We start from the raw sequence: 57,391 nt of genomic DNA, 5'->3' as shown, positions 1-57,391 counted from the left end.
GGATCGCGCTGCTGCCCTGCATGCCGCGCAGCCATTCGGTCAGCCAGGCCAGCAGCCCTGCGACCGGCGTGCCGATCACGTACATCATCAACAGGCCCACCAGCAGGGTGCCCAGCACCGGCAGGATCAATACCGGCTTGAGGCCCTCCAGGCTGCGCGGCAGGCGCAGCGCTCGGTTGATCCAGTGCACGCCATAGCCGGCAATGAAGCCGGCCAGGATGCCGCCGATGAAGCCCGCGTCCATGTTGACCGCGACCAGCCCGCCGATCATGCCGGGCGCGATGCCGGGGCGGTCGGCGATGGAATAGGCGATGTAGCCGGCAAGTGCCGGCACCATCAAAGTGAAGCCGGCCTTGGCGCCGATCTGGAACAGGGACCAGGCCAGCGTGCCCTTGTGTGCATCGTCGAAGGCATAGATGCCGCCGAGGGCGAATGCCAACGCGATCAGCAGACCACCTGCGGTCACGAACGGCAGCATGAACGATACGCCGGTCATCAGGTGCTTGTAGGGGCCGGTGCCCTTGCTCTTCTCGGGTGCGCGGCCCGGGGCAGACGCGCCGGCGTGGACATTGGCCTCGGCCAGCGCCTTACGGAGCAGGTTCTGGCCATCGTTGATCGCGGGCTTGGTGCCACTCTTGAACAGGCGCTTGCCGGCGAAGCGTGACAGATCCACTTCACGGTCTGCGGCGATCAGCACCAGGTCGGCGGCAGCGATTTCCTCGTCGCTCAACGCATCCTGCGCACCGACCGAGCCCTGCGTTTCGACCCGGATTGCGTGACCAAGCGCCTTGCCGGCCTGCTGCAGGCCTTCGGCCGCCATGAACGTGTGGGCGATGCCGGTCGGGCAGGAGGTGACAGCGACGATGCGCTTGCGAGGGTCCGCCGCATCGGCCTTGGGCACAGCAGTTTCCAGTGATGCCAATGCAGCGAGTGGATCGTCCAGCACTTCGCCGAGGCCGGCGCGCACCACCGTCGCAGTGTCGAAGCGGGTCAGATCGGCCTCGCCGTCGCCCACCAGCAGGAGCGTCGTCGCGGTGGCGTGTGCGGCATCAAGTGCGCCGGTCACGCCCTGTTCGCTGCGGATCTCGATCACCAGTTCGAGGCCACGCTGGCGGGCGGCGCGGCGCAGCGCTTCGGCAGCGAGAACGGCCTCGATGCTGCGCGCGCCAGCGGCGATGATGACGGGGAAAGGGTGCATGGGAACTCCTGGAATTCTTCGGGTTCTGTTCTGCGTGAGGCGCTGGAGCGGGCCGTGGGGCCTGCAGCGCCGCCTGCAGGGTTTCAATCCAATCGTTCGATCAGTACATCGTCCGTCCACCCGCGGACCTGCGCCGGATCCAGCCGTCGCGCGTCGCCGCTGTGCAGGCGACTCATCGAAAAGGCCGTTGCCAGGCGCGCGCAGCTGGCCAGGTCGAAGGCCGGCTCAAGCAGTGCGGCGGCGATACCGGCCACCATGGCGTCGCCCGCACCGACCGTGCTGCCCTGCGACAGACGCGGGGGACGCGCGATCAGGGCGCCGTTGCGATCCATGAACAGCGCGCCGTCGACGCCCATCGAAATCACCACCAGCGCAACCCCGCGTTCAAGCAGGCGCAGGCCGGCAGCGCGCAGGGCGCTCCGATCCGGCAGCGGCGTTCCGGCCCACGACTCCAGTTCGTGGCGGTTGGGCTTGACCGCATAGGGCACTGACGCGTGTGCGCTGCTCAGGGCGGCGGCGAGCGCATCGCCGCTGGTGTCGAGCAGTACCCGCGCGCCCGCGCCGCCCGCCTGCGCCTGCAGTCGCGTCCATGAATCGGCCGGCAGGCCGGAGGGCAGGCTGCCGGACAACACCACCGGCAGCTGTGGCTGGAGCACGGCGGCGAGTCGTCGGCACACCGCATCCAGATCGGCGCCGTTCAAGGGCAGGCCGGGCAGGTTGATATCAGTGGTCTCGCCGTGGGTCTCATCCACAAGCTTGATGTTGGTGCGGGTCCGGCCCGGCACGCGCAGGCAGCCGTCGGTGATGCCGCGCGCCGAGAACAGCGCACTGAACACGCCCGGGTTGTCCTCGCCGATCACACCCAGTGCGGCTGTCGGCACGCCCCAGTCGGCCAGGCAGGCGGCAACATTGATGCCCTTGCCCCCCGCGTCGTCGCGGCTGCTGAAGGCACGATGCACATGCCCCGGCTGCAGGCCCGCCAGGCGCACGGTCTGGTCGATCGCCGGGTTCAGGGTGACGGTGACGGCGCGGGGGTTCATGCGCGCGCTCCCTCAAGGGCACGCACCTGTTCGGTGGTTTCGCAGTCCAGTGCCTTGCCGGCCAGCGCCTGCAGATCGGCCAACCGGGTACTGCGCAGGCGGGCCTTCACCGCCGGAATATCGTTCGGGGTCATCGACAGCTCGTCCACGCCGAGACCGGCCAGCAGCATGGCGCCGAACGGGTCGCCAGCCAGGCCACCGCAGACGCCGACCCAGCGCCCATGCGTGCGTGCGCCGTCGACCGTGGCGCGGATCGCGCGCAGCACGGCGGGATGCAGGCTGTCGGCCTCGACGGCGAGTTCCGGATTCTGGCGATCGATCGCCAGCACGTACTGGGTCAGGTCATTGGTGCCGATCGAGAAGAAATCGGCATGGCGCGCCAGCACATCGCTCTGGGCTGCGGCTGCGGGCACTTCGATCATGATGCCGATCGGCACTTCGGGCGCCTCCAGCTCGATGCGCAACCGTTCGCAGATGGCACGCAGCGCGATCAGTTCCGGTACGGACGTGATCATCGGGAACATGATCGACAGGCGCGCACCGTCCCTCGCCGCGCGATACAGCGCCCGCAGCTGCGGCTCCAGAAGATCGGGACGGCGCAGCAGCAGGCGCGCGCCGCGCACGCCGAGGAACGGGTTGTCCTCATGCGGCAGCTCCAGGTGCGCAACCTGCTTGTCGCCGCCGATGTCGAGCGCGCGCACGATCAGCGGGCGGCCATCCAGGGCGCTGGCCATCGCTCGATACGTGGCGTACTGCTCATCCTCGCTGGGCGTGCTGCCGCGCTCGAGGAACAGGAACTCGGTCCGCATCAGGCCAACGCCTTCGGCGCCCTGTTCCAGTGCCAACGGCACCTGTTCGGGCAGGTTGACGTTGGCACCGATGTCGATGCGGTGGCCGTCGGTCGTCTGCGCCGGCTGCGCGCGTTGCGCGGCCTCGCGTTCGCGGATGTGCTGCTGCTCGGCGATCCAGGCGCGGGCCGAAGCGAGATCGGCATCGGACGGAGACAGATAGAGCCGCCCGCTGCTGCCGTCGACGATGGCCTCCACACCCGCTTCAATCGTCAGCAGATCCGCGCCACCGGCAACCAGCGCCGGCAACCCGAGCGTGCGCGAGAGGATCGCGGTATGTGAGGTTGGCCCGCCCTGTGCGGTGGCCAGACCGAGCACGCGACGGGTGTCGAGGTTGGCGGTGTCTGACGGTGACAGGTCGGCCGCGAGCAGGATGCAGGGGTAGGCGGGCAGGTCGGCGAGACCACCGCCGGCCGCAGACGGATCAAGCTGTGCCAGCACACGCCGACCCACATCACGCAGGTCGGCTGCGCGCCCGGCGAGCACCGGATTGCCCAGCGCCGCCAGCCCGGAGGCAATCTGTTCGATGGCCTGGTGCCATGACCACGCGACGCCATGACCTTCCACCATCAGCTGACAGGTACGGGTGATCAGGTCTGTGTCGTCGAGCAGCGCGGCCTGGGCCCCGAAGATGGCCGCATCGGACGCGCCGAGCCGGCGCTGGGTGTCGTCCTGCAGCGCCGCCAGCTGCTGGCGGGTGCGGCCGAGCGCGTCCTGCAGGCGTGCACCGCCTTCCCCGAGCGGGGCGGGGTGGTCGGCGACGTTGGTCTGCCTGCTGGCGAGCACATGGATCCGGCCGATCGCCAACCCGGGGCTGGCACCAATGCCGACGATCGCTGCCTGTGCCTCCGGTGGATTCCAGCCCGCGACCGGCGCCGCCTTGCGCTGTGCTGCGCGTTCGGCATCGGCCTTTTCCTGAGCCACCAACCCCTCCATGACCCTGCGCAGTGCGGCCAGCAGTGCGGGCGCATCCGCGCCTTCGGCAGACACACTCACCGGGTCGCCATGACGCAGACCCAGCTGCAGCAGCGCGACCAGGCTCTTGGCATCGGCCGCCTGGTCGCCTGCGCGCACCTGGGCACGGGCGCTGAAACTGCGGGCCGTCTCGGCCCAGCGCGTGGCAGGGCGCGCATGCAGGCCATTGGGGTAGGCGATGGTCCAGCCGAAATGCTCGGCCAGATCCTGTGCTGGAACATCGTTGGCCAAGGTGGTGACGTCGCCGGCCAGCGCCGTCACGATCTCGCTCGCTTCGGCGGTCGTGAACAGACGCTGCAGCGTGGCGTCATCCTGGATGAGCCGGGTGAGCCGGCGTAGCAGGGTGATGTGGGTATCGGACTGGGCGGCGATGCCGACCACCAGCCGCGTCACCTGGCCCGGATTCCATTCGACACCGTCCGGCAACTGCAGCACGGCAATGCCATCGCGGCGCACCAGATGGCGGTCCTCGCCGAGCCCATGCGGGATCGCCACACCGTGGCCGAGGAAGGTGTTCGCCAGCTGCTCACGGCGGCCCATGCTGGTTTCGTAGCCCGGCGCAACGCAGCCGGCGGCCAGCAGCATCTGTGCGGCCTGGGCGATGGCGTCTGCCTTGTCACGGGCCCGTGCGCCGAGGCGGATCAGTTCGTGGCTGACGGGAGCAGGGGCGGGGAGGGAAGACAAGGCGGGCTCCGGGAAGGGTGTGCTGGCGTATTGGGAACGTTCCCAGCCCGCATTTCAATGTGCACTGCACAAAAATCCAATAGTACTTTGGCGTTAGCATTGTCCTGAACGGCCGTCGAGCTGCGGCCAGCACAGTTGACCGGGAACGTTTCCAATCCAATGAGCATCAGCATCAACGACGTGGCGCGCGTGGCGGGCGTCTCCAAATCCACGGTGTCGCGCGTGCTGGGTGGCGGCCCGGTCAGTGGAGAGGTGCGCAGCCGGGTCGAGGCCGCCATCCGCCAGACCGGCTATCGCCCGAACCTGCAGGCCAGGCGCCTGCGCTCCCGGCATACCGGCATCATCGGGCTGGTCGTGGCGGATATCCGCAACCCCTTCTTTACCGCGCTGATCCGCGCGGTGGAGGAGGTCGCCTATCGCGAGGGCCTGCGCGTCACCCTGTGCAACACCGACGAGGACCCCGAGCGCGAGGCACTGTACCTGCAGTTGATGCACGAGGAGCGCATCAGCGGGCTGATCTTCGCGCCGACCCGAACCACGGTGGGGCGGCTGGAACGGCTCGCGCTGGACTATCCGACGGTACTGGTCGACCGCGCCGCGCCGGGCGGGGCGATCGACAGCGTGGTGCTGGACAATCCGGCGGCCATGGCCGGCCTGGTCGAGCATCTGGTTGAACGCGGCTACCGACGCATCGGCGGCCTGTTCGGCAGCACCAGCACCACTGCGGCCGAGCGTCGTGATGGCTATCTCGCGGCCATGCGCAGGCATGGGCTTGAACCGGACTACCGGGAAGTCGAACCCACGGCCGAGGCCGCCATCAGCACCGCCGGACAGTGGCTGGCTGGGCCCTCGAGGCCCGAGGCGCTGGTTACCAGCAACAGCCTGCTGCTGATGGGAGCACTGAAAGCGGCACGCAGCGCAGGACTGGCGATTCCAGGCGCGCTGGCGCTGGCGGGGTTCGACAACGAGCGCTGGACCGAACTGGTTGAACCGGGCATCACTGTCGTCGAGCAACCGGTGGAGGAGATGGGGCGAGCCGCGATGTCGCTGCTGCTGGAGCGCCTGCGTGCACCTGACATGCCGGTGCGCCGGCTGGTGATGACTGGTCGCTGCGTGGTCCGGGGATCAACCGCCTCGCGATAGTTTCCGGACGCCCGGGGCCTGCGGAACTGCCTTGCAGATCGTGGAGAGGAGGTGATCTGGCCCGATCCACCTCCAATTATCGTGACGCGTCACGGTCGATGTCGAAGGAAAATAGCTTACGTCCCATCGCTGCATTTGCTGCGCCAGCTATCGCCAGGTACCTGCGCCGCTGAAAGTGTTCATTGCGATCGTTCGTGAGTCGACGCAGAGCCGCCTTCAAACCCAACCGCCGGTTGCCGCATCCAACCGTTCTTGTCTTTGACGATGAAGGATGCTGCATGAAGCATGCTTGGTGGCTGCGCTGGTCGTTCCTTCCGCTGTTGATTCTTGGCTCGCAGGCGAGGGGATGCGAGAACGCTAGCAGCAGCCGCTCATGCCATTCCCTGGCCGAATCCGTGACAGCCCGGGAGTGCCCTGGGCATCTCATGACACATCCTCCCAAGAAGGCTTTCATGTCTGGCATGAACGATGAGCAGCAGCAACGCAACGCGCAGTGGGGCAAGGTCTCGCGTCTGTTCTGGCCCGCGATGGGCATTAGCGCGGCTCTGACGGCAATCGCCGAAGCGCTGTATCGCACAGGGGCATACCCACATGCCATGTTCGACGGCGGCAGCACCGATGTTCGAACCTGGTTGTATGTGGCTTTGATGTACTTGATCGCCATTCCAGTGTTGTTCCTTTGGATCAGGCGACTGCTTGCAGGCTATCCCATGCCATGGAATCCGCTGGCCAAGCGCTGGCTGCTAGGCGCATTCTCCCTGATCCTCTGCAGCGGAATGGTTCTGCTGCCGGCAATCGTGCTGACTGTTGGAGCCGGCGCTGCAGACCGCGGCAAAGGACTGTATCAGCTGTTCACCGGCAGCCTCTTGGGCACATTCTTTGTGGGGACGATCCTTGCCTACGGGGCGGCCATGGGCGCATGGCTGCTGATTGTCGGAACTCCCAAGCTGCTCTTCCCCAAACCTCCCGAGCGATGAGCGCGGGGCGGTGATTGTCCGATCGGTTCCCAAGCCCGGGCGTGCCGCTGTACGAAGAATACTTGCAGGATTGCCCCGTCTCGGGTGGAGGTGCTGCACGCATGTGTGTCATCCCTTCTCTCTGGCCAGATTCAACAAGGAGTGTGATCCGTGGCAATCTCTGTCATTACGCTTGAAGAAATTCGACAGAATGCGGGTGATCTCGCAGAGCATCTGAACAGTTTCATCGGCGGCTTCTATGATGCGTACAACAACGGCTAACGGCGCAGCCGGAACGGAAACGGGAGCGCCACCGCTCGTGGGGATAGGGCGCTCGGCAGCTTCTCGGAGACGCCGTCGTTCCAGAGCAGCAGCCACATGACCACGCCAGCGATCCCCACAAAGCTGTGACCCCGCCCTTACTCGCCAACCCTAAGGCGAAGGGGGTAAGCTTCGGGCCAGCTACAGGGGGAAGTCATGGTCACAAGGATTGCGGCAGCAGTGCTGCTGTGTGTGATGGCTGCGCCATTAGGCGCCCAGCAGATTTACAAGTGCGTCACCAAGGGCGGCGTCGAGTACCAGTCAATGCCATGCGCCAGCGGTGAAGCCGCCAAGACGTGGAATGTAGATGTCGCGCCACGATCCGCGGAATCGGCAGCCAATGAGCGGCGCTTGGACATGATCCGGCAGCAGAACTCGGCTTCCGTCGCGCCTCGGCCGGCGCCGCGCCCAGCACCTGTTTACAGAAACGGCGGCGGTGGCGGGCAGTTGCACCATATCTCTCAGTACAGGGATGCCAAGGCCTGCGAGGCCGCACGTGCGGAGCGTGAGCGCGTTTTCAGGGCCTACGGTACCAACCGCCCGTTTGATGTTGGCAGGCGTATGGACGATATGGTCTGGCGGGCTTGTAAGTGATTACCGTGACGCATCACGCCGGGTGCAGGGGAGCGCCCCCTACGGAAGCACCTCACACGCGCTGGCGAGATCTCGGCCCAGGTATAGGCAGGACCGCTGCTGCCGGCTCGGCGTCGGGCCCAGCCATCACTCTGGGCGAACGCCGTTGGTTCTTGGCTAGAACGTCCCGATTCGCCGGCACCCCACGGGTTTCCATCGGCCGCAGCCATTCCTGCGCTTGTGCAGCAGTGAGTGATAGCCAGGCCAGGTCCTGCGCCTCCAGCTCGCGGCGCTCGGGGGTGACCAGTCGGCCATCCTTAAACGAAAAACCGGCCCAAGGGCCGGTTAGTTTCCGATCACGCACGATCAGGCTCCATGCCAGAGTAGGAGCCGGGGAGACGGCAAGAGTCGTGCCAGCCATCCCAAGATGATATGAACATAATATACATTATGCGAAATCACGTACCCGCCGAATCTGGGCCTTTGTTGGCTCCGCATGGCAATGGCTGGGCCTCTGGCTCGGCCCCTGCCTCCGCCCTGAGACCGCCCAGCCTTGTATGAGATCGCGGCATGATCGTGTTCGACCCGCACCACCGTATTGACCTGACCGGCCTTCGGGCGGGCGTGCCGGAGCCTGTTCTGCTGGACCGGGCAGCTGCAGCTGCTGGCTGGTGGGATACCTGATGGGGTGCGATGTGGCATGCCGTAGCCAAGCATGGCTCGGCTCTACTGTGGCGCTGGTTGCGGGGGCTCGGGCTCGTGGGTGGAGCCCTCGAGCAGGGCGACGTAAGTATCCAGGCGGGTGCGGAGGCTGATCAGCATCCAGCCCAGGAGGTACAGCAGCACCATGGCGAAGATCAACAATGCGCCGACCAGGCTGACGTCGAACGCGCTCGCCCAGTCACCCCATTTCCATTCGCGGAATTGCAGGTAGAGCGCGATCAGCAGTGGAAACGGCCCGATCCGCTGCAGGCCGCCATACATCATGCCCATGCGCTCGATCATGTTGGTGCGCAGCGTGCTGACATAGCGAAGGCGTCGCTCACGCTCGATGCGGGGGAAGCTGCGAAGCTCGGTAACCACCGTTTGCCAGTGCGCGAAGTCGCCGTCCATCTCCTTGGCGTGCGAGAGCCGTGGCTGGCTGAACTGGTGAATTCCTCTGCAGGCGGCCAGGGCAACTCCAACGATGAAGCCTCCGATCTCGATGGCCAGGCACGCAACAACCACTTGCAGCACCACACTCACAGGTAGCCACCGATCAGGCAGCTGGCCACAGAGAATGCCAACGATTGCGGCGCCCAAGCCGATGCGAAACGCCCACGTTTCCACCCTGCCCGCCTTCGGATAGATGCTGTGCTCAGCCAGCCCCTGGGCCCGCTGGTAGAGCCAGTGGAAGGTCAGTTCCTGCGAATCGGTCTTTACCGGCGAATCGAGTTCGCCCGCTGCCTGCATATCCATTGCATCCCCTGCCACCGGCTACGATGCCGACCGTAGCATCGTAGCCGACGCGTAGCACCTTTCAGAAATAGAACCCGATATTGAGGTTCAGCCGCGAATGCCAGCGCGACGGGCCGCCATTGTTGATGCCGATGCCATCACCGCCGGCAAACCAAATGTTGCGGCCGGCAATGCAGGCGACATGGGTGAGCAACCCGCCCCTTCCGCAGGCTGCAGCCGGTGACGTTCTGCCAGGAGTCGCGCACCCCGCCGCTGTGCCCCACCGGGCGGGTCATGCTGAGGTTGTTGTAGCAGGTCAGGTCGTCCAGCCAGGCGCGCGGGCCAAAGGAATAGGCAACGTTGGCACTGGGCACATTGGCCTCGGCCGCGATTTCAAACGGGGCCGAACCCACGTGCGACTCACTCAGCATCGATCCAGCCCGCATCGCGCGCACGCGCAAGATCTTCTGGCGTGTCGATATCGAGGCCCAGTTCCGGTGCCTGTAGGACATGCACCATATCGGCAGGAAGTTGCCGCAGGCGCGCTCCGAAGCCGCGGTCACCGGCTGCACCCACAGGGGTGAACCAGGCGCGCGGCACTACCGCGGGAACGCCAAGCGCACTCCCGTGACGGGTGCCCGCGCACGCTGAGGCCGCGGCGCGGGCACCCGAAAGCAGCGCCTGCAGATGGGCGTGCTCGATTGCGGGCTGGTCGCATGCCACGACCATCACCGCGCTCACCGTCGGCAGCAAGTGTGCGCCGGCGACCTGCAGACTGCTCGCCAGGCCGCGTTCCCAGTGGTGGTTGGTTACCGGGGTGGCATCCAGCCCGGCAATGCTGGATGTCACTGCCTGTGCGTTCGCGCCTACTACGACCAGCACCTGCGCTGGCGCGAGCTCCAGCGCCAATCGGACCACGCGATGTACCAGGGTCTCGCCCTGCCGGGTTAGAAGCTGCTTGGGCTGGCCAAGTCGGGTGCTCCCGCCGGCAGCAAGCACGACGACCGCATGCGGGTCAGTCACCTGCCGTGCGCGCTTCGCCATTGCTGCAGCTGCGCGGCGATGCTGAGCGAAATCGCCTCTGGCCCTCGGCCGCCGATTTTCAGGCCAACCGGTGATCGAAGTCTCGGGGACAGGCGGTGGCGCTGATCCGGAGTCAGCAGTTTGAATAAGTCCTCGCGCCTTCGCTGCGGACCCAGCAGTCCAATGAACGCGACTTTGGTATCCGCCAGGGCCACCAGCGCCTCCCGGTCAAGTTCGAAATCGTGATGCATCACCAGTACCGCGTCGCACGGGTCGCCATGGAAGGCCTCGGCCGGGCTGGTCTGCAACTGTGCATCCGCGCCCTGCCCCGCTGAGGCCCAGCGCGCTCGCCGTTCGGCCACGCTGATCCGCCACCCCAGGCCACGCAGCAACGGAACCAGGAAGGGCGTTTCAGGACCGCCCCCCAGGATCAGGGCCCGCGGAAGCCGGGGCAGCGTCAAACACCACGCCCCCTCACCAAAGGGCTGCATACCGTCCATCGGATGCAGCTGCCACGTCCGCTCGCGATGGCCCGCGCGGAAAACAATCTGCCCCGATGCGCGAAGCTCGCGCTGTAGTGGCACACCCTCGCGCAGCCATGCCTCGATGACAACGTCGATGCCGGCCATGGCACGTAATGGCAGGAGCGCAATCCGCAGCCGACCGCGGCACCCAAGCGCGGACCCACTCAGCAGGTCCTCGTCACTGCGCGTGTCGATCTCGATCCAATCGACCTGCCCTGCCGCGCTTACCTGCTCTGCGCGTCGCGCGAGCTCGGGCTCCAGGCATCCGCCGCTCAGCCAGCCGACCTGGCTGCCGTTGCAGAACAGCACCATGTCGCCGGCACCGGCGTAGGTGGAGCCATCGGTTTCCAGCACCAGCGCGAGCACGGCGTGCTGCCCCGCGCGCGCGCGCGTCAAGGCCGTCTCGAGCACGCTCCGTGGGCTTCCTTCGGTGAGGAAGCCCGGTGCTGCGGACAATTGCCCGGCAGCATCCCTGGGCCCTCCTCCGCCTATCGCGGAGGCCTCCAGAGTGGCTGAGGCCGCGGGTTGGTCCATGCGCAAGGGTCAGCCCACGTCGGGCAAGCCGGGCAACAGCTTGTCGAGGGTGATGGGATAGCTGCGCACGCGCACACCGGTTGCGTTGTAGACCGCATTGGCGATCGCGGCACCGACCCCACAGATGCCCAGTTCACCCACGCCCTTGGCCTTCATCGGCGAGATCACCGGGTCCAGCGTATCGAGGAAGACCACTTCCTGGTATGGAATATCGGCGTGCACGGGAACCTCGTAGCCGGCCAGGTCGTGGTTGATGAACAAGCCAAGCCGCTTGTCGACCACCAGTTCCTCCATGAGGGTCGCACCCGCGCCCATCACCATCCCGCCGATGACCTGGCTGCGTGCGGACAGCGGATTGAGGATCCGGCCGCCATCGCATACGGCAAGCATGCGGCGAATGCGCGTCTCTCCAGTGTAGGCATGCACGGCGACCTCGCAGAAATGCCCTGCGTAGGTGCCGACGTCGTAGCCTTGTTTGAAGTCGCCGAAGGCAATGCCGTCCTCCGCCGACAGTGTCCCCGCCTCCGCCAGCTTGATGGTCCGCCCATCCGCCTGGATGCGGCCATCGGCGAAGTTTGCGGTGTCGCCGTCGAAGCCCATTTTCTCGCCCACCTTGCGGCGCAGGCTGACGCACGCCGCGTACACGCCTGCGGTGGAGCTTGCCGCGCCCCACTGGCCGCCGGAACCGGCGGAGGCGGGATGACGGGAGTCGCCGAGGGTCACCTGGACCCGGTCCAGCGGCACGCCCATGGTCTCGGCTGCCGTCTGCGCGATGATCGTGTAGGAGCCCGTGCCGATGTCGGTCATGTCGGTTTCCACGATCACGCCGCCTTGGCCGTCGAGCCGCACCCGCGCCGCCGACTTCATCGTCGGTGCGCCGCGATAGCCCGCGGACACGCCCATGCCGACCAGCCAGTGCCCTTCCCTTACCTGCGCCGGCCTGGCATTGCGCTTGTTCCAGTTGAAGCGCTTGGCGCCTTCGCGCAGGCAGCGCACCAGGTTGCGGTCGGAGAACTTCTTGGACGGGTCGCCGGGTACGACCTCCGGCTCGTTGAGGATGCGGAACGCGATCGGGTCGAGGCCCAGCTTCTCGGCCATTTCGTCCATCGCCACTTCCAGCGCCATGTGGCCTGGCGCTTCGCCCGGCGCGCGCATTGCATTGCCTTCGGGCATGTCGAGCGTGGCGATGTAGTTGGCCACCAGGCGGTTGGCGCCCGCGTAGAGCTTGGGCGTCTGCAGGGTGCCGTTCTCGCCGTCCTCGCCGTTGATGTTGCCCGACCAGTTCTCATGGGCGATGGCGGAGATCCTGCCGTCTTCCGCGCAACCGATCCGGACGCGTTGAATGGTTGCGTGCCGGTGGGTGGTGTTGTTGGCCATCAAAGGCCGTTGCAGCGCGATCTTCACCGGTCGCCCGACCTGCTTGGCCGCCAACGCGGCCAGCACCGCGTCGGCACGGATGAACAGCTTGCCGCCGAAGCCGCCGCCGATATAGGGCGAGTCCACGCGCACCTTGGCAGGATCGATGCCGAGGATCGCCGCCATGCCCTGCCTGGCCCAGTCGATCATCTGGTTCGCCGTCCACAGCGTGAGCGTGTCGCCCTCCCAGGCGGCGATGGTGGCGTGCGGCTCCATCATCGAATGACTTTCGTCGGAGGTGTGGTAGGTCTCGTCGAGTTTGACCGCGGCGCTCGCGTAGGCGGTGTCGAAATCGCCCAGCGCCTGCCGGTCGGGCTTGCCATCGCGCCCCTTTGCCAGCGGCGCGGACGGCGCCAGTGCGGGAAAATCGAAGCGGCCCTTGCCGCGCTCATAGCGGGTGCGGATTAATGCCGCGGCGGCGCGGGCCTGCTCGAAGGTCTTTGCCACCACGCAGGCGATGGCCTGGTGGTAGTGGGCCACGTCGGGGCCGCCGAACAGCGGTGCATTGTTCCAGTTCGATTTGCCGACCGGCTTGGTCTCCGGTGCGGTGATGACCGCCAGCACGCCCGGGGCGGCGCGTGCGCGGGAGGCATCCATAGAAATGATGCGCCCCTTGCCGATGCCCGCGCCGACGATATAGCCGTAGGCCTGGTTCGGTGCCACGTCATGGCGCTCATACGCATAGGGGGCGGTGCCGGTGGTCTTGCGTGGGCCGTCGATGCGCGGCGTCGACTTGCCGACGACCTTAGCCTTGTCGAACAGGTTGTCACCGGCGGGGGTGTTGAATTCAAGGGGCATCAGTGCTCTCCTTCCACCAGCACGGCTGCGAGGGTGCGCTCGGCGAGAGCGATCTTGAACGCGTTCTCCCGCGTCGGACGGGCGCCGGCGAACACCTGCCGGGCCGCGGCCTTTACGCCGTCGCGCAGCAGGGGTTCGGCTGCCTCGATGCGCCACGGCTTCGGCGCAACTCCACCGAAGGCGAACCGCGCCGAGCCGTCTTGCTGCACGACCGCGGCGACCGACACCAGTGCGAACGCATAGGACGCGCGGTCACGTACCTTGTGGTACACGTGCCGACCGCCCAGGGGTTCCGGCAGCGTGACGTGGGTGATCAGCTCACCGCGCTGCAGCACGTTGTCCTGCTGCGGCCTGTCGCCGGGGGAACGATGGAAATCGGCGATCGGGATGCTGCGCGTACTACCGTCACCCCTGACGGTCTGGATCGAGGCGTCCAGCACCCGCAGGGCCACCGCCATGTCGCCCGGATAGGTCGCGATGCAGCTGTCCGAGGTGCCGATCACGCCCATCTGGCGGGAGAACCCTTCGAGCGCGCCGCAGCCTGATCCGGGCAGGCGCTTGTTGCAGGGCAGATGGGGGTCGTAGAAATACGGGCAGCGCGTGCGCTGCAGCAGATTTCCGCCGGTGGTGGCTTTGTTGCGCAGCTGCCCGGAGGCGCCTGCCACGATCGCGCGGGTCAACACCGCGTAGTCGCGGCGCACGCGCTCATGCGAGGCCAGTGCGGTATTGGTGACCAGCGTGCCGATGCGCAGGCCGCCCTCGTCGGTGGGTTCGATCCTGTCCAGGCCGATGTCCTGCACGTCGACCAGGTGCGTTGGCGTCTCGACCTCCAGCTTCATCAGGTCGAGCAGGTTGGTCCCTCCGGCCAGGAACTTCGCACCCTCGGTACCGGCCACGGCTTTGGCGGCCTCGGCCGGAGACTTCGCGCGTTCGTAACTGAAGGCCCTCATGAGCGCCTCCCTGCAGAGGTCACGCCAGCGACCTCTTGCATTGCCTCGGCAATGTTGGAATAGGCGCCGCATCGGCAGAGGTTGCCACTCATGCGTTCGCGCATTTCCATGCTGGTGGCCTGGGGCAGTGCGCTGACGTCCGCCTGCACATGGCTGGGGACACCCCGCTTGATCTCGTCCAGTACCGCTACCGCCGAACAGATCTGCCCCGGCGTGCAATACCCGCACTGGTAACCGTCATGCTTGATGAAGGCGGCCTGCATCGGATGCAGGTCATCGGGGGTTCCGAGGCCTTCGATGGTGGTGATGGCATCGCCCTGGTGCTGCACCGCCAGGCTGAGGCAGGCATTGATGCGCTCACCGTTGACCAGCACGGTACAGGCACCGCATTGACCGTGGTCGCAGCCCTTTTTGGTCCCGGTCAGCTCCAGATGTTCGCGTAGGGCATCGAGCAGCGTGGTTCGCGTGTCGAGCTCAAGCTCCCGGCGCGCGCCGTTGACGGTCAAGGCCACCGTGCTGATGACCGGCGGCCTGGGCGGCGGGGATGCCGCCAGTTCGGCGGCGAGCGATGACGCCCCTGGTGCGGCGGACATCGCCACGGTCGTGGCGCCGCCGGCGATCACCTGGCGACGCGTCAACTTCATTCCTTCATCCCAACTTGGCACAGTGACCTCCTGGCGTTCGGGGAAACCCCGTGGCTGGATGGACGCGCTCACACTACTCAGAGGGCACTATGCCCGTCTTCGGGGTACAGATTTGTGAAGCCGGTCGGAGGCATGCCGGCATCATCGGCCGAGCGTACTGGCCGGTCATCTTCAATGCCGTGTCTGGCAAGCGTGCGCCACAGACACTGATCTGCGGCACTGAGAGAAGGAACTTTCCTACCAACCCCAGCAAGGAGGCACGATCCACGCTGAATGCGCGAGAGCTTCCGTTGGCAGCGCATTGTCCGGCCAACGGGGCCTGACGGTCCGCCTTCGCCCTCGCGCAGCGCACGAAGTGCTTCGACGTGAGCTACCACAGCTTGCTTGAGCGAAAGTCCACCGCGGCCTACCTCCTGGATAGTGCATGCCGCGGCGTCAAGCAGGGCCAGCCCCGGCGCTCAGGCAACATCCGCGCTTGGCATCCGGAACGTGAACACTGTTCCGGCACTTTCACTTGACACCACATCGAGTATCCCGCCGTGAGACTTGGCAATCTCCGATGCGATATAGATGCCCAGACCAAGACCTGGCCTGGGAAGCTCGCCCTTCTCACGCGAGAACGGGTTGAAAATGGTGCTGAGCCTGTCGGGCGCAATGCAGCCTGCGTTGTGCACATCCAGCGTGAGGCGATTGGATGCAGCATGCACCCTCAGCGTGACAGGAAGCGACCGCTCGCCATGCTGCACTGCGTTCGTCAGCAGGTTGGCCAGCAGCTGCGACAGCCTGCCGGGATCGCAGACCACGCTGCCCTCGATCCGCATCTGCACATCGATGTCCTCGCGACCGGTGGCGATCGCCACTTCCGCTGCAACTCGTTCGAGGTCAGCTTGCAGCGTATCGCTTTCCCGGAGCGAGATCGGGATGCCTCCACCCAATCGGCCCCTGGCAAAATCAAGTACATCGTTTATGAGCCCATCCATCCGGGTCACGCCAGATGTGATGTGCGCAAGCATCTGCTGCTGACGCGCGGACGTCGCCTCATCCTCAAGTGCATCTGCTGCTACGCTGATTGCCTGGAGGGGGCTGCGAAGATCATGGCCCAGTACCGCGATGAACTGATCGCGCAAGTCGGAATCCCGCTGCGCGTCCGAAAGCGCCGTCTCCGCTTCCTGTAGGCGGTCCTCCTTGTCCAGATAGTTGCCGACGAGCTCGGCAAGCAGCTCCATGGACCGTCGGACATGGGCTTCATCGAAGTTGCCCGGCGAAGAATCGATGGCGCACAGGGTGCCGAAGAATCTGCCGTCCGGCCGATGAATCGGAACCGACGCGTAACTCTCAAGCCCGTAGATCCGAGGCGTGTGGTGCTTGGAGTACAGCGGGTGGGTACTGGCGCGTGCGAAAACCACGGAGGTTGATGACTGCCTGATCTCGTCACAGATGGTGGTTTCCAGGACCAGCTGCCCGCCTGGAACAAGCCCGAACCCGAGCGTGTCCAGGGTGGCGCAGGCCGTCCAGGTCGTCTCTGTAACCCTGGCAATCGCCGTGAATCTCGAGCCCGTGATATGGGCTACGGTTTCGAGGATGCGCGGCACTGCCTCGATACGACCGATCTCAGCGACGTCATTGAGAAGGTGGGGATCAGTCAGCGTATGCATATGTTGGCAGGCGGGCACAGTGATGCATCATCCCATGAAACCGCCATCGCAAGCCGGCTCCGTTCAGAAGGGGGCGTCCAAAGCGGGCAAACGGGCGATGAGCCCGCAGCCGCGAGCATGCGCCTGCTTCATTGACAAGTGAATGGCCGCAATCCCTAATCGGGCGGCAGATCGCCGTCCGCCTATCGACCCCTTCATCATGTCCAGAGTATCCACCACTGATTTCGCAGCGCACGCGAGCGTCGACAGCCTTCACCAGGCAGTTGTAGCCGTTACTGCCGCTTCGGTGGCGCGGGACTGGGAAAATGAGCGCCACCAGCACCGCAAGGCACAGCTGATCTATTCGGTTCGCGGCGTCTTGACCTGTGAGGTGGAAGATGGCGTCTGGATCGTTCCTCCGCAGTGCGCAGTCTGGATACCGGGCGACCTTCCCCACTCGGCAAGGGGAGCGGGACACACAGAATGCTACTGCCTGTTTGTCGAGCCGGAGGCCGCACCGGACCTCCCAACGTTCTGCTGTACCGTTGCGGTTTCGCCATTGCTGCGCGAACTGCTGTTGAAGGCGGCTGATTTTCCCGAGCGGTATGCAGCTGGAGGCAAGGAGGAGCGCCTCATTGCCACATTGCTCGACCAGCTGGCAGAGGCCCCGGTTGAAGATCTGCATCTGCCGATGCCGCGCGATGCAAGACTCCGTCGCCTGGCCGAGTGCCTGCTGGTCGACCCGACCGACAAGACCCCGAAGGGCGTATGGGCGAGCCGCGTCGGCATGAGCGAGCGCAGCATGAGCCGCCTCCTGCAGGACGAGATCGGTATGGGCTTTGGTCGTTGGCGCCGGCAGCTGCACGTCATCCTCGCGCTCCAACGTCTGGCCCAAGGTGAAAGCGTTCAAACGATCGCACTGGATCTGGGGTACGGCAGTGCAAGCGGCTTTGTAACCATGTTTCGCAAGGCGATGGGAAAGCCGCCTGGGCGCTACCTTTCAGAACGTTCCATGCTGGCGCCGCAGATCGCGCCGCCCACAATCACCTTGCCCGGCCATCTGCTGGGCTGAACGGACTGGCCAACTCCCGCCCCCCCCCCTGGCCTGCTCCACCTCCGGCCCGGTTCGACCTCGCTCCTTCGTGTAGCCGACTCTCGCCTGCCGCCTGCCGCCTGCCGCCTGCCGCCGCCGACCTGGCCTGACTGAACAATAGTCTGGCCTGGGTTCGCCAGTATTCCCCTGGAATTCGTTGTTAAATGTGCCGCCCAAACGCGAATGACTATTATTTATGACTGGCCAGCAGAGCGCCGATGCTCCCCATTACCCGATCAACGTGCTTGCCGGTGCGGATGGGAATTCTGCTCTGGAGTACAGGCGCGGGCGCCCGAGGGACGCCCGATACGCTGGTCTGACCGTGGCAGTTGCATGGGCCCTGCTGGGCGCGCCGACCGCATTTGCAGGCGAATCCGTTCCGTCCGATCACGCGGACGAAAGGACAGCGCGGGAAGAGACCGCGTTACCCACGGTCACAGTGCTGGCTCACAAGGACAAGTCGGCCACAGAGGACACAGGATCGTATACGACGCGGGAGTCCTCTGCCGCCACGCGCATGCCGCTGTCGCTCAAGCAGACGCCGCAGGCACTGACTGTACTGACGCGTCAGCGCATGGATGACCAGCACCTGGACTCGGTGCAGGCAGCGCTGGAGAGCACGTCCGGAATCGCCACGTACCAGTCGGACAGTGAGCGTACCAGCTTCTATGCGCGAGGCTTCCTGATCAATAACATCCAGTACAACGGCATACCCACGGTGGTCGGCAGCACCGTCAATGGAAGTGGAATCGGCGCTGTTGATACAGCCTTCTACGACCGCGTGGAAGTCGTGCGTGGTGCATCGGGCCTGCTGACAGGTACCGGCAACCCCTCAGCCGCGATCAATCTTGTGCGCAAACGACCGACACGTGATTTCTCGGCGAGCGCTTCGCTGGGGGCTGGCAGCTGGGAGACCTATCGGAGCGTCGGCGACATCTCCACACCGCTGACCGCGGACGGTCGGATCCGGTCGCGACTGGTGGGGACATACCAGGACGGACATAGCTACCTTGATGGTTACAGGCCGCAGAGGAAGTCGCTATATGGCGTCATCGAGGCCGATCTGACCGCCGACACGACCTTCCGCCTGGGGTACGAATACCAGGACATCACGCCGAAGGGATCGACCTGGGGAGGCCTGCCACTTTGGTTCAGCGATGGTACGCAAGCGGAGTATCCGCGCTCCAGGAACTACGCGCAGGACTGGAGCTACTGGGACAACACCCTCAAGACGGCCTTCGCCGAAATCGAGCATCTCTTCGGAAACGGCTGGAAGTTCCAGGCCACCGCGAATCAATATCGGACCGAGCATGCCGCCGAGCTCCTTGGCCTGATCGGCCGACCTGATCGTGCCACAGGCCTGGGCGTGTTCCCCAACGGGGCCTATCCGGTAGCGCTGGCGTCCGAGGGGCGCAGTCGCCAGAACACGTTCGACGTCATGGCCGGTGGCCCCTTCCAGCTGCTTGGCCGACAGCACGATCTGGTCGTCGGCGCCACCCGCTCGCGGCGCAACGCATATCAGGAGGACGTCGCCCCCTTCTATGCAGGCATCTGGCCGGTGAACGTGTATGAGTTGAGCCCCTCATTCCGCAGGCCTGACTTCGATGCGATGTCCACAACGCCGACGCGAACCCGAATCAAGCAAGGTGGCGTCTACAGCGCGGCGCGACTCTCGCTGGCTGAACCATTGAAGCTGATCGTCGGGGGGCGCCTCAGTACCTATGAAATCGACGATGCGGCCGGTGGAGCACCGGTGCACTACAGAAAAAGTGGCGAGTTCACCCCGTACGCCGGCCTGATCTACGACATCAACGCGACGTACTCGGTCTACGCCAGCCACACAGGAGTGTTCAACCCCCAGACCGAGTATCGGGACAGCAACGGTAACGTGCTGACCCCTTCAAAAGGCAGAACAAGCGAAATCGGGCTGAAGGCAGGGCTTCTTGACGGGCGCTTGACCGCATCGATTGCCCTCTTCCACACCGAACTGGACAACGCCGCGCAATCGGTCGCCGGCACCTACACACCCAGCGGAGCGCAGGCTTACCGCGGCGCCGACGGGACCAGGTCTCGCGGTGTCGAGCTGGATCTTCAGGGAGAGCTGTCCCGTGGATGGAACGTCTACGCGGGTGTCGCGCACTTCACTGCGAAGGACGGTGCCCACGAGCGCTTGAACACGCAGTTGCCCCGCACCACAGCGCAGCTTTTCACGACCTATCGGTTGCCGGGCCAATGGGACCGCTTGACGCTGGGCGGCGGCTTCAAATGGCAAAGCCGCTTCTACAACGCGCCCAACACAGGAACCAGTTCCCTGGGTGGAGAACAGGGATCCTATGCACTTCTCTCGGTAATGGGTCGCTACTCCATCACGGACAAATCCAGTGTGGCTATCAACGTCAACAACGTCCTGGACAGGAAGTACGCGCTTCAGAAGGGAGATTTCGACACCGTCGGCTATGGCGCGCCGCGCAATGTGATGGTGACGCTGGACTACAGATACTGATTCATCACTGTACCCGACAAGATCCATAGAGGCTCATCAGAGAACAATCCGCCATGCCCACTCAGCCCTCCTCGCCCACCGCCCCACCCCGGCCCGGAAGTGTTCCAGACAAAGTTGCATTGCTGTGGCTGACAACTGCCGCTGGCGCCATTCTCTTTGTCACCTTCCAGCTGTTCTTCTACGTCAACGACTTCGCCAGGGCCAAAGGAGCGGCACCGGCGATCACGTTTGATAACGATGCGCTCTGGGCATTTCCCGCCTATTACGGGTGCTGGATAGTGACAGTGCTTCTCGCACTGTCAAATACCCGAAGATCCCGGTGGATTGCGCTGATACTGGGGAGCGCACTTGTGCTGCTGAATACGCTCGGCGGCGTCTTCGACGGTTTCAGGGACGGTTGGCACGTCACCTTTTCCGCAATCTTCTTCATCACGCTGCCGGGCCTGTTCGCTGCAGCGACCACCTGGCGACACATCAAACTGAAGGAAGCCGCCCATGTCGATGAACAGCAGTGATTTTCCCCTGGTCTGGATGGACCTCGCGCAAGGCCCCGAACACGAACATCAGGATGACTTCGACGCGTTCGAGGAAAATCTGCGCCGGGGGGAGCCCTTCGTACTTCTCACTGATACGGCGCCATCGGAGGAGCATGACCACTCGCCAGCGGAGAAGAAACGCATGGCGCTGTGGATGAAGCAGCACAAGGCCGAGCTTCGCAGGCTGGTTCTGGCGATGGTCCTGGTCGAGCCCAATCCGGCCAAGCGCGTCGCCTACAAGGCGTTCTCGGTACCCTTTTCCAAGTTCTGGGGCTACCCTCTCCACATTGTCACCTCACGCGAGAAGGCAATAGAAGTTGCGAGGAATCTGCTGTCTCAATCAAACGAGACGCCCTGAGCCGCCTTCGTTGGGCGCTTTACCTGCGGCGCCTCAGCGCTCCTGACAGCATGCCTCCGAGTTCTTCAATGGAAGGTCCTGCTGAGCGCGCGAGGCCGATCAGAAATAGAAACCGAGGTTCAGATTCAACCGAGAATGCCAGCGCGAAGGGCCTCCCTCGCTGATGCCGATGCCGTCGCCGCCGGCAAACCACATGTTGCGTCCGGCGATCCAATCGACATAGGTGAGCATGACGCCCTTCTGCAGGCTGCAACCGGTCACGTTCTGCCACGAGTTGCGTAGGCCCGCGCGGTGCCCGACCGGGCGGGTCATGCTGAGGTTGTTATAGCAGGTGATGTCATCCAGCCAGCCCTTCTGGCCGAACGAATAGGCGATGTTGGCGCTTGGCACATCCGCCTGCGCTGCAACCTGGAAGGGGGATTGGAACGCCGACATCGCGATGCGATCTCCGGGCACGTCATACCGGTACCGCGCCCACTGCAACTGCGCGGTCCAGCCATCGCGCGTCCACTGTGCATGCAGAGCTGCACCCTGGTGACCGTAATGGCGTCGTGTCTGTGTGTTCTGCACTTTGCCGGCGAACGCGGATGCGCCCAGCAGCAGGTCCCCGCCAGCCCAGTCGCGCGCATTCTCCACGCGTGCATGCAGCCGTTGCCGCTCGCGATACGGCAACGCCTCGGTCTGCGCGACATCGAAGGAGTAGCGATCGTAGCGAGCACCCGATCCGTATTCGTCTCCGGAGAACCAGCCGAGATGCCAGGTTGTGCTGCCGCTGCGGTGAATCACTACAAGGCCCGGATCGTAATCATCCTCGATGCCCAGGTAGTAGCCGGAGCCGAACCAGAAACTCTGCGAAACGGTAGGGAGCAGCCCGAATGGGACTTGCTGGATACCTGCCTTCAGCTGGGTAGCATCGGAGAACTGCCAGCCCGCGTAGGCGTGATGCACAGCGTCGAAACCATCGTACCAGCGGTATTGGGCAGAGAAGGAAAACGGCCCGGTCCCAGCGTCGAGGTCTGCACGCAGCAGTTCAAGCTGGAGGCGGCTGGTTGCGCCGTAGTCGAGCCAGCCGTAGTTGAACCTTGCCGCGCCGCCCGGCTCGAAGTAAGCGCCGCCGTTTCGATCGCGTTCCGATGCCTCCGCTGTCAGCGAAGCGCTGACGAGCACGGCAGCGGCAATAGAGGAAATGGCTCTCACGATGGGGTTACTTGCCTCCCTGTTCCGCATGTGAAAGCGCGCAAGTGTAATGTCGCGGGCAGTGAAGAAGGCGTTGGTCGATGGTCGGCGCGGTGCAGGCCCGCGCCTTCAGGAAATGGCAGAGCCCCCGGCCAGCGGCGGCACGCCATCATCAGGCAGCGGCAACGATCCTCACGTCAACGATTGACGTTGACCACGACGCGTCCGCGGATGCGTCCTGCCATCAGGGCTTCGGCAGTGGCTACAACCTCTCCCAGGCCGATGTGCTGGGAGATGGCGTCGAGCTTGGCCATATCCAGGTCCTTGGCAAGCCGTTCCCACGCCACGAGCCGCTCTGCGGTGGGCCGCGTGACGCTGTTGATTCCCAGCAGGCTCACACCGCGCAGGATGAAGGGCGCCACCGTGGCAGGAAAGTCCATGCCCTGAGCCAGCCCGCACGCGGCCACGGCGCCATCTTCCTTGATGGCGGCACACACATTTGCAAGTGTGTGGCTGCCCACCGAGTCAATGGCGGCACTCCACCGCTCCCGCTGAAGTGGCTTGCCTGGCTGGGACAGCACATTGCGATCAATAACCTCGCTGGCACCCAGGGACTTCAGGTAGTCGGTCTCGTCCAGCCGTCCGGTGGACGCCACGACGTTGTAGCCACGATCGGCCAGCAATGTCACAGCGAAGCTGCCTACGCCTCCGCTCGCTCCGGTAACCAGCACTTCACCGGCATCCGGAGAAAGGCCATGACGCTCCAGCGCGATCAGACTCAGCATGGCGGTATAGCCGGCCGTTCCGATAGCCATGGCCTGCTCGGGTTGCATGCCCTTTGGAAGCGGGATCAGCCAGTCGGCGTTGACGCGTGCCAGCTGCGAAAGCCCTCCCCAGTGCCGCTCACCCACGCCCCAGCCATTGAGAACCACCTGGTCGCCCGGTTGATAGCGCCGGTCCGCCGACTCGAGCACAGTGCCAGCCAGGTCGATGCCGGGCACCATCGGAAAGGACCGCACCACCGCACCGCCCTGGCCGGTGATTGCCATCGCGTCCTTGTAGTTCAGTGTGCTGTGCGAAACCTGGACGGTGACGTCGCCCTCCGGCAGGGCCGATTCAGGCACCTGCCTGACGTCGACCTGCAATTCGTTTCCCGTCTTGTCTATGTATACGGCGTTGAACATGGCCTTCCTCCTGGGGCAGCGGCAAGGTTGCTGCATGATTTGGACTGATCGGCTACAAGCCGGCAAAGGAACATGGACTCAGCGGGGCAAGCCCGCCAGGAACGCATTGGCGAAGATCGTGAGCGGCGCAGCGCTGCGCTCAAGCCGTGCTCGTTGGACAGCTCCCTCCCATCCGATCCAGAAGGCGGTGGCGATCTCGGAGCAGCGCGCATCGGACGAGAGCTCAGCGCGCGCCCGGGCCAGTTCAAGGCACGCGGCCAGCCGGGATTCCCATCCGTTGAACACCTCGATCAATCGGGCACGGTAGGCCTGCGGCAGTGTCGAGATCTCCTGGCCAAGGTTGCCGACCAGGCAACCTCGCCGGAAGTCGAATCGTTCCAGGCCACTGCAGGCGTCGGCGACAAATCCCAGGATCCGCTCAAGCGGATCGCGTTCTTCGTCCAGCAGATGCCGGTCGAGCTTGCGGCAGAAATACTCGTCGTAGGCCTCGAGCACAGCCAAGCCGTAGGCCTCTTTGCTGTCGAAGTAGTGGTAGAACGAGCCCTTGGGGACGCCCAGCTGCCTGACGATTGCGTCGATGCCCGTTGCAGAGAAGCTTCGCTCCGTCAACAACGCGATCCCAGTGCGCACCAGCTCGCGCCGGGTGTCATCAAAGCCGCGATCCGCCCTCGGCGGGCGCCCCCGGCGGCGTGTAGTCGTAGTGACAGCAGGAGTCATGCCGCACACTTTAGACCGACCGTCTTCTAAGTTCAAACGGGCAGGTCTGAACCCTCCAGAGTTGCCAGGCTTCGCCATTCTCAGAGCTGGAACCAGCACCCCGCCGATCATGATTGGGATCATGCGCTCGGCATGTCGGCCGGAGCGAGCACGAGCAACAGTGCTGATGCGAACAGCAGCGCGCCCATCACCCTGTCAATCCAGTTGCGTGCCGCGGTTGTGTCCAGATGGCGCATCATTGAAACGCCCATCGCGCACCAGAGTGCGAGACAAAGTGCGGAGATCACCGTAAACGCTGCCGCCAGCACAAGGGAGGTCCGCAGGGGCTCGGCGCCATTGCCGACGACGGCAGTCACCGTCAGCACCAGCACCCAGCTTTTGGGATTGACGAACTGAAAGCAGAACAGCGCCACCACGCTGCCGTGCCGGACACTGGTCGGCGTGGGCACGTGCTTCTCAGGTGGCCGGAGTGTTTCCAGGACCAGGCGGGCGCCCATCCAGCACAGGTACGCCCCGCCAGCAAGGGTCATCAGGGCGTACAGGTGCGGCACGGTTTGGAATGCGGTGCTTGCTCCGGCCGCCACCAGCGCCCACATGCCCAATCCTCCGGCAACGATGGCGGCGATCGCTGGCAGCGCGCTCACGAATCCGGTTCGCGCGGCGATGCGCATGACCAGCAGGTTGTTGGGACCTGGCGTGATGGTGGCAACGGCGATGACACCTGCGCCGATCAGGAGAGCGCTCATCGCACCGCCTCTCCGCACTGAAGCGTCATGGGATCGACCTCAATCGCCTGCCCGGAGGCAAGCGTCACCCGCGCCGGTCCGAAGCGCTCGCGACCGTGCGCAGCCGACCAGTCCGCATCGGGTGCGGCGGCAATGATGCCGAACGGGTTGACGCTTCGATCGTGCCAGTAATACCCGTTGCGGATCACATCGAGATCGACCGTAGCGGCGACACCGCGCCAGGAGTACAGGTCTCGCGCGTAGGCCCACAAGTGCGGGTAGTCGATCAGTCGCCGACGTGAACATTTGAAGTGGCCGTGATAGACGGCGTCGAACCGGACCAAAGTCGGGAACAGGCGCCAGTCCGTCTCGGTGATGATCAGGCCAAACAGATAGCGTGCATTCGCAAGACGCCGCTCCAACTGATCCAGCATGGCGAACACACTCTCGACAGCTTCTTCGTAGGCGTCCTGCCGTTGCGCGAAACCGGCGCGATAGACGGCATTGAACAGCCCGGCCTGAAGCGCGGCGTTGAGGGCATCGATCCGGCCGCGGAAGGCGGGCGGGACGAGCGTGAACGCCCCCGCGACGTTCGCATCGGCCGCATCGAACGCGCGCATGATGTGCGACGACTCATTGCTGACGATCCTGCAGGCCTGACTGTCCCACAGCACCGGCACTGTTGCCCGGCCGGTGTAACGGGGTGCCGACAGACGGTAAATCTCGTGCAGGTGCCGGACCCGCGAGCCGCATCCCGGGACGACCCAGGAGGCACCGCCGGCCACCGCGTAGCCCTGCCTTCGCTCACCACCCGCGATCTGCACCGGCACTGCATGCTCCAGGCGCTTGAGGGCACGCAGCAGCAGGGTGCGATGCGACCACGGACAACTGGACGACGCAATGAGCCAGTAGCGACCCGGTTGTGCACGCAGTCGGCCCGCAATGCCATCCAGACCCTGCCGGAACATGCTTTCCGGTCTCACAAAGCGACCATCGATCATTGTCGAATCGGCATCGACCCAGCGGCCATCGACCAGCATTCCCATGTTCATCCTCTCCGATCTGGACTCGATGCAACATCGTGTGATGGCAAGCTGGTCCAAGTAACGCCGCTTCTGGTCTATTATTGAGTCCACCATGAAGATGCCCCTCAACGGACTTCGGGCGTTCGCCACCGTGTATGCCCACGGCGGGATTCGCTCGGCCGCGCGCGAGCTCGGCATCGTCCACTCGTCGGTGAGCCGCCATCTCGCGGAGCTGGAGCTCTGGCTGGGTGTACGGCTGGTCGGCGACGCTGCAGGCCGGCGAGGAATCACATTTACACCGCAAGGCGAGGCATTGGGCCGAGCCACGCTGTCGAGCTTCCGCGATATCGAGCGCGCAATCACCGCAGTGCAGGAAGCACGCTCCGGGCGATCGGTGACCGTATCGACCACACCTTCATTTGCGGCACGCTGGCTGCTTCCGCGCCTTCCGCGACTCGAGCAGGCGCATCCTCATCTAGAGGTGTCGGTGGTTGTAGACCAGAAGATCGACAACCTGCAGACCGGCGACATCGACCTGGCCATACGCATGGGCCGTGGGCCCTGGCCCGATGCCAGGTGCGAGCCGCTGATGGACGAAGTCCTGTATCCGGTCATGAGCCCGGCGCTGTTCGAAGCTTCCGGCCAACCGGCGCAGCCGGCCGACCTGCTCGGGACGCGGCTGGTGCATGATCGTGATCCACATGCATCGTGGGAGGCATGGCGGCAGCTGTACGGTCCGGCCTCGATGGATGTGACTGCCGGCCCGCGCTTCTCATCGTCAGACCTCGTGCTTCGGGCTGCTGTGCAGGGCCAGGGCGTCGCGCTGGCGCGCCATCGCTTTGCATTCGATGACATCGCCTCGGGCGCGCTGGTAAGGCCATTCAAAGATGCCGCTGTAGTGCTCGGCCCGGCCTACTGGATTGCGCTTCCACTGCACCGCGATGTGCGCAGCGGCGCATCGACGGTGATCGCATGGCTGAAAGAACAGGCGGCGTTTAGCGATACGGTGATCTGAGTGCCCAGCACCTTCAGATCCCTTCTGCCGCGTGTCGTGATTGCCCTGAATTCCAGGCTCCGGGACTCGAGCCATCACCACCACGACAGCCCACGCCTGAAATCAGGCCAAATCCTTGCACGATGGGCGCCTCCCTGCCCCGGCCAGCTATGCAACAATGCCGAAAGCGTCGAGGGCGTTGTCGGCATCAGCCCCAAGCCCTTGGCTTCCCGCATGACCGGGAGTAATTCTTGGCGCGCCACCGAAAACGGGTGGCCGGGCTTCGAAACCCCGGTTCTACGCTGAAGTACACGCTTGCCAGCCGGCATCACCCATCAGGTGGTGCCGGCTGTCAATCCGTCGGCCGGCTATGGCGGGCGGTGCGCGGAGGCCTTGCGCCTGCCGGTTTAGCGTAGACCGGGTTTCGAACCTCGCACCGTCCGCCACCTTTACGGGTGGCGGCTTCCGTTTATCTGTTCGGAGCCCTGCCATGACCAAGGCCTACTCCCCTCCTACGCAGCCGATCCGCCTGCATCCCGCCAACGAGCCCACACCGGATCCCAACGCCTTCGTTTCACTGCTGCACAGCATCGGCGCAGGTGCCGCGTCCAACGGCCGGCCCTGGCCGGAGGGTCATCTGCCGCAAGGGCGACGCATGGCGCTGTCCGACGCCGACTGTTCTCTCAACGGCCTGCGCGTGGTGATGGAAATTCTGCTTGCCGCAGAGCGCGCCCGCAAGAATGGAGAGCCTGACCAGTACGTCGGCGACCGTGTGCTGGAAGGGCTGGTCATGGCCGGCCTTGGGCTGACCGCACACGCCAGTGAACGCCTGTTGCCGGAAGGCTGATGCCTCGTCCCGCGGGCGCTGGCGCTCGCGGGACACACAGCCACTCCCGTTGACCGCAGCGTCCGTAGATGTGGGCCCGCCCTGACCGGCGGGCGGCACTTACTAACGTGACGCGTCACACCCAACCACGCACCGTTAACAGCCGCGCACTATCCTCGAAGCCCCTGAACCTTCACGAGGCGAGTCCATGACCAAGCTCCACACCGTGCTGATTACCGGCTGCCTGCTGGCCCTGAGTCCGCTGGCCTCGGCCGAAACCGTGAACCTGACCAACAGCGCCGAAGGCGCCAACCGCGATGCCGGCATTGCTGCGGTCAAGAAGAAGCTGCAGGACGCCTGCACCGATCGCAAGGGCTCGCCGGATACCGACTCGTTCGAGGTGGTCTTCGAGAAGACCAGCGACAACCCCAACGTGCCCAAGCCGTACTACGTGGACGGAAAGATGAAGTGCGAGCTGCCGGGTTGAACCCGGCGACCGCTATCGACCGGCGTCGTCCCCGGACATGACGCGGTCGATCCAGCCGGCGTAGCGTGAGATGCGCACGTTGAACACCACCTGGCCATAGAAGCCGGCCTCAAGGGCGTGCTCGGGAACGGCGGTGATCCAGGAACCCAGGCCGACCAGCTGCCAGTGGTCCTGCACATTGATGACCAGCGGGCCACCGCTGTCGCCGTTGCCGAGCACGCCTTCAAGCGGCAGGCCACGCGGCGGCGGATCGAAGCGGTACCAGAGATAGCGGTCGTTGCCGCCGGTGATGGCGTTGAACGCACGCCGCAGAGCGGTGCGATGCGACCCTCCGGGGATCAACCCCTCGGCGCCATTCCCGGTGGCGCCCTTCCCTATCAAGGTGGCCACCTGCGCAACCTCGCCCGCGCCCCGATAAAGCGCGACGGGCTCGACAGCGGCGACGGGCGTTGCCAACCGGATCAGCGCGATGTCATCCGATGCCGCCAGGAACGCGTGGATCTTCCCTGCACTGCCTGTTGCCAGGGCCTCTTCGCCCAGCGCGGCCGGCATCGGCCTGAAGCCGGGGTGCAGATACACACGCTCGACGGCGTAGTTGCGCCCACCGACGGTGACTTCGGCACCCATGCCGTCCATCGGTGCCGCGTGCGCGGCGGTGACCACCCAGCGCGGAGCGATCAGTACGCCGTGCCCCTCTCCCGGCAGGTCGGCCAGGGCCGGGAAGGCAGATCCATCGATGCGGTAACGGGCATCGTCCACGTCGTCACGGATGACGATGGCCCCGGCAGCAAACGGGACCGTTACAAGCATCAGGAAGAGCCAACGTTTCATGTATTTCTGCATCCCCGTGTTCAAGTGCCCACGCTAGCCCAAATGCACCTGCCTGGTGAGCGGCATGCGACCAGAGCCCGCGCCGGCCGACGAAGGCCGGCAAAGCGGGCGCGGAATCAGGGCTGCGCTGGCCTGCCAAGGGATTCGATCTGCGCCCCGCCCAGCTCCACCACCCGATCGGCGTCGGTGACGACACTGCGCCGATGGGTGATGGCCAGCACGGTCACCTCGCTGGCCAGCGCCCGGATATGACCCATGATCTCGCGTTCGGTGGCCTCATCCAGGGCCGAGCTCGCTTCGTCCAGCAACAGGATCGCGGGCTCGCCATACAGTGCGCGTGCGATGGCGATGCGCTGCCGCTCACCGCCGGAGAGCTTCAGGCCACGCTCCCCGACCGTGGTCTCGAAGCGCTCGGGCAGTGCCTCGATCAAGGTAAGGATGGCAGCCTTGCGTGCGGCGTGCCGCAGCCGCTCGTCATCGCGCGGGCGCCCCAGCAGGATGTTATCGGCCACGCTCTCGTTGAGCAGCATCACGTCCTGCGGAACGACCGCGACGGCCGCGTGCCACGTCGCGCGATCAATCCGGGCCAGATCGGTACCGTCCACCCGTATCCGGCCGTGCTGGGGCTCGATGGATTTCAGCGCCAGCTTGAACAGTGTCGACTTGCCGGTACCGGTCTCCCCCATCAGGAAGGTGATGCCACCGCGGCCGGCGTGGAAGGTCGCATCGGTGACGCCGCGGCCATTGTCATAGCGATGGCTCACTGCGTCGAACTGGAGCAGGCCGCTGCGGGCGGAGAACCGTTCGGCATGGGCCACCTGCGGTTCCTCGGGCGCGGCCCACAGGGTAGATAGCGGCGCCAGCATGCTCCACGAGCGCGCGACGTCGTCGATGGAGCGCGCGATCATCTCCAGCGGCAGGTTGAGCTGGAGCAGCAGCAGATTGAACAGGACGATGTCGCCCACGCTCAGCTGCCCGTTCTGGTAGCCCGGCAGCAGCAGGCTGAAGGTGACGATGAACTCGATGGCCAGGCCGATGCCCAGCAGGGCAATGAAGCCTACGCGCTGCAGTACGTAGGCACGCCAGCTGTCGCGCACGCTCTGCGCCTTCTGCTCGAAGCGCCGCACCATCCAGTCGCTGCCGCCGAATTGCCTGAGCGTTTCCATGGCATTCATGGCATTGCCGACGAAGCGGGCGTTCTGCTGGCCGGCCTCGACAGCCGCTTCGCGGTGGATGCGTGCACGTCGGGTAGCGAGGGCAGATAGCGCTACGGCCACCGTGCCGTAGCCCAGCACGATGGCGACGATCTGCATGTTGATCAGCGCGCCCAGGGTGACCAGGGTCAACACGATCTGCAGGGCACTGGGAATGAAGGCCACCAGGCCCAGCTGCACGACGATCTTGAGCGCCCCCCGCCCCTTTTCGCCGGCCACCTGCAGTTCCGCTGCGTTGTATTCCACGAAGAAGCTGCTGGTCTTCTTCAGCAGGCGCGCGAAGTAGCGGGTACTGGTGATGAAGCCCAGATTCTCGCCGCTGAGGAATGACAGGTACTGCACCGTGTTCTGCAGCACGCTGCCCACCCCGAGCAGCACGGCGTAGAGAACGAACCACCCGGCCAGGACAGCTGCGCCCTGCCCGGGGAGGCGGTCGATCAACCGCGAGAACAGATAGGGCGCCGCAACGGTGGCCAGGCCGGAGAGCAGCACGGTGCCGGCAATGAGCACCAGCAGCGTGCGATCGGCTTTCCAGTAGGCCGTCAGTATTTCGCTGACAGGCGCGGGCACAGCGAACGGCTTCATCACTCTCGGTCCCCGGCGTCTCGGCGGTCCACAGGGCAACGCAGTCCCTGCACAGTTGAATGATATGATATAACATCGCTCTCAAATGCACGTGACCGTGCTGCAGGCCGATATCGGATGAGAGTGATGGACCGGGGAATGGAACAGGTATTCATGGGCGGTAGGCGCGCGTTGCTGGCCGCGAGCATCGCTGCCGCGCTGCAGATCGGAGCGCAGGCCCAAGCACAGAACGCGGGCACCGACGACGATGCACCCACGGCCACCCTGGACAAGGTGCTGGTCATTGGCAGCAACATCCGCGATGCCGTCGGCGGTGGTGCGTCGCCGGTCATCGTGATCGACCGGGAGGCCATCGACCGCACTGGCGTGGCCTCCCTGCAGCAGCTGTTCGAGAAGCTGCCGCAGAACTTCGGTGGCGGCGCCAATGGTGCCAATGTGGCCAATCTCGGTGTTGACCGTGATACCGGCAACAACTTCGGCCAGGGCACTGCGATCAACCTGCGTGGCCTGGGTACGGGGACTACGCTGACCCTGGTCAACGGCCATCGCGTGACCTCATCGAACCGCTACCAGTATGTCGATGTATCGCTGATTCCACTCAGTGCGGTCGAACGCGTGGAGATCCTCACCGATGGTGCCTCTGCCATCTACGGCACCGATGCCGTCGGTGGCGTCGTCAACATCATCCTGCGCCAGGACTTCACCGGCTATGAGTCGTCGCTACGGTACGGCACGGTCACCACCGGCAACATGGACGAGTACCAGGTGTCGCAGTCCGCGGGGTGGGCGTGGGACCGCGGCCGTGTGCTGGCAAGTTACGAGTTCCTGAAGCAGGGCAACCTGCCCGCCACCGACAAGGATTTCTCCCGGAACGTCACGGTCAGGCCCTACGATCTCTATCCCGGATCGAAGCGGCACAGCCTGTATGTCGATGGCGTGCAGGAGCTCAGCGATGTGCTGACGCTGAATCTCACCGGCTCGTTCGCCAAGCGCGAGATGGATACCACCATCTCCGGCACGGCCGACGAAACCCGGTTGTTCCCGCACACGCAGCAGTACGATGTGTTCGCAGGCCTGACCCTGGAGCTCCCGCGCCAGTGGCAGGCGCGCCTGGACGCTGGATTCGGCAGGAACGAGGTGTCCTACGAGCGCACGACCATTACCGGCAGCACCGTCAGCACGGCGCCGCCGACGGATATGAACTCTGAATCGCGCTACCTGGACGTGGTGGCCGACGGCGAGGTGTTCAGCCTGCCCGCCGGCCCGGTACGCGCAGCGGTCGGCGTCGGCTACCGCCGCGATGGCTATGAGCTGCTCGATCACCGTGGGCTGGAAAAGCCGCTCGATCTGCAGCGCACGATCAGGTCCGCCTTTGCCGAGCTCAACATCCCGCTGCTCAAGGAGATGCCCGGCGTTCGCAGCCTGTCGCTGACCGCGGCGGCGCGCTACGACGACTACAGCGACTTCGGCTCCACCCTGAATCCCAAGCTGGGCCTGCTGTGGGAAGCCGCCGAGGGACTCTCGTTCCGTACCAGCTACGGCCGCTCCTACCGCGCGCCGGTCTACCAGGACATGCAGCTGAACAACACCGTGGTCGTGGCGAACGTGCCGAACCCGAACGCGGCCAACGGCAGCACCGTCCTGATGATGCTCTCCAACGGCAATCCCGATCTCGGCCCCGAGCGTGCGAAAACCTGGACCGGCGGGTTCTCGTTCGCGCCGCCCTCCGTTCCCGGCCTCACGGTTGATGCCAACTACTATCACATCGACTATGCGGACCGGATCGGCAGCGGCTTCGGCGGCAGCTTCCCGTCCCTGTTCCTGCAGTCCACGGCCCCCTACGCGGACATCCTGACCGTCGATCCATCGCAGCAGCAGATCCAGCAGGCGCGCCAACTGGGCGTGTCGGGCCTGGGGCTGTTCGTCTCACGTGTGGGGCCGTATGCACTCCCTGCCGGCCTGGATGAGACCAGCAGCCAGGTGATCCTGGACAACCGCTTCCGCAACAACGCATACACCTCGCAGCGCGGCGTCGATCTCAACGCGTCCTATCGCGTCGATGTGGGCCAGACGCGGATCGCGATGAACCTGGCCGGGCAGTACATCCTCGAATCGACGCGGCGCGTGACCAGCACATCGCCCGAGCTGGACGCGGTCAACGCGGTCTACTACCCGGTCGACCTCAAGCTGCGCGGCGGCCTGACCTTGGACCGGGGCCAGGCCGCAGGCGGCGTCTTCGTGAACTACGTGGACAGCTACCGCGATCCGGCCAACATCGCCCACCCACACGTCAGCTCCTGGACGACCGTCGACCTGAACCTCAAGTACCACTTCGGCGCCCCGGCCGGCGACCACGAAGGCACGTCGCTCGCCCTCAACGTGCAGAATCTTCTCGACCGGGATCCGCCCTTCATCATCAACAGCATCAACACCGGCTACGACCCAACCAATGCGACCGCGCTGGGGCGCTTCCTGTCGGTGACCCTCACGCATCGCTGGTAAGCCGGATGAGTCCGCCCTCCCCCGCCCGCTTCCGGCCTGCGTCGACGCTTCGGCAAGCTGCTGGTGTCGCGGCAACCCAGCTGACCTTGATGTGGCGTGAGCGGCGCCTGCCGTGGCTCGCCCTGGTCCTGCTGCTGCTTGCGGGCGCATCCGTTGCCACGGGTGCCGCGCGCCTGTCCCTGCAGGCGCAGGAGCGCCAGGCCGTAGCAGCGGAGGAAGCGCGGCTGTGGGACGGCCAGGGCGTGATCGATCCCCATGCCGCGGCGCATGTGGGACGCGCCATTCCCGCACCGGTGCGACCCCTGGCCGCGCTCGATCCGGGACTGACCGATGTACTGGGCACCTCGGTGTTCATCGAAGGTCACGCACAGAACCCGGCCAGGCATCGCGCGATGGAGGCGGGCACCGCCCTCAGCCGGTTCGACGGTTTCTCTGCCGCCTGGGCGCTGCAGGTAGTAGCGCCGCTGCTCATCATCCTTGCCGGCTTCGCCACGCTGTCCGGTGACGTCGCCCGCGAAACCCTTCGCCAGGAACTCGGCACCGGGGCGTCGCCTGCGGTGCTGATCATCGGCCGATTGATTGCTCTGGCAAGTGCTTCCCTGCTGCTGGTGCTTGCCATGCTGGCGGCGACGGTTCCCGCTGTGGCGGGACAGAACGCCGGCTGGATGGACATCGCCGCGCTGCTGGCCATGTGCGCGGCCTACGGACTCTATCTGCTGGTGTTCTGTGCCCTCACGGTCGGTGTCTCGGCGTTGTCCAGCTCGGCGCGGACCTCGCTGGTGGTGCTGCTGGGGTTCTGGGTGGTAGCCACCGTGCTGGTGCCACGAATGGCGCCAGCGGTGGCCGAATCGCTGGATCCCACGCCCAGCGCGCCGGCATTCAGAGCCGCCGTGAAGGAAGAGGCGGAGAACGGAGTGGATGGCCATGACCCTGCGGACAAGCGGCTGGACGCCCTGCGACACGCGCTGATGGCGCGCTACCAGGTCGACACGGTGGAAGAGCTTCCCGTCAACTTCCGGGGCGTGGCCCTGGAGTTCGCAGAGAGGAACTCGACGGACACCTACAACCGCCATTTCGAGCGGATCCATGCGACCTATCGGCAGCAGCAAGCAACACAGCGCGCATTCGCCTTCGTTTCTCCGGCCATCGCGCTGCAGTCATGGTCACGCGCATTCGCCCGCACCGATTTCGCGGCGCACCTGGCCTTCCTGCAGAGCGTGGAAGACTACCGCTACCGCCTGATCCAGGCACTCAATGCGGAAGTGAAGCAGCACAAGGCGCCGCAGGGGGAGAAGCACCGCGCCGACATCGCGACCCTCACCCGGTCCGTAGCCTACACGCCGGGGCAACAGTGCCTGGCCGGCACTGCCGCGGCACAGGCGGCGAACCTGGCCATTCTGCTGGGCTGGGTGCTGCTGGCGCTTGGACTGGTGTTCTTCTCGGCCCGGCGCCTGGGGACGACCCCATGAGCAGTCTTTCAGTTGCCGGCCATGAGGTGCGCAGGCTGCTGCGCGATCGGGCGCTGCCCACCCTGCTGACGCTGCTGCTGGCGCTGGCCGCCTACGCCGCGTGGAATGGCAGGGCGTGGGTCGAACAGCGTAACGCCGCCATCGGCGTGATCCAGCTCGAAGAGCAGCACACCCATGACCGCAGCCGGGTGTTCGTCGGCAAGGCGCCCTCGGTGTTGCCGCGCGTCCAACCCGTGCTGCCGCCGGCTGCGATGGCGTCAGTATCGATCGGGCAGGCGGAGGCCTATCCCTATACGGCCGATGTGGTGGCGCTGGGCGATCGCACCCAGCTTTTCAGGAACGTGTGGGCCGACATCGGCAATCCGGCAGCGCGGGCCGCAGGCCGGTTCGATCTGGCGTTCGTCATCGTCTTTCTGCTGCCCTTGGTCATCCTGGCAGCCAGTTATGACCTCTGGGCCCGCGAGCGCGAGCGTGGCATCGCTGCGCTGGTACTGTCGCAGCCGGTCGCGGCGGGACGGCTGATCGCAGTGAAGGCGCTGGCCCGAGGCGGCGTGGTGCTGCTGCCTGCGGGAGTGATCCTGGTCGGCGCGGCGGCGTGGTCCGGTGCGGAGAGCCTTGCCGGCCTCGGCCTGCTCTCGCTGGTCATCCTTGCCTATGGCGGCTTCTGGCTGGCGGTGGCGGTGCTGATCGGCTGTTTCGCCCGGCGCACCACGGAGGCGGCCATTGCGGCCGGCGGAGTGTGGTTGCTGATCGTGGTGATGGCCCCGTCGTTGACCCTCGCCGCAGTGAATCTGGCCGTTCCGCCGCCATCACAGATGCAGCTCGCGACCGACGTGAAGGCGCGGCTGGCCGCAACGGCCAGGCAACAGACACTCCATCGCCGCAGTGCTTCAACGGCTGTACGTTCTTCGACACCGGTGATTCCGGACCACGTGCGCGAGGCCTATGCCGACCTGCTGGCGACCGATCTCGACCTTGCGCCGCTGATCGAATCGCATGAGCGGGCGCAGGATGCACGCCGCCGGGTGCTGGACAACGTGCGGTTGCTGATGCCCGCGGTCGCAGTACAGGACGCGCTGGACCGCATCGCTGGCTCGGACGCGGATCGCGCGCTCGCCTTCCAGGACCAGGTCCATGCGTTCTGGCAGGCCCGTCGGTTGCTGCACAAGGCGTACCTGGATCGCGACGCGCCGCAGACACTTGCCGAGTATGAAGTCCTGCCCCGCTTCCGGTTCGTGGAGCCGGCCGGCGTGGGCCGGCGTGGAGTGCGTGCCGATCTCGCGGCGTTGCTCGCCGCCACCCTGATTCTGCTGATCGCCGCCGGATCGATGCGTCGCCGGTTGGCGACCCCTTGAGGAGCCCACATGCTTTCTGCAAAGAACCTGGTCAAGGAACACGGCACCCACCGGGCACTCGACGATGTCAGCTTCGAGGTGGGACCCGGCGAGATCTTCTGCCTGCTCGGAGCCAACGGTGCGGGAAAATCGACCACGATCAAGCTCTTTCTGGGCTTCCTCACCCCTACCTCCGGATCCGCGGAAGTCGATGGACTCAGCGCGCACCGGCACCCGCAGGAGGTGCGACGCAGGCTGCTGTACATCCCCGAGACCGTGGCGCTGTACGACGAGCTGTCCGGTCTTGAGAACCTGGACTACTTCGCGCGTCTGGCCGGCGTGGACGACCGCTCACCCGCCCGGCTGCGGGATGCACTGAGTACAGCGGGCCTGGCGCCGGATGTCTTCGGACGACGCGTGGGCCTCTACTCCAAGGGCATGCGGCAGAAGGTCGGCATTGCCCTGGCCATCGTCAAGGACGCCAAGGCACTGCTGCTTGACGAGCCAACCTCCGGCCTCGACCCCACCGCGTCGGCCGAGTTCCATGACCTGATCGTGCGGCAGCGTGATCGTGGCACCGCCATCCTGATGGCCACGCACGATCTGTTCCGCGCCCGCGAGGTGGCCACCACGATCGGCCTCATGCAGGCCGGGCGGCTGCGCAGGACATTGGATGCCACCACCATCACCGCCAACGATCTTGAGAGCCTGTACCTCGAGGAGATGAGCCGGAGCGCCTAGGCGACTCCGGCTCCCTGCCCTGCGGGCCGCTCTGCCCAGCGCCTGAGCCAGGCTTCGATGTTGACCTGCGGGCCGAAGATGCCGAGCACCTGCGACGAATGATCCGGGCCGACCCGGCGGATGCCAGCGTCGGCCGAGGCGCTGTCGATGTACCCACGCCGGGCCAGTAGCCCATCGACAAGCAGGCTGCGGATGAACGCCTGATGACCCTGGGTGACCGCGACCGAATGATCGTCGAGGTAGGACTTCACCTTCCGCGACAGTAGAGCGTCCGGCAGCAGCCCCTGCAAGGCACGCCGTGCGATCGTCCGGTCCTCCGCGTCCGCCATGAGCAGACGCAGCGGCATGCGCGCGAACAGTTCGACCAGCGGTTGTGCGCTGATCGGAGAGACACCGTGCCAGCGACCCGCGCCCTCGAACGGATCAAGGACGCTGGTCGGAAACACCATCCGGCTGATGTGCGCAAGCTTGTACGGTGACACCTCATGGCCTTCGTTGCGCGCATGGCGCAGCCAGGCCGGTGGCGTGACGTCCTGCTCGGTCGCGTCGACCTTCACCCATTCGCAGGGGTTGCCCCAGCGACCGTTGATGCTGGCCGGCCGCCTGAGCAGCCCATGGATCACCGCATCCTTGAGGACGCCATAAAGCGAATCGCCCGACTGTGCGGTTTCAAAGGCGACCCGGAAGAAGTGGCGGTCGATGCCGCGCCGCCAGGCATGGTCGATCGCCGCAGCGTTGCCCTTGAAGCGCAGGAAGACCGCGTCGCCGCCGACGCCGGTGAACTGCACGGTATCTGCGTCAAAGGTGACATCACGGCGATGCAGAAGGTAGCCCGAGCAATGTGCCGGCCGCGCCGTCCGCGGGAAGGTCATGATCTCTTCCAGCGCGCAGTGGGGTTGCCGCCGGTACTCGACGAACCCGCAGCGCCGGCCCGACGACTCACTGGCACCGGCCACCGCCATGCGGGCGAACATCCGCTCATCGGCACCGATGCCGTCGTCATAGTGGTGGACACAGTCCACTTCCGGCATGGAAGGTGCGTGCAGCAGGCCGGCGAGGATGATGGAGGAATCCAGCCCACCCGACAGCTGCAGCTGGATACGCCGGTGCCGGCTGGCCAGGGCACCGATGCAGCCCAGCAGCGTGGAGCGCGCGAGCTGCACCGCCTCCTGCAGGTCTTCGATCGGTTCGTCGCGGGCCAGGCGCACGATGTCCCACTGGCACTGCCGGCTGACCGGCTCGCCATCGCGGATCGACACGGCCTCCCCGGCCTCGATGGCGGTGACCTCCCTGAAGCCGGTCTGCAACCCGTCACGGAACGGAAACAGCAGCGAGTAGGACAGGAAGGGCCAGTCGATGCTGAAATCGCGCAGGCCCAGTGCAAGGCAGTCTTCCATGCTGGAGAAGACCACCGTCAGCTGATCCGCCGTCGTCATGTAACAGGGAATTTCAGCGGTGGGATCACGCAGGACGAACCAGCTCGATGACTGCGGCTGGTAGCCGAACGCTACATAGCGGCCCCAGTAGTGCTGCACGAGGGTTTTTCCCTGCGTGCCGCAGGCCGCATCGGCGGCGGCCGCATCCAGTGGCACGCGCGCGGGCACGGTATCCCGGCCGAAATTCCTGTCGAACAGCGCGCCGAGCACGACCAGCGAGCCGCAGCGGCTGCAGTCCAGGTAGCCCGGGTTGTCACTCTGGACATAGATCGCGGCGCCGTGGTCGTTCATCACGCAGGTGACGCCGGCGTGCATGGCCTCGATGCGCTGCATCGCCTGCTGCGCCCGGGCGGTTGCGGAGTCGCAGGAGGTGTTCCAGAGCACGGCGATGTATCGATACATGCGTGAGGCGCCTCTACAGCACCAGGATGGGAACCATCCGGCGCAGGTTGAAGGGGATATCGGTCAGGACCTGATCGCCGTGCTGCAGCCAGCAGTGCGCCGCGAAGGGCTGGGTCCTGACCGCGAACACCCAGTCCGCGACGATTCCATGCCTGGACAGGAATTCGCGCATCGCCAGGCAGTAGAGAAAGCACTCGTCCGTCTTCCTGAAGGCCAACGGCCGCAGCCAGTCGAACACCCGGACGCGCAGGGCCAGCTCCTGCACGCCTACGTCCGTGCGCTGTGATCCCTGCGCACGCCTGCGCGCCGAGGACACTGTTTGGCTGAAAGGAAGGAACGTCCTGCTGCATCCGGCACGCATGCACGCAGCCATGAATCTGCGGACGTCACGTGCGGTGATGCGCGGACAACCGCGAGGTTCACCGTCGCGTATCCAGTGGCGCGGCAGCGCGATCGAAGCACTGGTCGCGGCTTTGCCTCGCTGCGGATCGTCGGTGATCAGCCCGCGTTGCAGCAGCGACTGCAACAGATCCGGCATCCGCCGGCCGTCTGCCGGCAACGGCCAACCCAGCACCAGCCCGCCCAGGCTGGCAGCACGATGGCGGTCGAGCGACAGGTATTTTCCCGTCGCCTGGTCCAGGATCACCATTGCATCGCCGGTGACACAGACATGGGCCTGCTTCGACAGGAAATAGCGCGCCGCAGGCTGTTCCATTACGTGATCTCTTCAGTCCAGGCGGAGAAGCGGTGCATGCGCAGGGCATGCACCGCAGGTCATGCATGCCGCAGTGGATCAGGGCGAGGTGGTCGGGAACACGCCATCCCACAAGGTGCCGTGGTTGTGTGCCTTGGTTTCCGAAACCACCGAGCCCAGCTCGATCAGATCACCGCCCACACCCTGGTCTTCAGGGTTCTGCTGTCCTGCCACTACACCCAGCTCAATCAGCTCGTTCATGAACATCTCCTCTTGTCAGTGGATGTATCCGGGCGTCGTGCCACGGATACGGAGCAGCCAAGCCACCATCGCTGCGCGTGTTGCAGAGCGATTGCCGTCAAGGCATGCAAATGTTACGATATAACATATTATTTCAGTGTGACGACTGTCGCTGTCCGGCAACGTCGACACGCGTTCTCGAAGGGGAAATGGATGAGCGACCCGATCAGTGACGATGGCCTTGAGCCCACCCTTCTGCTCAAAGGACCGTTCCCGCTGCCGAGGTTCATCCGCTTCATCAGGGAGCGATGCCCGCCCGGATGCTTCGATGAGGCGATGCTGGTGGAGGAATGGAAGAGCGCCCGCGCCGACGCGCTGCGCCAGCTGAAGGAAGAGGCCAACGACGCCGACGCGGTCGAGGTGCATGCACTTCCTGCGGAGATGGCGGCGCTGGCCGACCACGCGCCACGCCAACCGTCGATGCACCGCATGACGAACAACGTGCCGCGCGCATGGCAGATGGTCGAGATCGACCGGCTGGTGGTCTTCCAGGAGAGCATCAACCTGCGCCATGTCGGCGAGCTTGCCGCGGCCTTCCCCGCCTCCCCCACGGCACAGGACATCATGGAGCTGGTTGCACGCAACGGGCGGCACGCTCACCCGCCGGTCCGCGCGTCCCGGTCCGAAGGCAGCTACACCTTTGCGTCCAGCTCCAACGACCTGCGCTTTCTGGACGTGGCGACGATCGACCCGTCCGCCATCGCCGGCTACGAACCCTTCGGTGCAGCCAGCCACGCGCTGGTCATCTATCTGGGCTTCAGCGACAACCTCGTCAGTGCCACCCGGATCGGCAACCGCCTGATCCTGACCAATGGCTCCCATCGCCTGTACCTGCTGCGCCAGCTTGGGCTCCGCCATGTACCGTGCCTGGTGACTGACGCCTCCGACAGCGACTTCAGTGACGTGCTGTTGCCGGCAGCAGTCAAGCAGGACCGTGCGTTCTATCTGGGCTCGGCACGGCCGCCGTTGTTCAGGGACTACTTCGATCCACGCCTGACCCGCATCGTGCCGGTGATCCGCAAGAACTATGCGCTGCGGGCCACGCTGGACCTGCAGAGGATCACGGTGCCGGCGGTGTAGCGCGTGCGTCAACCCAGCGCCGAAGGTTGATGCCGGCCCAGCCATTGCTGCGGCCTGGAAGGAAGGCGCCGGATCGTTCCGGCACCTCCCGCCTCCAGCTTTACCTCTGGATCAGCCGTCTGGTCGTCACCAGGCGTACTTCACACCCAGCTGCCCCATGATTTCCCGATAGCCGTGCTGGCCGCGGCGGGCACCCCACTCGCCCCACCCCGACCAGCCGCTGCCAAGCCTGGCCTGTGCGCCGGCTTTGACCTCGTAGCGATCCTTCGGCTCATCACTGCGCAGGCGCTCACCATCGAATACCACACCGTTGTCATCGCGGCCACGCAGCCAGTTCAGCGCCAGATACGGCTGAACCCGGGTTGCTCCACTTGTGGCGTGGCCGTAAAGGCGCGCACCGACACGGGTGTGGATTCCGTTGTCGGCGTCACTGCGGACTACGGTCCCGTTGCGTTCGACCAGCGAGTCCGCGTCGTAATGACTGTAGCCGATCTGCATCTGCGGCTGGACGAAGACCTGCGAATCACCGGTATCCAGAATCAGGAACGCACGGCCGGCCTCGATCGAACCGGACCAGCTGCGGGCGTCGTAGCGCTCCTTGGCCAACGCAGTCCCTTCAACGGTATTGTTGAATTTGCCGTACTGAAGGCTGCCATCCACATACCAACCATCGCTCCGTCCCGGGTGCTGCAGCCACGTCGCATAGACGCCGGCCGAGTAGCCTTCCACCCGGCCCTTGGCGGAGTAGCCGGTAAGCGTGGATGTGGCTGTGTTTGTCACCCGCCCAGCGCCGAGCATGCCGCCCACACGAAGCCTGCCATCGCCGGCAACCCATGCATCTGCTCCGGCCTGGAGCAGTGAACGATTGCTGTCCACGTCCAGCTGCCGGGCAAGCGCACCGAAATCGGCCTGGCTGCGCGACGTACGTACCCAGACGGTCCGGTCTGCATCATCGAATGCGGGCTCGCCAATCCGGTCGTGCATCGAATGCTGGAACAGCGAGGCCGCCGAGCTCTGATTGGCCAGGTACACGCCCGGCTCTGGACGCAGCACGGGTTCGGTCGGGCATTCCGGTGCGGTGGGATCGGTCAGGCAGGGGTCGGCCGGATCGAGGTACTCGGAGCGCAGATACCAGTCACCGTCGTTCGGGTCGGCCTTCCCGCCCTGGAACACGAAGTACTCGTACTGGCCGGCAACTGCGCGCCCGCGCAGATGGAACTGGCCACTGGAGGCGCCGTCCACCTGGACGATACGGATGCCGTCGGTCGTCTGCGCCCCTGCACCGCCGACATTGTTGATCACCAGGTCCGCGTCGCCGGACGTACTGCCCTTGATATGCAGACGGTCGCTGCTGGAGTCGTCCCCGCCCAGCATCGCATCCATCTGCACGGTGCCACCTGCACCGACGAAGTCGCCATCAATGGTGAAAGTGCCGAGTGTGCCGGCGTCGCCGCCCGGCGCCAGCACACCGCCCGCAGTGAGCGTCACCCCCCCCGCCGTGCCTGTGCCCTCGAGGCGACTGCCGGATTCGACCGTGATGTTTCCGCCCAATGCGCCGTCCAGACGCAGGGTGCCGCCGTGAACACTCGCACCACCTGCGAAGGCGGACGAGTCTGCGGTCAGGATCAAACGCCCCAGATCGGTCTTGAGCAACGTGCCGGTCCCTTCCAGCTGCGATGCGATGGTGGCGGTGATCGATGCGCCGTCGGCCGTGCCATCACCCACGCGGATGACGGATTCGGTCGCACTCAGGCCCAGCGCGGCGCCCTCGATGCGATAGCCATCGACAGCGAACTGCATGCCTGTCGCCGTGATGCCACCATGGCTGTCATCGACCAGAACCGTTCCCGCATCGCCCTGGAAAATGGCGAACTGACCGCCCCACTGGTCATTGGCCGATCCGTTCGCCTTGGTCCACTGACGATTGTCAGCATCCCAGGTGCCACTGCCACCGTTGATGGTGCCGTCAGCGGTTTCATTCGGGCCGTCCCAGAACTGCACCGAGACGCCCGTGCTGTTGACCAGGTTGACCTGGTTGGCGATGGCCGTCTGGATGGCCAGATCCGCCGGATCCGTGCCCGCCGGCGCGCTGGTGATATCCAGGCCGTTGTCGGTCAATGCACCGCCGTAGTCGAACAGGCGGTAGACGCCCGGCCCGAATCCTCCCAGATCACTCACTTCCAGGCGGCCATCCAGGATCAGGTTGCCATTGACATTGAACAACGCCGCTGAGCCTGGCATGCCAAGCGCGGTCTGCACGATGCTGCCGCCCGACAGCTGCAGCGAGTCCATCGCCAGTGCATTTCCCTGTTGGCCGTAAAGCGTCGCGCCATCTGCGATCGTCACTGCGCCGGAAACGGTGCCGTAGCCACCGAACGTCGTACCGCTGCTGGCGATCAGCGTCGGCGTGACCAGGCTGGCGCCGTCCAGATGCAGAGCACCGCTGTTCACGGATACGGTGTCGCTGAAGCTGGAGGAACCCGACAGGCGCCAATCGATGCCGTTCATGGCCAGCGACGCGAACCCAGCCACATTGGCGTCCTCGCTGCCGCTTCCTGCCAGGATGAGGCGACTGTTGGCACCGGTGCTCTGTACGTCGCCGTCCAGAAGGGAGCCGGTGTCCAGCGTCAACAGCGCGTCGTCACCGCCGATGCTGATGGCGGTGCCGCCCGTGCCACGGATGGTGCCGGTGTTATGGAGGCTGTTCCCGCTCCCGCTAACCCGCACGCCCTGGCCGCCCTCGATCAGGCCGCTGTTGGTCAGGGTCAGTGTGCCGGCGGCAAGCGTACCCAGACCGTTCGTCCTGATGCCGATGGTGCTACCCATCAGCGTTCCGCTGTTGTCAACGACGGCATTGGCTGCCAACAGCGACAGGCCCATATCCGAGCCGGTCACATTGGCGGTGTTGGTGAGATCCACGTCGATGAGCGTGCCCTTGCCGTGAACCGCGATCGCCGAGCCACCCGATGTGCTTCCTACCGACGTCACATCACCGCTGTTGGTGACCGTGGCCTTACGGCCGCCATTGACGTAGATGCCGGTGACGTCGCCGATGATGGCGCTGCGATTGTCGATTTCGTAAGTTGCAGCGCCTGAGCCATCGGAACCGACCGAGATGGCTGTCTGCCGCACATCAATGGTGCCGGTCTGGACAATGCTGATATTACCGGTCCGGTTCATCTGAGCATTGATGCCGCCACCAGCCGTACTGGCACCTGCGATCGTTCCACTGTGGTTGATCGTCATGTCGCCGGTGCCACCTGCGTTGGCAACGGCCTTGATGCCGCGACCGCCTTGACTCTCGGTGCTGACAGTGCCGCGGGCGATGATATCGATGGCGCCGCCGACATCGACGTACATGGCTTCGCTGCCCAGGCCGCTGATGTCGATCTCGCCATCGTTGACGAGGGTGGCGTTGCTGCCGGCTCCCTGGTCGCGCATCAGCACGCCCATCTGGCCGGTGTTCAACGCGGAGTTGCCCACCACGATGCGCGCGCCGTCCTCGATGGTAACCCCCAGGTTGCCCGCGACCGCCGCTGCACCATTGGCGGTGCCCGTGGCAAAGCCCGCCGTAGTGGTGGCGCTGTTGGTCGGCGCGCTTCCTGTGGTGTCCACCACTGCGCCGGATGCCAGCGTCAGATGGACGTCGCTGCCGGTATAGATGACGCCACCCGTGTAGGGGTTGCCGCTATCGTCACAGACGATGATCGTGCCGGTTCCACACTCGTCGGCAGCGAGCGCACCGCCGATCTGGCTCAGGAACAATGATGTGGCGATTGCGAGCGGGGCGAGGCGGCGGAGTGGCACTACCTGCCCACGCATGCCCGGCATGATCATGATCTTCTTGGTCTTCATTCAAGTTTTCCTTTTGACGAAGTAGCCGAGAACTGCGCGTCGGCGACGGCCCCGGCCAGACATGCCCGGGGATCCGTGCCCTGATCTCACGAACGCTCTGTCCTGCAATGCCCCCTGCGTACCGTGAGCATGGTGCTGCTCCTGGAGTGCGAAGCGTCACATCTGAAGGTCAATGAACGGCGTATCCAATCGGGCGAGCACAAAGCGTAGTGCGGCTACAGAGATGCCTGGTGCACTGCGCGGCAGCGCATCAGGCCGCCGGGATGCTCTCAGACCCCGTCAATCGCTTGAATAGAGAAAGTTGCGGTTTCAGTCCCTGCATGGAGGGAGCTCCTTGCACGGGACTTGCGCCTGTATAGATCAACCTTGATAGGCACAACCGTGACACTCATCGCATTTATGATACGAAGCGGATCGCAATCCATCTCCGTACCCGGTGTCCCGGACGCGTGTGCCGCCACCGGCCCCCTCTAGTCCACCCGCACACCGCGCCCGTACGGCGCATCCAGCAGCGGCATGCCGTCCTGGCTCCAATGCACCGGCTGGATGCGCGGCGAGCGCCTGGCGGTGCAGCCCATGTCCGGCCCCGGGTTGGCGTGGTAGATGATCCACGACGCGCCGTCGGCCATCTGGAAGAAACCGTTGTGCCCCGGCGCGTACACGTTGCCAGCAGGATGCTTGGCAAGGATCGGCTGCTTCGCCTTGTGCCACGCGCTCGCATCCAGCGGATCGGCGCCCGCCTTGGCGTGCAGCAGTCCAATCGCGTAGTCATCCGACCAGCACGCACTGCCCGAATAGGTCAGGAACAGATCGCCGCGTGGGCCCTGCAGGAACTCCGGCCCCTCCAGGATCTGCCGCCCGCCCTGTCGCTCCCACGCCTGGTCGGGCCGCGCAATGATGGTTTCGCTGCCCCGCAGGGTCCAGGGGTTGGCCATGGCCACGATGGCCAGCACGCTGTCCGGTCCCACGTAGGGTGAATACACGAAGTAGCGCTTGCCGCCGGTTACGAAAGTGGTGCCGTCGATGCCGGGGTGTGCCGTGGCCAGCCGTCCGCGATCGGTCCATGTACCCCGGGTCGGATCGGCATTGCTGTTCTCCAGCACGAACACCCCCCGATGGGCGTCTTCCTGGCCTTCGGGTGCATCGCCCGCTGCCGCCGTGTAGTAGATGTACCAGCGCTCATCAATGCGATGCAGTTCCGGCGCCCAGATCGACTTGGCATTCGCCCCCGTTGCCGGCGGACGCCACACCGTGACTTCGCGCGCGTCAGCCAGGTGCGCAAGGTCGCGGGTGGCGCGGATGGCGAGGCGATCACCGTGCGTGCCCATGTAATAGAACACGTCCCCATCGCGGGTGATCCACGGGTCCGGCCCGGAGTCCAGCAGCGGATTGTCCACCGCCGGCGTTGCGGCGGACGCGTTCGTCGATACCTGAAGCAGCGCTGCAAGCGCCATGGAAAGCGTGCCGTTCATTGCGTTCCCCTCCCGACTGGAACTGCGCCGGCAGGCTTGCCAGCGAGCGGCAACCAAACCATATAATCAGACAATAGGCAACACCATCGCCGCCAAGGAACCACCATGCAGCAGGACCACCCCGACAGCATCATCGGCATCAACTGGGGCAGCAGCAATCTGCGCGCCTATCTGATCGGACCCAACGGTGAGCGGCTTGATGCCCATGAAATGCCCGCGGGCGTGGCCACGCTGGACCGTGACGACATGGTGGTGGCCGCCAACACGATCCGCGCACGCTGGCCGGCTGCACGCCACGCCTATGCGGCCGGCATGATCGGGTCGAATGTCGGCTGGATCGATGCCGGCTACGTGGAGTGCCCTGCAGGTGTTGCCTCGATCGCGCAGCAGTTGGTGCCGACCCGGATCGGCGGGCTCTCCGTGAGCATCGTGCCCGGCATGGCCTGCGTGCGCCCCGTGGATGGCATGCCGGACGTGCTCCGCGGCGAGGAGACCGAGCTGCTGGGGCTGCTGCGCGGCGGCGATGTCGGCCCCGATGCCATCGTGGCGCTGCCGGGTACGCATACCAAGTGGATCCAGCTGATCGACGGCCAGGTGCAGAGCTTCATGACCTCGATGTCCGGCGAACTGTTCGATCGACTGGCCAGTGGCGGCCTGCTTGCCTCGGTGCTGGACGGACCGGGTGAGCCAGGACCGGCCTTCGCCGAGGGTGTGCATGCAGGCGCCGACCGCCGACTGGGCCTGGGTGCGCTGCTCTTCGGCGTGCGGGCACGGATGATCCGCGGCACCCTGCCGCGCACGGCGACCAGCGCTTACCTGCGCGGACTGCTGGCCGGTGCGGAGATTGCAGACGCATTGGCGCTGTTCCCCGGGCTGAGGTCGGCGTCGGTGCCACTGGTGGGCTCCGGACCGGTCACCCGGCTGTACCAGGCGGCGCTGTCGGAAATCGGCATCGCCACGCACGCGGTGGCGTCCGCCGACGCCGTGGTGCGCGGCTTCTCCGCACTGCACGCGATGACCGCGACTGCGCGTTGACCCCAGCCGAACGCGGCGGTCCGATCACGTGCTGCGTCGCAACGTGCGTATTGTCTGATTATATGTTTTTGTACGCATCACGACATCGAGAGGGGTCTTGAGCAATGCGTGCTGGCAAGGGGAAGACGGCAGGGCTGATCGGCGTACTGGCACTGTCTGCAGTGGGCGCAGGTCAGGCACAGGAACGCGCTGTGGTAGGCCGGACAGCCGATGGCACCGTGGTGGAGTCGATCCTGCTGCGTGACGGCACCGGCATGCAGGCCACGGTACTGACGCTGGGCGCTGCACTGCATTCACTGGAAGTGCCGGACCGTGATGGCGCATACGCGGATGTACTGCTTGGCGACGCGACGCTCAAGGCGACGCTCGACAATCCGCAGTACTTCGGCACGATCGTCGGCCGCTTCGCCAACCGCATCGCCAAGGGTCGCTTCACCCTGGATGGCAGGACCTATCAGGTACCGGTCAACAATGGGCCGAACAGCCTGCACGGCGGCACCCGCGGCTTCGACAAGGTGGTGTGGAAGATCGTCGACGCCGCCGCCGATCACGCCACCCTGCAGCATGTCAGCCCTGACGGCGACCAGGGTTATCCGGGCACGCTCACGGTCACGGCAACCTACGCATTGAAGGGCAATGGCCGGCTGGAGGTGGAGTACCGCGCCACGACCGATGCACCGACCATCGTCAACCTCAGCAACCACGCATACTGGAATCTGTCCGGCGAGGGTTCCGGCTCGGCGATGGATCACGAATTGACCATTCCGGCCAGCGCCTATACGCCGGTGGATGCGAGCCTGATTCCCACGGGCGTGCTGCAGCCGGTGCAAGGCACCGCCTTCGACTTCCGCACGGCCAAGCCGATCGGGCGCGACCTGCGCCAGGGCAATGAGCCGCAGCTGCTGCATGGTCGCGGCTACGACCACAACTGGGTCATCAGCAGATCGCCCACGCGCGAGCCGCGCGAAGTCGCCCGCGTGCACGACCCGCGCTCGGGCCGGGTCATGACCGTGCTGTCCACGCAGCCTGGCCTGCAGTTCTATTCGGGCAACTTCCTCGACGGCAGCACCGTGGGCAAGAGTGGCCGTGTCTATCGCCAGGGCGATGCCATCGCGCTGGAACCGCAGCTGTTCCCGGACACACCGAACCAGCCGTCGTTCGGCTCGGCGCGGCTGGCCCCGGGCGAGACCTATGTGAACCGCATCGTCTACGACTTCTCGACCGACCGCACACCGCCCGCCCGCTGATCCCGCGCAGCTGGCACGCCGGTCGCCCACGGCACCGGCAATCCGACGCAGTACGCACCGCCCGCCTCCTGGCTCACGCCAGGACGGGCAGCTCATGAACCAAGGAGATGCATCTCATGCGAAAGTGGCTTACCCCTTTGCTGGCAACGCTGTTCGCCGTCGCACCGATGGCGCATGCGACCGACGCCGCACGCTGGACCCCGGCCGAAGCCGACGCGTGGTATTCCAGACAGCAGTGGCTGGTGGGCGCGAACTACACCACCTCCAACGCCATCAACCAGCTGGAGATGTTCCAGGCCGAGACCTTCGATCCGGCAGCCATCGACCGCGAACTCCGCTGGGCGCGCGAGCAGTTCGGCATGAACACCATGCGCGTCTACCTGCATGACCTGCTGTGGCAGCAGGACCCGCAGGGCCTGCTGAAGCGCATCGACACCTTCCTGTCCATCGCCGAGAAGAACGGCATCCGCCCGATGCTCGTGCTGTTCGACAGCTGCTGGGACCCGGATCCGGTGCTCGGCCCGCAGCGCCGTCCGATTCCCGGCGTGCACAACTCCGGCTGGGTGCAGAGCCCGAGCCGCCACATGCTGGTGGACCGCGCCAATGACGCGCACTTCCAGGCCTATGTGGAGGGCGTGATCGGTCACTTCGCCAATGACACGCGCGTGCTGGCCTGGGACCTGTGGAACGAGCCGGACAACCCCGGGGGTGGCAACTACATGGACAAGCAGCTGCCGGGCGAGCAGGAACGCATCGCCGAACTGCTGCCGAAGATCTTCGACTGGGCACGCGCGAAGAAGCCGGTGCAGCCGCTCACCAGCGGCGTGTGGATCGGCGATGACTGGTCGCCGGGCGCCGCATCGCTCACCGCGATCCAGCGCACGCAGCTGGAGCAGTCGGATGTGATCACATTCCACAACTACGAGCAGCCGGAGGCATTCGTTGCCCGCATTGCACAGCTGCGCAGGTACGGCCGCCCGCTGATCTGCACCGAATGGCTGGCACGCGGCGCAGGCTCGAACGTGGACACGATCCTTCCGATCGCCCGCCGCGAGAACATCGGCATGATCAACTGGGGGTTCGTGGACGGCGCGATCCAGACCCGCTTCCCCTGGGACAGCTGGCAGCGCCCCTACACGATGGAAGCCCCCACCGTGTGGTTCCACGATCTGCTGAAGGCCGACGGCACGCCCTACCGGGCACGCGAAGCCGAGCTGTTCCGCAGGCTGGCCAAGACCCCGCGCACCTCCGTTCCCGCTTTCTGACCCTACTGGCGCCCGCCTTCGCATGAAGGCGTGCCACTCAACCGCGACTGCTTTCCGGAATCCGGAGATACCGCCATGACCGCTCGTTCTTCCCGCACCGTGCTTTCCCTGGCCATCCTTTCGGCCCTCGCCCTGCCCTCTCTGGTGCAGGCGCAGGAGGCCGGCCCGCAGGAGGCCGTCAACCTGGACACGGTCACCGTGACCGCGCTGCGCCAAAGCCTGCAGACCGCCCAGTCGATCAAGCAGGAGGCGGAGATGGTCGTTGATTCGATCGTTGCCGAAGACATCGGCAAGCTGCCCGACAACAGCGTGGCCGACGCCCTGCAGCGCGTTACCGGCGTGCAGGTGGCTCAAGGCAACCAGGGCGAGACCACCGGGGTGGTGATCCGCGGCCTGCCGAACGTGATCAGCACCCTCAACGGCCGTGAGATCTTCAGCAGCTCCGGCCGCGGCTACGCCTTCCAGAACCTGCCGGCCACCGCCATCAAGAGCCTGAACGTCTACAAGAGCAGCGAGGCGAGCCTGCCACTGGGCGGCATCGCGGGCCTGGTGGACATCCAGCTGCGCCGCCCGCTGGATTTCGACGGTGCGGAGATCGCCGGCACCGTGACCGGTACGCACAGCAAGTACGGTGGCGACATCGATCCCTCCGCCAGCCTGCTGCTGAGCAACCGCTGGGACACCGATGCCGGCGAAATCGGCGCCATGGTCAACTTCGGCTATGTCGGCAAGCGCTATGCGTACGATGCGGTGTGGGGTGACTTCCCGAAGGTGCTGGAGAATCCGGATGGCACGCCGGCACGTACCGATGACGGCAACCTGATCGCCGCCCCCAATGGCTGGGGCACCAACTACAACCATGGCGACCGCAAGCGCAGTGCGTTCAACTATGCCCTGCAGTGGAAACCCAGCGAACGCACCGAGGTCTATGTCGAGGGCCTCTATGATTTCGTGCGAGACGATTATGACCAGGCGTTCCTGTTCAGTTTCCCGGTCGGGGTGGTGCCGCCGACGGGGCTGCAGGTCGGCGACAACTGCTATGCCAACCGCCTGGACGGGCCGCTCTCCGGCCAGACCATCTGCGACGCCACCGCAGGTACATGGACCGGCGACAGCTATGCCGCCAGCAGCACCCAGGCGCACAAGCAGCGCGGCCAGGACATCCAGAACGCGCTGGGCTTCAAGTGGCGCGGCGACCAGCTGCGGCTGTCCACCGAAGTGGCCCGTACGTCCGGCTACTACCGCGATGAGAACTTCATCATCGACACCTTCCTGGCCGGGCCGATCACCACCGTATGGGACGGCACCTCGGGCAAGCACCAGAACTGGCACCTGGCCGGCAACCCGGCCATGGATCCGTCGCGCTTCTACCTCAATGGCCTGTTCCAGACCTGGGGCGAGTCGCGCGGCGAGGAAAACAGCTGGCGCGGCGACGGAACGTTCGAGTTCCTCGACGGCCCGATCGCCAACCTCCAGTTCGGCCTGCGCTATGCCGACCGTACCGCCAGCGCCAAGGGCAGCGTGGAAATCAGCACGCCGCCGCCAGGCGGTGCCGGTACGGGCAACATCACCGCCTCGCCTAACCCGGGCAACCAGGTGGTGGGGCTGTTCCCGGCCAGCAGCTTCTTCTGCAGCAAGCGCGGCAACTCCGCACTGAGCCAGTCGTTCCTGACGCCCTGCTACGACTACCTGATCGACAACGCCGACGCGCTGCGCCGTTACTACGGTCTGCCGGACGGACTGGCGGCGGAGAATCCCGGCCGCTTCTTCGATATCGAAGAACGCAAGAGCGCCGGCTACCTGCAGGCGAAGTACGACTTCGATCTGGGCGGCCTGCGCGTGGATGGCCTGGTAGGCGTGCGTGCGGAGAAGATCAAGCGTGAACTCAACGCCTTCTCGTTCGACGCGGGCACGGGTGTCTACAGTGCCATCACCCGCAGCACGCAGGACACCAATGCCCTGCCCAACGCGAGCCTGAACCTGCACTTCAACGATGCCTGGCAGCTGCGCGTGCTGGCGGCCAAGACACTGAGCTATCCGGACTTCGGTGCCTTGAACCCGTCGATCTCGCTGAACCCCGGCACCGTCAACCGGGCGGGCGTGGCCAGCAGTGGCAACCCCGACCTGAGCCCGATCAAGTCGACCAACTACGACATGTCACTGGAGTGGTACTTCTCCCCGGTGGGCTACGTCAGTGCGGGCGTGTTCTATCGTGACATCGATGGCTACATCCAGAACTACATCACCAATGTGGTCATCGCCGGGGAGGACTACGAGCTGTCATCCCCGCAGAGCGCCGGCAGCGGCCATCTGCAGGGTGTCGAGCTGGCCTACCAGCAGACCTTCGACTTCCTGCCCGGCGCCTGGAGCGGCCTGGGTGCGCAGTTCAACTACACCTACATCGAAGGCGATACCAAGTCTCCGGAGTTCCTTGGCGGACCCGTGATCTCGCGGCCGCTGCAGAACGTCTCGAAGAACAACTACAACGCCGTGCTGTTCTACGAGAACTTCGGCCTGAGTGCGCGCCTGGCCTACGGCTACCGCAGCCGGTACATCGATTTCTTCACCCAGCCCACGGTCGCCGGAACGGAGGACCAGGTCGAGCCGGCCAGCTCGCTGGACTTCTCGATCAGCTACGACGTGACCCCGCGCGCCACGGTGGTGTTCTCGGCCACCAACCTGCTGGGCAACAACCTGCACCAGTACTGGGGCAGCGGCAACACGCGGCCGCGCGACATCCGTTACCAGGACAAGACCCTGGGCATGGGCTTCCGGTTCAAGCTCTGATGAGGACGCTCCCCCACATGCCTCACACCCCTCACCCATCCTTTTGTCGGATAATAGGAGTGACCGCAGCCTGCGGTGCACCAAGCCAAAGGGATGCCTGTGAAACCGATCGAGGTACGCAACCTCTACGACCAAGTGGCCCAGGAGATCGGGCAGCGGATCATCAGCGGCGCACTTCAGCCGGGCGAATTCCTGCCCAGGGAAGAGCTGCTGTCACAGACCTTGTCCGTCAGCCGCTCCGCCCTGCGCGAGGGCCTGAAGGTGCTGGGCTCCAAAGGGCTGATCGAAACCCGGCAGAAAACCGGTTCGCGGGTGCGCGACCCGCGTCACTGGAAGCAGCTGGACAGCGACATCCTGGCGTGGCGCTGCGCGCTGATGCCCACCCAGGACTTCGTGGAAAAGCTGGTGGAGATGCGCGAGGTGATCGAACCGGCGGCCGCGGCTTCCGCAGCCGAGCGGCGTTCGCCCGCGCAGCTGGCCAGGATCAAGAGCGCGTACCAGGCCATGGCCGATGCACCGGACCAGGATGCGTGGGCCAAGGCCGACCTGATGTTCCACGAGAGCGTGCTGGAAGCCACCAACAACGAACTGCTGGCATCCCTGTTCTCGGTCATCGACGCGGCGCTGGGCACCTTCTTCCTGCTCTCGGCGCAGACCGCGCAGGACTTCAAGTACTCGCTGCCGCGCCACTTCGACGTGTACGACGCCATCCGGCAGAAGCAGCCGGACGCGGCGCGCGCCGCCATGCTGGACATGATTGCCGACTCCCGCGCCAATCTGAAGGGCGCGCGGCTGTCCAGAAAACCCCCACGCTGAAGGAAACACCATGAGCACCGCCTGGATGCAACCCCTCCCCTTGGTTGCCATCCTGCGCGGGCTCACCCCGCAGGAAGCGCCCGCCATCGGCGCGGCGCTGGCCGAGGCCGGCTTCCACATCCTGGAAGTCCCGCTGAACTCGCCGCAGCCGCTGCAGAGCATCGAACTGCTCGCAAAGCAGCTCGGCGATCGCTGCCTGATCGGTGCCGGCACCGTCCTGTCCACCGCGCAGGTGCAGGACGTGAACAATGCCGGTGGCCGGCTGGTGGTGATGCCGCACGCGGACGTGGAGGTCATCGCCGCCGCCCACGCCAGCGGCATGGTCTGCACGCCCGGCGTGGCGACGCCTACGGAAGCCTTCGCTGCCCTGCGGGCCGGTGCGGATGCACTGAAACTGTTTCCCGCCGAACAACTGCCCCCCCCGGTGCTGAAGGCGTGGTCCAGCGTGCTTCCCGCCGGCACGCCGCTGCTGCCCGTCGGCGGCATCACCCCGGAGCGCATGGCCGCCTACCGCCAGGCAGGTGCCGCCGGCTTCGGTATCGGCTCCGCCCTGTATGCCCCCAAGACCCCCGCGGACGACGTCGCACGCCGCGCGCGTGCGTTCATCGACGCCTGGAACAGAACGAACACGGACTCCCCCGCATGAAGATCACTGCCATCACGACCTACCTGGTGCCCCCGCGCTGGCTGTTCGTCCGCATCGATACGGACGCCGGCATCTGCGGCTGGGGCGAGCCCATCGTCGAAGGACGCGCGCACACCGTGGCGGCGGCCGTGGAAGAGCTGTCCGACTATCTGGTCGGCAAGGACCCCCGGCACATCGAAGACCACTGGAACGTGCTCTATCGTGGCGGCTTCTACCGTGGTGGTCCGATCCTGATGAGCGCACTGGCGGGCATCGACCAGGCGCTGTGGGACATCCATGGCAAGGCACTGGGCGTGCCGGTGCATGCCCTGCTGGGCGGCCCCGTGCGCGACCGCATCCGCGTGTACTCATGGATCGGCGGCGATCGGCCGGCCGACACCGCCCGTGCCGCCCGCGACGCCGTGGCACGCGGTTTCACTGCGGTGAAGATGAACGCCACCGAGGAAGTGCAGTTCGTCGATAGCCATGACAAGGTCACGCGGGTACTGGAGAACGTGCAGGCCGTGCGCGATGCGGTGGGCCGCGATGTGGGAGTGGCCGTGGACTTCCATGGCCGCGTGCACAAGCCGATGGCCAAGGTGCTGATGCGCGAGCTGGCGCCCTTCGGGCTGATGTTCATCGAAGAGCCGGTGCTTTCCGAGCACCTGGAAGCCATCCCGGAACTGGCCGCCCTTTCGCCCGCGCCGATCGCGCTGGGCGAACGCCTGTACTCCCGCTTCGACTTCAAGCGCGTACTGCAGACCGGTGGCGTGGACATCCTGCAACCGGATCCATCGCACTCGGGTGGCATCACGGAAACCCGCAAGATCGCGGCCATGGCCGAAGCCTACGACGTCGCCATCGCTCTGCACTGCCCGCTCGGCCCGATCGCGCTGGCGGCCAACCTGCAGCTGGATGCGGTCTGCTACAACGCCTTCATCCAGGAACAGAGCCTGGGCATCCACTACAACGCCAGCAACGATCTGCTGGACTACCTGGTGGACCGCGCGCCCTTCGAGTACAGGGAAGGCTTCGTCAGGATTCCCGACGGCCCGGGGCTGGGCATCGAGATCAACCAGGCCTACGTTGACGAGCGAGCCGCCGAAGGCCACCGCTGGCGCAACCCCATCTGGCGCCATGCCGATGGCAGCGTGGCCGAGTGGTGAGCGCCATGACCGATCAGGCACGTTATCCCAGCCTTGAGAACCGCGCGGTGCTGATCACCGGTGGTGCCACCGGCATCGGCGCCGCCTTCGTCGAGCACTTCGCGCGGCAGGGTGCGAAGGTCGTCTTTCTCGACATCGACGACAGCGGCGCCCAAGCGCTGCTGGAAAGCCTGCGCGACGTTGCGACTGCCCCGCGCTATCTGCATTGCGACATCACCGATATCGAGGCACTCCGGTCCGCCATCGCCCACGCGCGGATCCTGGCTGGACCGTTCTCGGTGCTGGTCAACAATGCCGCCAACGATGCTCGTCATGCCCTGGCCGACACCGGCATCGCGGACTTTGAACGCAGCATGGCGGTGAACCTGCGCCACCAGTACTTCGCCATCCAGGCGCTGGTGCCGGACATGCGCGCCCTCGGCGGCGGTTCGATCATCTGCCTGGGTTCGACGGGCTGGATGATCAAGAACAGCGGGTATCCGCTGTACGCGGTGGCCAAATCCGCGGTCCACGGCCTGGTCAACGGCCTGGCCCGGGAACTGGGGCAGGACCGCATCCGCATCAATGCGCTGGTACCGGGCTGGGTGATCACCGAGAAGCAGCAGCGGCTGTGGCTGGACGCGGAGGGCGAAGCACAGCTGCGTCGTGCGCAATGCCTGCCGGGCTATCTGCGCGCGGATGACCTGGCGCGCGCCGCCCTGTTCCTGGCCGCCGATGACAGCCGCATGTGTACCGGCCAGGACTTCATCATCGACGGGGGCTGGGTGTGAGCGGGTCCGCCACTGTCGCGGTGCCGGCCGCAAACACCCTGGGCGAAGGCGTGCTGTGGTGTGATCGCGAATCGGTGGTGTACTGGACCGACATCGCGCAGGCGCAGCTGTGGCGCTATCGCCCCGGTGACGGCGCGCTCACCCGCTGGCCGATGCCGGAGCGGCTGGCCGCACTGGCATTGTGCGAAGCCGAAGGCTGGCTGCTGCTGGCGTTGGCGTCGCGGCTGGCATTCTTCCATCCGGCGCGCGGCGAGCTGCGTGACGTGCTTGTGCTGCCCGACACAGGGGCGCGTCTGCGCGCCAATGATGGCGCCTGTGACCGCCAGGGCCGCTTCGTGTTCGGCATGCTGCATGAGCCCACGAACGGTCCGAAGCAGGCCGTCGCACCCTTCTACAGGCTCACCGCCGAGCTCGTGCTCGAGACGCTTCCGCTACCGACCGTGGCGATTGCCAACAGCGTAGCGTTCAGTCCGGACGGCCGCACGATGTACTTCTGCGACTCGCTGCAGAAGCAGATCCTGCGTTGCGATTACGGCGACAGCCCGGGAGCGGTAGCTGTGTTCGCCGATCTGCGGGCCGAGGATGGCGAGCCCGATGGCAGTGTGGTCGATGCCGAAGGCGGACTCTGGAATGCCCGCTGGGGCGGTTCGCGCGTGGTGCGCTACCGGCCCGATGGCCAGCAGGACCGCATACTTTCCGTCCCGGTCGCGCAGCCCACCCGCCCGGTCTTTGGCGGCAGCACGCTGCGAACGATGTTCATCACCAGCGCGCACGACGGCCTGGACGCGGCCGCGCGCGCGCGCGACCCCTTCGCCGGCCATCTGTTCGCCACCGACGCCGGCATCGCCGGCGTTCCCGAACCCCGGTTCGCCGGCAACCCCAACGACGTGCCGCCGTGCCCACAGCGCGGACCCATCGCGGAGCTTCCATGAGCCTTTCCACCCTGGATATCAGCATCGTGCTGGCCTATCTGGCCGGCATCTTCATCCTCGCGCAGTGGGTTTCCCGCGAGAAGGCCGGCCGGCAGAAGTCGGCCCAGGACTACTTCCTGGCCAGCCGCAGCCTGCCGTGGTGGGCGATCGGTGCCTCCCTCATCGCGGCCAACATCTCGGCCGAACAGATCATCGGCATGTCCGGCTCGGGCTATGCCATCGGCCTGGCCATCGCATCCTATGAGTGGATGGCGGCGATCACGCTGCTGATCGTCGGCAAATGGTTCCTGCCGATCTTCCTGCGCAACGGCATCACCACCATGCCGCAGTTCCTGCAGGAGCGCTACGGCAACCGCATCCGCACGCTGATGGCCGTGTTCTGGCTGGGCCTGTACGTATTCGTCAATCTCACCTCGATCCTGTGGCTGGGTTCGATCGCCATTGCCGGCGTGGCAGGCCTCAACCAAGACGTGGCGCTGGTGCTGCTGGGCGCCTTCGCACTGGCCTATCA

The 57,391-nt window shown here is 65.6% G+C and carries 48 protein-coding genes (2 of these 48 running past the window's edge); 25 read left to right on the top strand and 23 right to left on the bottom strand.

What is annotated here, in order from left to right; all coding sequences use genetic code 11:
* From ACVOME_RS03510 to ptsP, 3 genes are all read right to left on the bottom strand, one after another.
* On the bottom strand, positions 1 to 1,198 hold the 5' portion of the coding sequence (locus tag ACVOME_RS03510) for a PTS fructose transporter subunit IIC (RefSeq protein ID WP_053516393.1). The gene continues 503 nt to the left of window position 1, outside the view; 1,198 of the gene's 1,701 nt are visible here — the first part of the coding sequence; the start codon lies at positions 1,196 to 1,198; its stop codon lies off the left edge, out of view.
* A gap of 83 nt (positions 1,199 to 1,281) precedes the next feature.
* A complete protein-coding gene (locus tag ACVOME_RS03505) occupies positions 1,282 to 2,238 on the bottom strand; it encodes a 1-phosphofructokinase family hexose kinase (RefSeq protein ID WP_262218107.1) in 957 nt (318 codons plus the stop codon).
* Positions 2,235 to 4,745, bottom strand: a complete 2,511-nt coding sequence (gene ptsP, locus ACVOME_RS03500) for a phosphoenolpyruvate--protein phosphotransferase (protein ID WP_481504738.1) — start codon at positions 4,743 to 4,745, stop codon at positions 2,235 to 2,237. Before ptsP ends, ACVOME_RS03505 begins: the two co-directional genes overlap by 4 nt.
* 159 nt (positions 4,746 to 4,904) lie before the next feature.
* Here ptsP and ACVOME_RS03495 point away from each other — a divergent pair, with 159 nt between their 5' ends.
* From ACVOME_RS03495 to ACVOME_RS03485, 3 genes are all read left to right on the top strand, one after another.
* A complete protein-coding gene (locus ACVOME_RS03495) occupies positions 4,905 to 5,888 on the top strand; it encodes a LacI family DNA-binding transcriptional regulator (RefSeq protein ID WP_111186961.1) in 984 nt (327 codons plus the stop codon).
* Between the two features lie 278 nt (positions 5,889 to 6,166).
* Positions 6,167 to 6,865 (top strand): transporter, encoded by a 699-nt coding sequence (locus tag ACVOME_RS03490; protein ID WP_262218113.1) that lies wholly within the window; start codon positions 6,167 to 6,169, stop codon positions 6,863 to 6,865.
* A 456-nt stretch (positions 6,866 to 7,321) separates the two neighbouring features.
* Entirely contained in the window at positions 7,322 to 7,759 is a 438-nt protein-coding gene (locus tag ACVOME_RS03485; RefSeq protein WP_481504737.1) for a DUF4124 domain-containing protein, read from the top strand.
* A 705-nt stretch (positions 7,760 to 8,464) separates the two neighbouring features.
* On the opposite strand, the gene ACVOME_RS03480 is transcribed toward ACVOME_RS03485, so the two are convergent.
* From ACVOME_RS03480 to ACVOME_RS03445, 8 genes are all read right to left on the bottom strand, one after another.
* Positions 8,465 to 9,196, bottom strand: a complete 732-nt coding sequence (locus tag ACVOME_RS03480) for a hypothetical protein (RefSeq protein WP_197571008.1) — start codon at positions 9,194 to 9,196, stop codon at positions 8,465 to 8,467.
* Positions 9,197 to 9,257: 61 nt separating this feature from the next.
* Complete coding sequence (locus ACVOME_RS03475) at positions 9,258 to 9,389, bottom strand: hypothetical protein (protein ID WP_262218132.1); 132 nt, start codon at positions 9,387 to 9,389, stop codon at positions 9,258 to 9,260.
* A gap of 206 nt (positions 9,390 to 9,595) precedes the next feature.
* The gene (locus ACVOME_RS03470) at positions 9,596 to 10,219 is read right to left on the bottom strand and encodes a nucleotidyltransferase family protein (protein WP_262218133.1); all 624 of its coding nucleotides are present in this window, start codon (positions 10,217 to 10,219) and stop codon (positions 9,596 to 9,598) included.
* Entirely contained in the window at positions 10,195 to 11,256 is a 1,062-nt protein-coding gene (locus ACVOME_RS03465) for an XdhC family protein (protein ID WP_262218134.1), read from the bottom strand. Before ACVOME_RS03465 ends, ACVOME_RS03470 begins: the two co-directional genes overlap by 25 nt.
* Before the next feature lie 9 nt (positions 11,257 to 11,265).
* On the bottom strand, positions 11,266 to 13,470 hold the full coding sequence (gene paoC / locus ACVOME_RS03460) for an aldehyde oxidoreductase molybdenum-binding subunit PaoC (protein ID WP_481504736.1): 2,205 nt from the start codon (positions 13,468 to 13,470) through the stop codon (positions 11,266 to 11,268).
* Entirely contained in the window at positions 13,470 to 14,420 is a 951-nt protein-coding gene (locus tag ACVOME_RS03455) for an FAD binding domain-containing protein (protein ID WP_053515781.1), read from the bottom strand. Before ACVOME_RS03455 ends, paoC begins: the two co-directional genes overlap by 1 nt.
* Positions 14,417 to 15,064, bottom strand: a complete 648-nt coding sequence (gene paoA / locus ACVOME_RS03450) for an aldehyde dehydrogenase iron-sulfur subunit PaoA (protein ID WP_065182255.1) — start codon at positions 15,062 to 15,064, stop codon at positions 14,417 to 14,419. The genes ACVOME_RS03455 and paoA overlap by 4 nt, the downstream gene beginning before the upstream one ends.
* Positions 15,065 to 15,522: 458 nt before the next feature.
* Positions 15,523 to 16,719 (bottom strand): GAF domain-containing sensor histidine kinase, encoded by a 1,197-nt coding sequence (locus ACVOME_RS03445; RefSeq protein ID WP_481504735.1) that lies wholly within the window; start codon positions 16,717 to 16,719, stop codon positions 15,523 to 15,525.
* A 199-nt stretch (positions 16,720 to 16,918) separates the two neighbouring features.
* Here ACVOME_RS03445 and ACVOME_RS03440 point away from each other — a divergent pair, with 199 nt between their 5' ends.
* The 4 genes from ACVOME_RS03440 to ACVOME_RS03425 all read left to right on the top strand — a co-directional run bounded on the left by ACVOME_RS03440 (position 16,919) and on the right by ACVOME_RS03425 (position 21,188).
* Positions 16,919 to 17,770: an AraC family transcriptional regulator gene (locus ACVOME_RS03440; RefSeq protein WP_481504734.1), complete on the top strand. Its 852-nt coding sequence runs from the start codon at positions 16,919 to 16,921 to the stop codon at positions 17,768 to 17,770.
* 217 nt (positions 17,771 to 17,987) lie between these two features.
* The gene (locus ACVOME_RS03435) at positions 17,988 to 20,294 is read left to right on the top strand and encodes a TonB-dependent siderophore receptor (protein ID WP_481504733.1); all 2,307 of its coding nucleotides are present in this window, start codon (positions 17,988 to 17,990) and stop codon (positions 20,292 to 20,294) included.
* 119 nt (positions 20,295 to 20,413) lie between these two features.
* On the top strand, positions 20,414 to 20,809 hold the full coding sequence (locus ACVOME_RS03430) for a hypothetical protein (protein ID WP_262218139.1): 396 nt from the start codon (positions 20,414 to 20,416) through the stop codon (positions 20,807 to 20,809).
* Positions 20,790 to 21,188, top strand: coding sequence for a hypothetical protein (locus tag ACVOME_RS03425; RefSeq protein ID WP_111186954.1), 399 nt, complete (start codon positions 20,790 to 20,792; stop codon positions 21,186 to 21,188). Before ACVOME_RS03430 ends, ACVOME_RS03425 begins: the two co-directional genes overlap by 20 nt.
* Before the next feature lie 99 nt (positions 21,189 to 21,287).
* Here the strand turns inward: ACVOME_RS03425 and ACVOME_RS03420 are convergent, their stop codons facing one another.
* The 5 genes from ACVOME_RS03420 to ACVOME_RS03400 form a co-directional block, all read right to left on the bottom strand.
* The gene (locus ACVOME_RS03420; RefSeq protein WP_481504732.1) at positions 21,288 to 22,385 is read right to left on the bottom strand and encodes a hypothetical protein; all 1,098 of its coding nucleotides are present in this window, start codon (positions 22,383 to 22,385) and stop codon (positions 21,288 to 21,290) included.
* Positions 22,386 to 22,561: 176 nt separating this feature from the next.
* Positions 22,562 to 23,548 carry an acrylyl-CoA reductase (NADPH) gene (gene acuI / locus ACVOME_RS03415; RefSeq protein ID WP_065175658.1) on the bottom strand — a complete coding sequence of 329 codons (987 nt, stop codon included), beginning with the start codon at positions 23,546 to 23,548 and terminating at the stop codon, positions 22,562 to 22,564.
* Between the two features lie 78 nt (positions 23,549 to 23,626).
* Positions 23,627 to 24,265 (bottom strand): acrylate utilization transcriptional regulator AcuR, encoded by a 639-nt coding sequence (gene acuR / locus ACVOME_RS03410; protein WP_111186952.1) that lies wholly within the window; start codon positions 24,263 to 24,265, stop codon positions 23,627 to 23,629.
* Positions 24,266 to 24,384: 119 nt separating this feature from the next.
* Complete coding sequence (locus ACVOME_RS03405) at positions 24,385 to 25,011, bottom strand: LysE family translocator (protein WP_065182261.1); 627 nt, start codon at positions 25,009 to 25,011, stop codon at positions 24,385 to 24,387.
* On the bottom strand, positions 25,008 to 26,036 hold the full coding sequence (locus ACVOME_RS03400) for a glutathione S-transferase family protein (RefSeq protein WP_481504731.1): 1,029 nt from the start codon (positions 26,034 to 26,036) through the stop codon (positions 25,008 to 25,010). Before ACVOME_RS03400 ends, ACVOME_RS03405 begins: the two co-directional genes overlap by 4 nt.
* Positions 26,037 to 26,127: 91 nt before the next feature.
* Between ACVOME_RS03400 and ACVOME_RS03395 the strand changes: the two genes are divergently transcribed.
* The 3 genes from ACVOME_RS03395 (at position 26,128) to ACVOME_RS03385 (ending at position 28,322) form a co-directional block, all read left to right on the top strand.
* Complete coding sequence (locus tag ACVOME_RS03395; protein ID WP_111186950.1) at positions 26,128 to 27,030, top strand: LysR substrate-binding domain-containing protein; 903 nt, start codon at positions 26,128 to 26,130, stop codon at positions 27,028 to 27,030.
* Between the two features lie 469 nt (positions 27,031 to 27,499).
* A complete protein-coding gene (locus tag ACVOME_RS03390; protein ID WP_283220033.1) occupies positions 27,500 to 27,856 on the top strand; it encodes a hypothetical protein in 357 nt (118 codons plus the stop codon).
* Between the two features lie 187 nt (positions 27,857 to 28,043).
* Entirely contained in the window at positions 28,044 to 28,322 is a 279-nt protein-coding gene (locus ACVOME_RS03385; protein ID WP_053515798.1) for a hypothetical protein, read from the top strand.
* 12 nt (positions 28,323 to 28,334) lie between these two features.
* On the opposite strand, the gene ACVOME_RS03380 is transcribed toward ACVOME_RS03385, so the two are convergent.
* Together ACVOME_RS03380 and ACVOME_RS03375 are read right to left on the bottom strand one after the other, a co-directional pair.
* Positions 28,335 to 29,153 carry a S1 family peptidase gene (locus tag ACVOME_RS03380; protein WP_481504730.1) on the bottom strand — a complete coding sequence of 273 codons (819 nt, stop codon included), beginning with the start codon at positions 29,151 to 29,153 and terminating at the stop codon, positions 28,335 to 28,337.
* Between the two features lie 116 nt (positions 29,154 to 29,269).
* Positions 29,270 to 30,952 (bottom strand): ABC transporter ATP-binding protein, encoded by a 1,683-nt coding sequence (locus ACVOME_RS03375; protein ID WP_481504729.1) that lies wholly within the window; start codon positions 30,950 to 30,952, stop codon positions 29,270 to 29,272.
* A gap of 138 nt (positions 30,953 to 31,090) precedes the next feature.
* On the opposite strand from ACVOME_RS03375, the gene ACVOME_RS03370 reads away from it, so the two are divergent.
* Genes ACVOME_RS03370 through ACVOME_RS03355 form a run of 4 tightly spaced genes read left to right on the top strand, consistent with a single transcriptional unit; the run spans position 31,091 to position 36,998 of the window.
* A complete protein-coding gene (locus ACVOME_RS03370) occupies positions 31,091 to 33,454 on the top strand; it encodes a TonB-dependent receptor plug domain-containing protein (protein ID WP_481504728.1) in 2,364 nt (787 codons plus the stop codon).
* A gap of 5 nt (positions 33,455 to 33,459) precedes the next feature.
* Positions 33,460 to 34,923, top strand: coding sequence for a DUF3526 domain-containing protein (locus ACVOME_RS03365; protein WP_111186946.1), 1,464 nt, complete (start codon positions 33,460 to 33,462; stop codon positions 34,921 to 34,923).
* Entirely contained in the window at positions 34,920 to 36,278 is a 1,359-nt protein-coding gene (locus ACVOME_RS03360; RefSeq protein WP_111186945.1) for an ABC transporter permease subunit, read from the top strand. Before ACVOME_RS03365 ends, ACVOME_RS03360 begins: the two co-directional genes overlap by 4 nt.
* Positions 36,279 to 36,287: 9 nt before the next feature.
* Positions 36,288 to 36,998, top strand: a complete 711-nt coding sequence (locus tag ACVOME_RS03355; protein WP_053515807.1) for an ABC transporter ATP-binding protein — start codon at positions 36,288 to 36,290, stop codon at positions 36,996 to 36,998.
* Here ACVOME_RS03355 and ACVOME_RS03350 read toward each other — a convergent pair.
* The 3 genes from ACVOME_RS03350 to ACVOME_RS03340 form a co-directional block, all read right to left on the bottom strand.
* The gene (locus ACVOME_RS03350; protein ID WP_481504727.1) at positions 36,995 to 38,836 is read right to left on the bottom strand and encodes an asparagine synthase-related protein; all 1,842 of its coding nucleotides are present in this window, start codon (positions 38,834 to 38,836) and stop codon (positions 36,995 to 36,997) included. The genes ACVOME_RS03355 and ACVOME_RS03350 overlap by 4 nt on opposite strands.
* Positions 38,837 to 38,849: 13 nt before the next feature.
* A complete protein-coding gene (locus ACVOME_RS03345) occupies positions 38,850 to 39,551 on the bottom strand; it encodes a lasso peptide biosynthesis B2 protein (RefSeq protein WP_277380691.1) in 702 nt (233 codons plus the stop codon).
* Positions 39,552 to 39,629: 78 nt separating this feature from the next.
* A complete protein-coding gene (locus ACVOME_RS03340; protein WP_180875215.1) occupies positions 39,630 to 39,791 on the bottom strand; it encodes a hypothetical protein in 162 nt (53 codons plus the stop codon).
* Positions 39,792 to 39,983: 192 nt separating this feature from the next.
* Between ACVOME_RS03340 and ACVOME_RS03335 the strand changes: the two genes are divergently transcribed.
* Entirely contained in the window at positions 39,984 to 40,910 is a 927-nt protein-coding gene (locus ACVOME_RS03335) for a ParB N-terminal domain-containing protein (RefSeq protein WP_481504726.1), read from the top strand.
* Positions 40,911 to 41,036: 126 nt separating this feature from the next.
* On the opposite strand, the gene ACVOME_RS03330 is transcribed toward ACVOME_RS03335, so the two are convergent.
* Both ACVOME_RS03330 and ACVOME_RS03325 read right to left on the bottom strand, forming a co-directional pair.
* Positions 41,037 to 44,765, bottom strand: coding sequence for an autotransporter outer membrane beta-barrel domain-containing protein (locus ACVOME_RS03330; RefSeq protein WP_481504725.1), 3,729 nt, complete (start codon positions 44,763 to 44,765; stop codon positions 41,037 to 41,039).
* Positions 44,766 to 45,235: 470 nt separating this feature from the next.
* A complete protein-coding gene (locus ACVOME_RS03325) occupies positions 45,236 to 46,237 on the bottom strand; it encodes a glycoside hydrolase family 43 protein (RefSeq protein WP_481504724.1) in 1,002 nt (333 codons plus the stop codon).
* 105 nt (positions 46,238 to 46,342) lie between these two features.
* Between ACVOME_RS03325 and ACVOME_RS03320 the strand changes: the two genes are divergently transcribed.
* From ACVOME_RS03320 to ACVOME_RS03275, 10 genes are all read left to right on the top strand, one after another.
* Entirely contained in the window at positions 46,343 to 47,272 is a 930-nt protein-coding gene (locus ACVOME_RS03320; protein ID WP_111186940.1) for a 2-dehydro-3-deoxygalactonokinase, read from the top strand.
* Positions 47,273 to 47,376: 104 nt separating this feature from the next.
* Entirely contained in the window at positions 47,377 to 48,519 is a 1,143-nt protein-coding gene (locus tag ACVOME_RS03315) for an aldose epimerase family protein (protein WP_065182275.1), read from the top strand.
* A 116-nt stretch (positions 48,520 to 48,635) separates the two neighbouring features.
* Complete coding sequence (locus ACVOME_RS03310) at positions 48,636 to 49,784, top strand: cellulase family glycosylhydrolase (RefSeq protein WP_481504723.1); 1,149 nt, start codon at positions 48,636 to 48,638, stop codon at positions 49,782 to 49,784.
* A gap of 75 nt (positions 49,785 to 49,859) precedes the next feature.
* Positions 49,860 to 52,571 carry a TonB-dependent receptor gene (locus tag ACVOME_RS03305; protein WP_481504722.1) on the top strand — a complete coding sequence of 904 codons (2,712 nt, stop codon included), beginning with the start codon at positions 49,860 to 49,862 and terminating at the stop codon, positions 52,569 to 52,571.
* Positions 52,572 to 52,664: 93 nt separating this feature from the next.
* Positions 52,665 to 53,387, top strand: coding sequence for a FadR/GntR family transcriptional regulator (locus tag ACVOME_RS03300; protein WP_053515824.1), 723 nt, complete (start codon positions 52,665 to 52,667; stop codon positions 53,385 to 53,387).
* A 10-nt stretch (positions 53,388 to 53,397) separates the two neighbouring features.
* Positions 53,398 to 54,033, top strand: coding sequence for a 2-dehydro-3-deoxy-6-phosphogalactonate aldolase (locus ACVOME_RS03295; protein WP_065182277.1), 636 nt, complete (start codon positions 53,398 to 53,400; stop codon positions 54,031 to 54,033).
* Positions 54,030 to 55,178 carry a galactonate dehydratase gene (dgoD, locus tag ACVOME_RS03290; RefSeq protein ID WP_065182278.1) on the top strand — a complete coding sequence of 383 codons (1,149 nt, stop codon included), beginning with the start codon at positions 54,030 to 54,032 and terminating at the stop codon, positions 55,176 to 55,178. The genes ACVOME_RS03295 and dgoD overlap by 4 nt, the downstream gene beginning before the upstream one ends.
* Before the next feature lie 5 nt (positions 55,179 to 55,183).
* Complete coding sequence (locus ACVOME_RS03285; protein WP_197571792.1) at positions 55,184 to 55,948, top strand: SDR family NAD(P)-dependent oxidoreductase; 765 nt, start codon at positions 55,184 to 55,186, stop codon at positions 55,946 to 55,948.
* Positions 55,945 to 56,880 carry an SMP-30/gluconolactonase/LRE family protein gene (locus tag ACVOME_RS03280; RefSeq protein WP_253118503.1) on the top strand — a complete coding sequence of 312 codons (936 nt, stop codon included), beginning with the start codon at positions 55,945 to 55,947 and terminating at the stop codon, positions 56,878 to 56,880. The genes ACVOME_RS03285 and ACVOME_RS03280 overlap by 4 nt, the downstream gene beginning before the upstream one ends.
* Positions 56,877 to 57,391 carry the 5' end (the start) of a sodium/sugar symporter gene (locus ACVOME_RS03275; protein ID WP_481504721.1) on the top strand. The gene runs 1,045 nt beyond the window's last position, so the window shows 515 of its 1,560 coding nt (coding positions 1-515); it begins with the start codon at positions 56,877 to 56,879; its stop codon lies beyond the right edge, outside the window. The genes ACVOME_RS03280 and ACVOME_RS03275 overlap by 4 nt, the downstream gene beginning before the upstream one ends.

The sequence above is a fragment of the Stenotrophomonas sp. STEN008 genome (assembly GCF_056760435.1).
Note: the sequence above shows the minus strand (reverse complement) of the source record. Positions and strands in the feature narration are given on the sequence as shown.

What these genes read in the sequence shown, in the direction of transcription:
- ACVOME_RS03405 (WP_065182261.1), bottom strand. Translation starts at nt 25,011, where the DNA reads ATGAGCGCTCTCCTGATCGGCGCAGGTGTCATCGCCGTTGCCACCATC.
- ACVOME_RS03320 (WP_111186940.1), top strand. Translation starts at nt 46,343, where the DNA reads ATGCAGCAGGACCACCCCGACAGCATCATCGGCATCAACTGGGGCAGC.
- ACVOME_RS03355 (WP_053515807.1), top strand. Translation starts at nt 36,288, where the DNA reads ATGCTTTCTGCAAAGAACCTGGTCAAGGAACACGGCACCCACCGGGCA.
- ACVOME_RS03340 (WP_180875215.1), bottom strand. Translation starts at nt 39,791, where the DNA reads ATGAACGAGCTGATTGAGCTGGGTGTAGTGGCAGGACAGCAGAACCCT.
- ACVOME_RS03485 (WP_481504737.1), top strand. Translation starts at nt 7,322, where the DNA reads ATGGTCACAAGGATTGCGGCAGCAGTGCTGCTGTGTGTGATGGCTGCG.
- ACVOME_RS03310 (WP_481504723.1), top strand. Translation starts at nt 48,636, where the DNA reads ATGCGAAAGTGGCTTACCCCTTTGCTGGCAACGCTGTTCGCCGTCGCA.
- paoA (WP_065182255.1), bottom strand. Translation starts at nt 15,064, where the DNA reads ATGAAGTTGACGCGTCGCCAGGTGATCGCCGGCGGCGCCACGACCGTG.
- ACVOME_RS03465 (WP_262218134.1), bottom strand. Translation starts at nt 11,256, where the DNA reads ATGGACCAACCCGCGGCCTCAGCCACTCTGGAGGCCTCCGCGATAGGC.
- acuI (WP_065175658.1), bottom strand. Translation starts at nt 23,548, where the DNA reads ATGTTCAACGCCGTATACATAGACAAGACGGGAAACGAATTGCAGGTC.
- ACVOME_RS03505 (WP_262218107.1), bottom strand. Translation starts at nt 2,238, where the DNA reads ATGAACCCCCGCGCCGTCACCGTCACCCTGAACCCGGCGATCGACCAG.
- ACVOME_RS03350 (WP_481504727.1), bottom strand. Translation starts at nt 38,836, where the DNA reads ATGTATCGATACATCGCCGTGCTCTGGAACACCTCCTGCGACTCCGCA.
- ACVOME_RS03295 (WP_065182277.1), top strand. Translation starts at nt 53,398, where the DNA reads ATGAGCACCGCCTGGATGCAACCCCTCCCCTTGGTTGCCATCCTGCGC.
- ACVOME_RS03435 (WP_481504733.1), top strand. Translation starts at nt 17,988, where the DNA reads ATGACTGGCCAGCAGAGCGCCGATGCTCCCCATTACCCGATCAACGTG.
- ACVOME_RS03360 (WP_111186945.1), top strand. Translation starts at nt 34,920, where the DNA reads ATGAGCAGTCTTTCAGTTGCCGGCCATGAGGTGCGCAGGCTGCTGCGC.
- ACVOME_RS03395 (WP_111186950.1), top strand. Translation starts at nt 26,128, where the DNA reads ATGAAGATGCCCCTCAACGGACTTCGGGCGTTCGCCACCGTGTATGCC.
- dgoD (WP_065182278.1), top strand. Translation starts at nt 54,030, where the DNA reads ATGAAGATCACTGCCATCACGACCTACCTGGTGCCCCCGCGCTGGCTG.
- ACVOME_RS03375 (WP_481504729.1), bottom strand. Translation starts at nt 30,952, where the DNA reads ATGAAGCCGTTCGCTGTGCCCGCGCCTGTCAGCGAAATACTGACGGCC.
- paoC (WP_481504736.1), bottom strand. Translation starts at nt 13,470, where the DNA reads ATGCCCCTTGAATTCAACACCCCCGCCGGTGACAACCTGTTCGACAAG.
- ACVOME_RS03305 (WP_481504722.1), top strand. Translation starts at nt 49,860, where the DNA reads ATGACCGCTCGTTCTTCCCGCACCGTGCTTTCCCTGGCCATCCTTTCG.
- ACVOME_RS03380 (WP_481504730.1), bottom strand. Translation starts at nt 29,153, where the DNA reads ATGAAACGTTGGCTCTTCCTGATGCTTGTAACGGTCCCGTTTGCTGCC.
- ACVOME_RS03300 (WP_053515824.1), top strand. Translation starts at nt 52,665, where the DNA reads ATGCCTGTGAAACCGATCGAGGTACGCAACCTCTACGACCAAGTGGCC.
- ACVOME_RS03370 (WP_481504728.1), top strand. Translation starts at nt 31,091, where the DNA reads ATGGAACAGGTATTCATGGGCGGTAGGCGCGCGTTGCTGGCCGCGAGC.
- ACVOME_RS03330 (WP_481504725.1), bottom strand. Translation starts at nt 44,765, where the DNA reads ATGAAGACCAAGAAGATCATGATCATGCCGGGCATGCGTGGGCAGGTA.
- acuR (WP_111186952.1), bottom strand. Translation starts at nt 24,265, where the DNA reads ATGACTCCTGCTGTCACTACGACTACACGCCGCCGGGGGCGCCCGCCG.
- ACVOME_RS03490 (WP_262218113.1), top strand. Translation starts at nt 6,167, where the DNA reads ATGAAGCATGCTTGGTGGCTGCGCTGGTCGTTCCTTCCGCTGTTGATT.
- ACVOME_RS03285 (WP_197571792.1), top strand. Translation starts at nt 55,184, where the DNA reads ATGACCGATCAGGCACGTTATCCCAGCCTTGAGAACCGCGCGGTGCTG.
- ACVOME_RS03335 (WP_481504726.1), top strand. Translation starts at nt 39,984, where the DNA reads ATGAGCGACCCGATCAGTGACGATGGCCTTGAGCCCACCCTTCTGCTC.
- ACVOME_RS03385 (WP_053515798.1), top strand. Translation starts at nt 28,044, where the DNA reads ATGACCAAGCTCCACACCGTGCTGATTACCGGCTGCCTGCTGGCCCTG.
- ACVOME_RS03480 (WP_197571008.1), bottom strand. Translation starts at nt 9,196, where the DNA reads ATGGATATGCAGGCAGCGGGCGAACTCGATTCGCCGGTAAAGACCGAT.
- ACVOME_RS03325 (WP_481504724.1), bottom strand. Translation starts at nt 46,237, where the DNA reads ATGAACGGCACGCTTTCCATGGCGCTTGCAGCGCTGCTTCAGGTATCG.
- ACVOME_RS03365 (WP_111186946.1), top strand. Translation starts at nt 33,460, where the DNA reads ATGAGTCCGCCCTCCCCCGCCCGCTTCCGGCCTGCGTCGACGCTTCGG.
- ACVOME_RS03495 (WP_111186961.1), top strand. Translation starts at nt 4,905, where the DNA reads ATGAGCATCAGCATCAACGACGTGGCGCGCGTGGCGGGCGTCTCCAAA.
- ACVOME_RS03400 (WP_481504731.1), bottom strand. Translation starts at nt 26,036, where the DNA reads ATGGGAATGCTGGTCGATGGCCGCTGGGTCGATGCCGATTCGACAATG.
- ACVOME_RS03455 (WP_053515781.1), bottom strand. Translation starts at nt 14,420, where the DNA reads ATGAGGGCCTTCAGTTACGAACGCGCGAAGTCTCCGGCCGAGGCCGCC.
- ACVOME_RS03445 (WP_481504735.1), bottom strand. Translation starts at nt 16,719, where the DNA reads ATGCATACGCTGACTGATCCCCACCTTCTCAATGACGTCGCTGAGATC.
- ACVOME_RS03425 (WP_111186954.1), top strand. Translation starts at nt 20,790, where the DNA reads ATGTCGATGAACAGCAGTGATTTTCCCCTGGTCTGGATGGACCTCGCG.
- ACVOME_RS03315 (WP_065182275.1), top strand. Translation starts at nt 47,377, where the DNA reads ATGCGTGCTGGCAAGGGGAAGACGGCAGGGCTGATCGGCGTACTGGCA.
- ACVOME_RS03345 (WP_277380691.1), bottom strand. Translation starts at nt 39,551, where the DNA reads ATGGAACAGCCTGCGGCGCGCTATTTCCTGTCGAAGCAGGCCCATGTC.
- ACVOME_RS03390 (WP_283220033.1), top strand. Translation starts at nt 27,500, where the DNA reads ATGACCAAGGCCTACTCCCCTCCTACGCAGCCGATCCGCCTGCATCCC.
- ACVOME_RS03470 (WP_262218133.1), bottom strand. Translation starts at nt 10,219, where the DNA reads ATGGCGAAGCGCGCACGGCAGGTGACTGACCCGCATGCGGTCGTCGTG.
- ACVOME_RS03440 (WP_481504734.1), top strand. Translation starts at nt 16,919, where the DNA reads ATGTCCAGAGTATCCACCACTGATTTCGCAGCGCACGCGAGCGTCGAC.